The organism is Clostridium sp. MCC344, from assembly GCF_018785365.1.
GTDB lineage: Bacteria > Bacillota > Clostridia > Lachnospirales > Lachnospiraceae > Pilosibacter.
This window is the reverse complement of record NZ_WQPQ01000023.1, coordinates 1-57,671: the sequence shown is the minus strand read 5'-3', so window position 1 is coordinate 57,671 and position 57,671 is coordinate 1. Positions and strand designations below refer to the sequence as shown.

Sequence of the window (57,671 nt, the reverse complement as noted above, 5' to 3'; positions counted from 1 at the left end):
CTTACATTTTTTTATCTGTACTGTTTCTTCGGATGGATCTTCGAATCCACCTATGTTTCCTTAAAGCAAAGACATTTTGTCAACCGCGGCTTTTTGCGGATCCCGATGCTGCCGCTATACGGAAGCGGTGCTGTCATGATGTTGTGGGTATCACTCCCGTTCCGGAGCAGCCTGATCCTCACCTATATCTCCGGCGTTATCGGCGCGACCGCACTCGAATATGTCACAGGGTATGTGATGGAACAGCTTTTCAAGGTCCGCTACTGGGATTACAGCAACCAGCCATTCAATGTTCACGGGTATATCTGCCTCACCTCATCCATCGCCTGGGGCTTTCTGACGATCTTTATGACGCATGTGATCCACAAACCGATCGAGCGTGCCGTCCTTGCGATGCCGCTCATGTGGAACCTGTTTTTCGTGTTCTTCGTGACCGTGATCTTTATCTATGATTCCATCGTCTGCACGAAGGAAGCACTTGCCTTCGGAAAATCACTGGAAGCTATGAAAAAAGTCCGTACAGAGCTCGATAACCTTCAGGTACAGACTGCTCTCTTAAAGATGAATGCCGAAGACAGGATCCAGGAAGCGAAGGAAGAGTTTCTGGATCAGCTCGAAGCAAAACGTGTCCAGGCCGCTGCCCTCACCGGGATGAACCTGGAAGATCTCAAGGAGAAAGCAGGAAACAAGCTCGAAGCGCTCAAAGAAAAACCGTCTGCCGGGATGTCCGCGATCCGGGAAAAAGCAGGATCCGCCGCAGGTTCTCTCCGCGATCTCTCCAATGTCAGCCTTGATGAGCTGAAAGCAAAGGCCGGCGGAAAACTCGACAGTCTGAAAGATCTTACCGTGATCCATCTGGAAGCTCTCCGCGGAAAATCCCCGGAACAGCTTGCTGAGATGTTAAAGGAGCGCGAATCACGGCTTTCCGCTCTCTTAAAAGAGCGCAGACCATTCCGGAAAGACAGGATCCGCTCCAACCCGACCGCCGTTTCCCCGAAATATGCCCGTGAATTCGAGGAATTAAAGAAGTATTTTGAGGATGAAGGAAGAAACGCGAATCCGCAGTAAAAAAAGAGGTCCATCTCCCACCAACGGGAAATGAACCTCTTTTTTTACTGTTTTTCAGGTCTTACGCCTCCGGTTTTTCAACCTGAACGATCGCCTGTTTCTGCATCGGGATACGGCAGTTCTTATTGTTGCCAAACTCAACGATAACAGTATCGTCTGTCATATCAATGATCACTCCGTAGAATCCGCTGGATGTCAGCACGCTGTCACCGACTGCGATGCTTGCCATCAGTTCCTGCATTTTTTTCTTTTCCTTCTGCTGCGGTCTGATCGCAATGAAGTACATGAAAGCAAAGATTAAAACAATATATCCAATCCAAAATGCCGGGCTGTTAGTCATATCCGTTGCACCTCCTTTTCTTATACCTTGTCTTTATAGTTCCCTGTCACGCCCTCCAACTTTTTCTCTTTGTACTCGGCGTAGCAGTGGTTCTCGATAGCTTCCCTGATCTCCGTCATCATTGTGTTGTAGAAGTAAAGATTGTGGAGCACGCATAAGCGCATTCCAAGCATCTCTTTTGCCTTCAGGAGATGGCGGATATAGGCCCTGCTGTATGAGCGGCAGGCCGGACACTGGCATCCCTCTTCGATGGGGCGCATATCCTTTGAAAACTGCTCATTAAACAGGTTGATCTTTCCGTGGTTTGTATATACATGACCATGACGGCCATTTCTTGTCGGGTAAACGCAGTCGAAGAAATCGACGCCGCGGTCCACCGCTTCAAGGATGTTCGCCGGGGTTCCGACACCCATCAGGTAAGTCGGTTTCTCTTCCGGCAGATGCGGAACCACCGCATCGAGGATGCGGTACATCTCCTCGTGACTCTCACCGACCGCAAGTCCGCCGACCGCGTAGCCGTCGCAGTTCATCTTCGAGATCGTATCCGCATGCGCGATCCGGATATCCTCGAAGGTTCCGCCCTGATTGATGCCGAACAGAAGCTGTTCCTTATTGACGGTATCCGGCAGGGAGTTTAATCTCGCCATCTCCGCCTGGCATCTCGCCAGCCATCTTGTAGTTCTCGCAACAGAATTCTCCATGTATTCTCTGGTACACGGATGCGGAGCGCACTCATCGAATGCCATCGCGATGGTGGACCCAAGGTTTGACTGGATCTGCATGCTCTCCTCCGGTCCCATGAAGATCTTATGACCATCGATATGGGAGTTGAAGTAGACGCCCTCTTCCTTGATCTTTCTGAGTCCGGCGAGGGAAAATACCTGAAATCCGCCGGAATCGGTGAGGATCGGACGATCCCAGTTCATAAACCTGTGGAGACCGCCGAGCTCCTTGATCAGCTTGTCGCCGGTCCGGACATGAAGATGGTAGGTGTTGGAAAGCTCCACCTGTGTCCCGATCCCGCGAAGGTCATCGGTGGACACAGCGCCCTTGATCGCGGCGACAGTTCCTACATTCATGAATACCGGCGTGTGGATCGTGCCATGGACTGTCTCTACGTCAGCCCGTTTGGCACGTCCGTCTTTTGCCAGAATCTTATATTTCATATTTTTCTTGCCTTATCGTTATTTTCGGAGCAACACTCTTCCGGCTATTTTCCGGATTTCTTTGCTTCCTTTGCTGCCTTCTCAGCATCCTTCTTTGCCTGTTTTTCAGCTGCGTCCTTCTTCTGCTTCTTTGTAGTCATAACATACCACATAGCGCCTGTCAGGCATACGGAAGAGTAGGTACCACAGATGATACCTGCCATTAACGGGAGTGCGAACTCACGGATGGAGGATACGCCCATGATGAACAGAACAAATACCATGACAAAGGTCGTCAGGGATGTATTGATGCTTCGTGTGAAGGTCTGGGTGATACTTGTATTTACAATATCAACAGTGGATGCCTTCGGTCCCATGAGCTTGATGTTCTCACGGATACGGTCGAAGATAACGATCGTCGCGTTGATAGAGTATCCGACGATAGTAAGCAGGCAGGCGATCGCTGTGGAACCAACGGACCACTTTGCGAGGGCATAGCATGCAACTACAACCAATACGTCATGGACAAGGGCTAAAACAGCACTTGCAGCGAAACGGATATCCTTGAATCGTACCCAGATATAGAGAAGCATAAATACAGTAGCGATCGCTGTAGCCATAACCGCGTCGCGCTTCATCTCAGCACTTACCGCACCGGAGATGCTCTCTGCGGTGATCTTTGACTCATCAACACCGAAGTTCTCAACAAGTGCCTCGTCTAATGCCTGACGCTCTTCCACGCTTAAGGTTCTTGTCTTGATGATCACCTCGTTTGTTCCGGCAACCTTCTGTGTCTGCGTATCCGCACTGTTTGTGATGGATTCGACTACCGGAACGACCTCGCTTGAGATTCTCTCCAGGGACATGTCCTCATTGAAGGTCACGCTTGTGGAGGTACCGCCCTGGAAGTCAAGGGAGTAATTGAACGCGTTTCCGATGGAGGACTTGTTCATTACCATTCCTGCAACACCTGCGAGGATCATGACAGCTGAGATGATAAAGCAGATATTTCTCTTTCCGAGGAAGTTGATCGCCTTCTTCTCTTTTCTGATGCCGTAGAACTTCTGATCCTGGAAGCCAAGGTTATACAGGGTGTTCAGTGTGAACTTTGTAACGAAAAGTGCTGTGAACATGGAAAGAACGATACCAAGGGCAAGTGTTGTAGCGAATCCTTTAACTGTACCGGAGCCTCTCCAGTAAAGAACAGCTGCTGCGATCAGTGTTGTCACGTTACCATCGACGATGGCGGATAACGCTTTCGCAAAACCTGTCTTGATCGCGGAATGAACTGTCTTTCCGAGACCGATCTCCTCCTTGATACGGGTGAAGATGATGACGTTCGCATCAACCGCCATACCGATGGAAAGGATGATACCGGCAATACCCGGAAGTGTTAATGTAACCTCAAAGGCCGCGAGCAGGATCAGCATCAGTGTCACATAGAGGCAGAGTGCAAGGGATGCCGCAAGACCCGGGACGAGGTAAACTGCGATCATGAATACGCATACGATTCCGAAACCGATCGCGCCGGCCTTTAAGCTTGTCGTGATCGCTTCCTGACCGAGCTTCGCGCCTACCACGTTGGATCGGAGTTCCTCCAGTTCCAGGGAAAGGGAACCGATACGGATCGTGGACGCAAGATTCTCAGCCTCTTCATAGGAAGTCATTCCGGAGATGGAGGCCTGTCCGCCTGTGATCGCCTGCTGTACGGTCGGGTTAGAGTACATCACATTATCGTAAACGATCGCGATCTTCTTGCCGACGTTCGCTGCAGTCACATCTGCGAATTTCTTAGTACCTTCATCCGTAAATGTAAGCGCTACTTCATAGTTATTGTTTCCTGTCTGCTGGTCTTTATAGATCACAGCTTTCGCAGAAGCTACATCGGTTCCTTCCAGTACAACATTCCAGTTCTCATCATAGAACTGTAAGGATCCCGGCTTACCGAGCTCTTCCAGGATCTTGTTCGCATCTGTGACACCCGGAATATCAACATTGATACGGTTTCCGCCTTCCTGATAAACCTCTGCCTCAGAGCTGTAGTTCTGTACTCTCTGCTGCAGCTTGTACTGGGTATCGGACATATCCTCAGCACTCGGATTCTCTTCCTTCGCCTGGTAGGTAATGCTGACGCCGCCTGCCAGATCCAGACCGAGCTTGATTCCGCCATTCTGGGAGGTTACTCCGTTCTCATCGGTGACCAGCTTACTCTTCTGAAGAGTATCATAGCCGAAAAATCCGAAGATACCGAGCACAACGAGCAGTCCCAGGAGGCCGAGCAGTCCCTTTCCTTTGTTGCTCTTCATGATAAAATCTCCTTCTTGATATGATTTCGAGGTCCAAAAGGCTTTTTGTCCCTCTTGATTCCGGAGTCCGCTGTAAGCACCGCCTCCGTCATCCTTACAATAACAATCCGGGGTTTTCTGCCCCTGACCGCTATGATCGATTTAGTTGTTTTCCTCGTCCTCCGCCAAAGCAGCACGGATCATAATCGCGCACTCGATGCGTTTTTTCTGCATTTCGCAGCCGATATCGTAGGCATCCGTAATGCTGCCGTGGAAGTTGAAGGAATTTGCCGCGCATCCGCCGCTGCAGTAGAATCTCGCAAAGCAGTTTTTGCATTTTTCTTTCGCGTATACGTTGCAGAGCTTGAATTCATCGCGCACCTTCGTGTTGACCACGCCGGTATCCACGTTTCCAAGCAGGAACTCTTCATTTCCAACGAACTGGTGGCACGGATATAAGTCTCCCCACGGAGTTACCGCAAGATACTCGGTTCCTGAACCGCAGCCGGACAGACGTTTCGCAACACACGGTCCCTGACTTAAATCAAGCATGAAGTGGAAGAATTTGAATCCTCTTCCCTCTTTCTGACGCTTTACAAACTCTTTTGCGAGTCTGTCATACTCATCCATGATCTGCGGAAGATCTTCCTCACGGATGGAGTACGGCTCTTCCGGAGCTGCAACTACCGGCTCCATAGAAAGCTTCTCAAAGCCGAGATCCGCATAGTGGAGGACATCGTTTCCGAAATCCAGGTTGTTTCTTGTGAAGGTTCCGCGGACGAAATAATCCTTCTCGCCGCGTGATTTCGCGAATTTCTGGAATTTCGGAACAATAAGTTCGTAGCTTCCCTTACCATTTCTGAACGGACGCATCCGGTCATTGACCTCCGGACGTCCGTCAAGGCTTAAGACCACGTTGCTCATTTCTTTATTGCAGAACTCCATGATCTCATCGTTTAAGAGTACGCCGTTTGTTGTCAGCGTGAAACGGAATTTCTTATTGTGCTCCTTCTCCTGGGAACGTCCGTATTCCACAAGCTGTTTTACCACGTTCCAGTTCATAAGCGGCTCGCCGCCGAAGAAATCAACCTCAAGGTTGATGCGGTTTCCGGAGTTTGCGATCAGGAAATCCAGTGCCTTCTTTCCGACCTCAAAGCTCATGAGGGCGCGGCGTCCATGGTACTCGCCTTCCTCTGCGAAGCAGTACTTGCAGGCAAGGTTGCAGTCATGGGCAATATGAAGGCAGAGGGCCTTCACGACCGTCTGGCGTTTCTTGAAATCGATCACATAATCTTTGTAAATATCCGCAGCGAACAGCTCCTCCGCGTCGATGAGCTCCTGAATATCGGAGAGGGCATCCTCAATATCTTCTGCAGAGTACTTACAGACCAGTGCTTCTCTCACTGCTTTTTTCTGGTCATCCGTGAGAGGCATCGGTTTTTCCATATCCGGGACGATCTTCGCGAGAATCTCCACGGCATCGTAGAGCAGCGCATCCACAGAATGAACCGATCCGCTATTTACGTCCAAAACAATATGGTATCCATTATTTATATACTGATGTATCAAAGCTAACTTTCTCCTACTGTCTTAATTTTCAGGTGACTGTTCCGTCTCTTACCGGTTACAGTCACGATCTGGTGGTCTCCTGACTTCTTTCTTACCTGCCCTTTACGGTCTGTCAGTGGCGGCTTTCCCGGCATCGCTGTCCGGGAAACCCGTCACCGGCAGATTCTTTGATCAGACAAGAAATAGCCCCTACAATCATACGACCGTAGGGGTCTCTTTAAAAACTTCCGTTTATTCGAAGCCCCGCATTAGCGGTTGCTGTTTTCACAGCTCTGGTTTCCTACTGTGCAGGATGTCTTGCATGCAGACTGGCAGGATGTCTGGCATTCGCCGCAGCCGCCCTTCTTCATGCTGTTCTTTAAAGTGTTGGAACTTAAAGTTTTTACATGCTTCATGGTATCATTTCCTCCTGTTCTCTTATCGTGGGCATAATACCCCGAATTTAAATGAAATTATACCATACGATTTTCTATTATGCAACGGATTTTATTGCCGTGATGCAGGAAAATCCGGTACGGATATCCATTTTTTATCCGCATAACATGCCGCAGGCAGCTTCCTGATCGTGTCAGGCAACCACAAAGGAAAAATATCCGGGTGCTTTTTTCAGCCAAATCGGCTCATCAGTTACAAGATCAGCCGCGCGATGCATATGCATGGCCTTTCCTCACATATCCTGTATAAAGTAAACGCCCACACCATGATGTCCTCTCAGAATCTTTCTGTTCCCGATTTTATGAGTTCCGGAAAGACTCCCGGAGTACATCCTTCAAGAAAGGAGCTTTCTCATGCAGACAAACCCGGTATGGCGCATGGTACGCGCCCTGATCGTAACTTATATCCTCTCCGGCATTCTTCTGGTGGTGCTTTCCTTCGCCCTCTTTAAGTTCCGTCTCCCGGAAAACCAGGTAAACGTCGCCGTCTGTGCCGTCTACGTCATTTCCTGCTTCTTCGGCGGCATCCTCGCAGGAAAAACAATGAGGACCAGGCGCTTTTTCTGGGGCCTGGTCCTCGGAACTCTCTATTTTCTGTTTTTATATCTCATGTCCCTCGCCCAGAAGGACGGTGTCACGGAAGACACGAAAAGACTTCTCTCTGTCCTCGCCATGTGCACATTGAGCGGAATGGCGGGCGGGATGGTGAGCTAACGGTCTCCCACCTTCGTGAGGAGATAAACAACGAGCGCCAAAATCCCCATCACAACGAAGATTCCAAGCATTCCCTTCCACATGATTCCTAAAGCAAGCATTGTATTTACATTCATAGTCCAGACCTCCTACATAAAGAATCCAAGGACGATTCCGCCGGCAACCGCCGATGCGACCTGTCCGGAAACATTGGCTCCGATGGCATGCATCAGGAGATGGTTCGTCTTGTCCTCCGCGATTCCCATCTTCTCAATGACACGGGCAGACATCGGGAATGCGGAGATTCCTGCTGCTCCCACCATCGGGTTCACTTTGTTCTTGCTGAACAGATTTAAGAATTTCGCAAACATGACGCCGCCGATGGAGTCAAAAATAAAAGCGAAAAGTCCAAGTCCCATGATCATCAGTGTCTGTAAGCTTACGAACTGATCCGCTTTCATGGAGAAAGAGATCGTGATTCCGAGAACAAGTGTGATCAGGTTCGCGAGTGTCGTCTGCGCTGTTTCGGAAAGGCTGTTTAAGCAGCCGCATTCACGGATCAGATTTCCGAACATCAGGAATCCTACAAGAGCAACAGACGCCGGAGCGACAAGTCCTGCGACAAATGTTACAATGATCGGAAAAGCGATTCTTGTGAACCGGCTTACTTTTCCCGGCTCATACGGCATGCGGATCATGCGTTCTTTCTTTGTCGTAACCGCTTTGATCGCCATCGGCTGGATGATCGGCACAAGTGCCATATAGGAATATGCCGCCACTGCGATCGCTCCGATGTAGTTTGACTTTAACACCTGAGATACCAGAATCGAAGTCGGACCATCTGCCGCGCCGATGATTCCGATGGAGGCAGCGTCCTTGATGTCAAAGCCGAGAAGCGATGCCATAAAGATCGTAAAAAAGATGCCGAACTGGGACGCCGCGCCGAAGAGGAACATCTTCGGGTTCGAAAGCAGCGGTCCAAAGTCGATCATGGCTCCGATACCGATAAAGAGCAGCAGCGGGAAAGCCTCCGATGCCTCAATGCCGGATTCAAAGAGCCACTGGATGATTCCATGAGTCTCACCGGCGCCCTCCATAAACTGGTTTAATACACCGCTGGCCGGGAGATTCACAAGGATCGCACCGAAGCCCATCGGCAGAAGAAGGGCCGGCTCATAATTTTTCTCAATTGCCAGGTAGATCAGTAAAAGCCCTACCACATACATGACGACCTGCTGCCAGGTGATCGATAGTAATCCACTCCATAAAAAGTCCATAAAAACTCCTCCTTGAAAATAGTATGCGCAGGTTTTTCTCTTTCCCTGCCAATGGATTCCATGAAATTTTACAGACCGTCTTTTTTTGCCGCCATATCGGATCGCTCTCGGATCCTCAGAGCAACAAAAAAAGACTTTCTGCAGAAATTTCTCTCTGCAAAAAGTCTCGTTACCATTTTACCGGTATGCACCACCAGACGTTTCCGCCGCGATTGTTGACAGTGCATTTCAACTACTCCCCTTTTGGATAGTTTCATATTAATTGGTTTGAAAAAAATTGTCAAGACCGAAAGCTGTACATTTTTCGCTAATTTTGTCGCGGTTCAGTAACTTCACCGTTCGGGTTTGCTCTCCTGCTCACTTTCTTCACTCTTCTGCGGCGCATCCAGAATATACAGATGCACCTTGTCAATCCGGTTTCTCTCCACCGTATCCACCACAAACCGGAGATTTCCGCTTGTGACTTCCTCCCCCGCCTGCGGGAGATGGTCTAAAAGTCCGATAATATAGCCGCCGACAGAGTCGTAATCTTCTGACTTGAGATCCAGACCAAGCTGGTCGTCGAGATCATCGAGTTTCATAGCGCCCTCGATCACATATTCCTTCGGATTGATCTTCCTGATGCTGTCTTCCTCATCCGCATCGTACTCGTCGCGGATCTCTCCGACGATCTCCTCAAGCATATCCTCCAATGTGATAAGCCCGGCCGTCGCGCCATACTCATCAAGAACGATGGCAACGCTATTCATGGTCTTACGGAGTTCCACCATAAGCTCCGTCGTCTTTTTAAACTCGTAGGTGTAATACGGCTCACGCAGGTAATCCCGCAGCTTAAATTCCTTGTCTTTCGGGATCAGGAACAGGTCCTTGATATTCACGATGCCAATGACATTGTCCGTCGTCTCCTCATAGACCGGATATCTCGTATACTTCTCCTGTCGGAAAATATCCATGATCTCCTGATAGCTGGCATTCACATCGAGGAATGTCATATCGATACGCGGAACCATAATGTCCTTCGCGACAGAATCCCCAAAATCGAACACGTTGTAGATCATCTTCTTCTCGTCTGACTCGATCACACCCTCTTCGTGGCTGACCTCCACGATCGTGCGGAGCTCATCCTCTGTGATCGCGTCCTGTTTCTTGTTCGGATCCACATGGATCATCTTTAAAACGCCCTTGGAGAGGCCATCAACGACCACGATCAGCGGTGTCAGGACCTGCATGATCAGGTAGATCGGTTTCGCGAACTTGAGTGACAGGGTCTCGGAATAGATCGTCGCGGAAGTCTTCGGTGTGATCTCACCAAAGATCAGGACTAACAGCGTCAAAACGCCGGTTCCGATACCGACATATTTATTTCCAAGCACGTCTGTGACCAGCACAGTCATCAGAGAAGACGCTGAAATATTGACAATATTGTTTCCTATTAAAATTGCACTGAGCATTTTAGGCTGATTGCTTAAGATCTTCTCCAGCACAACGGCATGGCTGAGTCCCGCCTCCGCGAGATTCCGCACACGGATCTTATTTACCGTCATCATTGCCGTCTCCGCCGATGAGAAAAACGCGGATAACGCCAGAAGTCCAATTACGATCAGTCCCTGCAGGGCTTGCCCTGAATCCAAAAAAATCAACTCCTAAATCTTTATAAATTTGACGCCGCTCGGTTTCTTCCGGGGCTTCGTCCATGTTTTGTCTCCCCGCACGCTCCGCTCTGTGTCCGGACCGGTCGAAGATTTACGAATGATTGTACAATACTCTATATGCAGTGTCAATGGTTTCGGGGCGTTTCCGCGGCGTTTTTTTAATGGCAGTTACAGTACACGGGCACTCCATGCCCGCGCACTGTAACTGGATTTTGCCGATGCTTCGCATTCCGAATCGGCAAAATCCGCGGTCATAACGGTATCATACGGAATTTTCAGTTCAGAAAATTCCTACCCATGAAAAGTAACTAATGGCACCGTTCCGTTCGTTCAGGCCTGTGATCTGCTGCGGTCTGCGCGAAAGATCTTAATCATCCTCATTCTTCTCAATCAGACGCATCCCCGCCGTCTCTGTCACCGGCAGAGAAAAGACGATCGCCCCCGCCTTGCTTCCGATCCCGGCTTCCTTCATGATGCTCTGCATGATGCCGTTTTTATCCTTTGTCTTCGTGACCATAAAGATCATCTCTTTCTCCTGAGCAAGGGAAACGCCTAAAAACTTTTCCGCCTTCTCCATTCCCGTTCCCTTCGCATGGATCACGGTTCCGCCGGTAGCGTTGGCCTTTCGCGCCGCGTCCATGATCACATCCGTATAGCCCTGATTTGCGATCACTACAAGAAGCTCGTAGTCTGTTCCTTTCAAGCTGCTTTCCTCCTCTTTCTCAAATCCACGGTCCTCGGTCAAAAAGCGAAGCTGCCGCTTTCCGCCGATGCTGCTCAGGGGAGTCACAAAGGCGATCCCCGTTCCCGGAATATCGATCTTGATCTCCTGTTCCAGGCCCTTTTTTACCTTTTTCCATTCCGCCGCCGTCACTACTGCAAACTGGACGGCCTTTTCCGATGCCTCTAACCCGAAGGCGTCCAGCACCTCCGACGCCGCAGTTCCCCGGCCTAACGTCAGGAATGTGACGGAAATCCCATATTCTTTATAGAAGGCGAGGAATCTCCGGCTCTGGTTCCGGTCGCTGATTGTCGCCATCAAGTATAATTCGCTCATAAAACCTCCTACAATTCAATAATCGCGTCATCATCCAGCAGCTCAAACGCCGCGTATGCCTCGGACTGTCCATGAGCTGCGGACATTCCTTCCTGCACTCCGCGCTTCGCTCTTATTCTCGAAGCCAGCCCCATGACCTGGATCGTGATAAGCGGTGTCATGGCAACCATCGCGACCACACCGAAGGCATCTGTGACAATGTTTCCTCCAAGAACGGAGCAGGCTCCCTGTGCCATCGGAAGCAGAAACGCTGCCGTCATCGGTCCCGATGCCACACCGCCGGAGTCGAATGCGATCGCTGTGTAGATCTTCGGCACAAAAAACGAGATTCCCAGTGCGATCGTGTATCCCGGGACGAGGAACCACAGGATCGAGATCCCTGTGAGTACCCGCACCATCGCAAGTCCGAGAGAAACCGCAACACCCAGGGAAAGTCCCATTCCCATGGCCTTCGAGGAGATCGCTCCGTCCGTGATCTCCTCAACCTGTTTATTGAGAACGTACACGGCAGGCTCTGCCTTTACGATGAAGTATCCCATGATCATTGCGATGGGAACAAGGAACAGCGGGTGGGCGGACTTCGCAAGCACCTGTCCGAGATAATTTCCCGCCGGCATAAAGCCCACGTTCACTCCCGTCAGGAACAGTACCAGCCCCGCATATGTATAGACGAGACCGATCGCGATCTTCTTTAATTTTCTTGTTGTTAATTTTAACATGAAAATCTGGAAAATCATGAAAAATAAGATAATAGGCAGTAAGGAGACCGCGATCTCCTTCATGTAGGCTGGAAGTTCCCTCGCAAAGAGCAGGAACAGTTCTTTTGAATCACCGATCTCCGGGATCACCGGCGGTGTGTAGGCACTGCTGTCCGCCTTGAAGATCATACTTAAGATCATGACTGCGAGGATCGGTCCGATGGAGCAGAGCGCCACAAGGCCGAAGCTGTCGTCCGCCGCGTGACGGTCGCTTCGCGTTGCAGAGATTCCGACACCGAGAGCCATGATAAACGGCACGGTCATCGGTCCCGTCGTAACGCCGCCGGAGTCAAAGGCCACGCTTAAAAAATCCTTCGGCACGAACATCGCCAGTACAAACACCACGCCATAAAAGACAAGCAGCAACGGCGGAAGTGCCACGGAGAACAGCATTCGCAGCAGTGCCACAACAAGAAATGCGCCGACTCCGCATGCTACGGACAAGATCAGCGTCATGTTTGGCACAGCCGGAACCTGATTCGCCAGAACCTGAAGATCCGGCTCCGAGATCGTAATGATGAAACCTAAGAGAAAGGACAGCCCGATCACCACCGGAAGCTTCCGGCTCTTCGTCAGGCACGTTCCCACTCGCTCGCCCATCGGCGACATGGCAAGATCCGCGCCAAGTGTAAAAAGCATCATCCCCGCAAGCAAAAGGACTGCTCCCAAAAGGAAACAGAGCAGGATGCTGGAGGAGATGGGCGCGATCACAAAGCAGAGCACCAGCACGATCGCGATGATCGGCAGTACCGCCTGCAGCGCCTCATTCCACTTCTCCCGCAGTTTTTTTGTCATTCCCAATATTCCACTCTCCTGTCTTTTTGAGGCGGACATTCCCATTCTCTCAAAATCCGCCCTGTTACTTGGTTTCTTTCCACATTCGTGTTCTCTCCGCCAGGTATTTCACGAACAGGGGATGCCGTTACAGGATATGCGGGCTTTCAGCGCCACGATCCTGTAACCGGCGAATTATGTTTAGTATATCATGGAACTGCGAGAAAAGTATGTTTTATAGTGTTAAGTTTTTGTTAAATTTACCAAACATTACGAGCAGCGGATGGCATTCCGCTGCTCGTAACAGTTTCTTCCTTTATTGGAATATTGTTTTAAAAACCGGCTGCATAGACGAGATCCATGTATTCTCTGCCGCATTGTAATACTTTGTATCTGCATTTACCGCAAACGGAATTCCTGCATCACTCAATGCTTTCGTCATAAATTCGGCAAATACTGTCTGTTCTTCTACACTGTATATATTTCCTTTATTATAGTTTCCCGGCATCCAGGCTCCGACCCATGTCGGAATCCCCGTCTGCTGCTGCCATGCAAGCGCCGTCTGGATCTTATCCGTAATCAGCTTTTTCTCAGCATCCGTTCCCGTAGTCCACAGCTTCTTTTCGTTTATCTTATCAGGCCCGGATGCATAAAAATGCCATTCTGCCATAAGGTATCCATTGTGTGCACTTGGAATTTTCAGCTCTGACAAATAATTAGGGTCTGACCGCAGTCTTGGAGAGATCATAATGATCCTGTCCGGGTTTGTTTTTCTGATTTCTGCAACCGTCTGTTCATACATTTCATTCAACGTATCCGGCAATTTATTGATCGCATCCGAAGATTCAATCATCAGATCAAACGCCAACAGATGTGAAGCATCTTTAAAATGTTCTGCGATCCGGCTCCACCATTCCGTCACATGATCCATATTTTCCTTTGTTGGATCTGTTTTAAACTCATGCGCCTGATATGCAATAACAGGAATAATTCCATTTTTCAGACAATCTGTGACCTGCATATCCAACAACGCCAGAAGCTCGGTGCTGATATCATCCTGTACCCGAATTCTGACATGGCTGACCCCGGCTTTCTTAAATTCCTGTACCTGCTTAATGCTGTATGCTCTGGTCTGCTTCTGAAATTCTGACCATGTGACATCCAGACCTTTTCCCAAAAAACTCTGGTACTGCCACGGAAGTACTGCCTGATCTTTGCTCTGCCCGAGTCCTTCGATCCAGGCACCATCTGCGCCCGTGACATATCCATCCGGTGTCATACAGTTTGCGCTCATGTAACCATCCGATTCAAAGTAATACCATTTACCGTCATGGTCCCGAAACCACTGATGCTGAAGAAATGTATGATCATCGCTCTCATATTTCCATCCTGCCGTATCCTGCTTCCACTGTCCAGCATATGAGGGGAAACTGCTGACCACCAGGAACGCAGAAACTGCCAGGCCCAAATAAATCCTTTTCAATCTTGTTTCCTCCACTTATTGTCCGGAAGAAAGAAGATCATCAATCTGTTTCCAAATGCTATTGATCTCTTTCAGCATTTCCAGACGTTTTTCCTTTTCTTTTTCTGCTTCTTTTAATTTTAAGATTGCTGTATCAAAATCTTTGTTCTCGGCAGCCGCCTTCGCTTCTGCGCGAAGATTCTTTACCTGGGAATCCCCGTTTTCCTCACGGATCGTTTTGATTTTCCCACGAAGTGTTTTTGCCTCTTTCCACACACTCTTATCAACCGGAAGCTCTCCTGTCTCCTTTTTGTTCAGATGAATATTTTTGAAATGTTCCATGAAATCTTTATTGGATTCCCTGAGAGCATCCATCTGCTCCTCCATCACTTTCATCTCAGTACGGATCGGCTCCGCTTCCGCCCTATATTCTTTTTTTGTCTCAGCCGCAAACGCAGAGAAGGACATGATTGCAGTAAGCGATAACGCCGCGCATAAAATTTTTAAACCTTTTTTCATCTTGTTACCTCCATCATTAAATTATTTGATGTGTTTATCATACCGTTATCCCTGTGTGCATTACCAGTTCACCTGTGTGGCAAGAATGCGGCAATCATTTACGGTTTTAAACTTTCATGTTAATATGAAAACATAAATACAAACGAGGTAATTTATCATGTCAAAACTGATCTATGTAGTAGATGATGAGTCAAATATCCGTACAATGATGCAGCTATTTCTTGAAAATGAAGGCTTTACAGTAGAGACATTTAAAAATGGTCAGGAAGCCTGTCAGGCCTTTTCCGCAAAAGAACCCGATATGCTTATCCTCGACATCATGATGCCCGGAATCGATGGTCTCAGTCTATGTACCTATTTCCGTCGTCAAAGCCACGTTCCCATTATTTTTGTATCTGCCAAAGATACGCCGCTCGACCGTGTTATGGGAATCACTCTCGGAAGCGATGACTATATTACAAAGCCCTTTCTTCCATTAGAGTTCGTTGCGCGGGTAAAAGCATTATTCCGCCGGTCTGATCCACACTTTTACGATGCCAGCATGACCGATCCTGTCACTCGGTTTATATGTGGAAATCTGGTCCTTTTTCCTGTCAGCCACAGAGTCACAATTCAGGAACGTGATCTCAATGTAACTCCGACAGAATTTGATTTCCTGCTGTATATGATACAACGGGCAGATAATGCTGTTTCTAAAAAAGAATTAGCCGAACAGATCTGGCATTTTCAAGGTCCTAATCCTGAAGCAGATATGCCGGAGGATTTTATTAAACGGCTTCGAAAAAAACTACTATCTTTCGGTTCTACTGCCTTGATCGAGACGGTATGGGGCTTTGGTTATCGGATGAGCGAACGAAAGCCAGAAGGGATCGAATCAATATGATTGGAAAGAGTATCCAAACACGTTTATTTTCTGCAGTTTTTCTCGTGATTTTTATGATGACTTTCGGAGTCGGAATCACCTTTTTCCTTTCTTCTCGTTGGTATGTACAGTACACTGCCAAGAAAGAAACAGAGCATCTGATCAGAATGGTTCAATCGGAGTCGGATCGTTTGAGCACTGACCCGGCTTACACTTCCTCAGATTCTAAGGAAAATACGCGCGAATCTTCAAAAGCTTTGCTTCGTTCTGTCCGGCGGCAGCTCAGAGATCAGCCTTATAATGGTATATTTTTGATTTTTAATTCCAAGCAAAAACTTGTCTTCCCTCAATCCAGTAATGACCAGAATATTTATCCGATATCTGCCTTAGAGGAACAGTGCCGACAGATGATCCAGTCAGGTGAACTGATTTCGGGAAAACCGTCCCGGATTTTACTTTCTGAAGACTTCTGGTACATCAGTATGTATGTGTTTCCGTCCAGTACACCTGTACGGGCAAAGTATTTTGTTTCTGTTGTCCAAATTCCGGATTCATCTGTTTTCTGGAATTATACATGGAAATTGTATATTGCGATTTTAATCGCTTCTGTGTTTTTATCATCTTTTTTAGTATGGGGAATCGCTAGAACCATCTCTGTCCCGATCCAGCATCTTTGTCTTCAGATCCAGAGGATCAATGGAGAAACAGACGCACAGATCCAGGATTCCTATTCTTTAAATGAACTGGAATCTTTAAAACGCTCCTATAACCAGATGGAAGAAACGATCCGGAGATCCGAGGAAGAAAAAAGACAGTTTTTTCAAAACGCTTCCCATGATCTAAAAACGCCGCTTGCGTCTATAACCGGGTATTCCCAGGGGATCGTTTCCAATGTCATAAAGGATCATCAGAAAGCTGCCAGCATCATTCTTTCTGAAAGTCTGCGCATGACTGACCTTGTAGAAAGCATTCTTTCTCTCTCAAAAATGGACTGTCACACATTTGACCTGCATCCGACAGATCTGGAAGTAGTGGAGTTTCTTGATGAATGTGTGGATATCATGAGTACGATCCGAAGGGACTGCGTCATACATCTTGAATCTGCACACCCACTAACAATCCACACGGATCCGGAATTGTTGAAGCGGGTGATACAAAATATTCTTTCAAACTGTCTGCGATATGCCGATCACGAGATTCTGATCCGTATGAGTACAGATGGTAACTCGCTGATCCTTCTGATACAGGATGATGGTCCGGGATTCCCGGAGAAAGATCTCCCTCATATTTTTGAACGTTTTTATAAGGGTGATGGTGGAAAAAATGGAATTGGTCTTTCTATTGTATGGACCGGCATCCACTATCTTGGCGGATCCATTACCGCCGGAAACCGCGCTGTGCCGGAACACGGGGCTTATTATCAGCTTTTATTGCCCCTGTCTTTTTAAAACTGCCAATCTCCCGTGTAAACACAGACTTTATCTCGTTACCCGCGTATGTACGCAAAAAGGCCGGTGTATCGAATTCTTCTTAATACACCGGTCTTTATATTGCTATTCGGACTTTTTACCCGTTAATGGATAATTTTTTTTCATTTCTGTTGCTTTTACAGGTTTCTCTCAACCAGATTCTTTAAGGTTCCCTCGAACGGTTTGAACGGGATCTCCTTATCGTAGTTTAAGAAATCCTTCACATATCCAAGTGCTGCTGCAACACCGTAGATCATGCCGCGCTCATCCACATCGAATTCCGGTGTGTGATGGTTTGCGCCGGTGCCGGCCTCCTCGCTCTGGATACCTGTGAAGGTGATGATACCCGGCCAGAGCTTTAAGCATGCCTGCATGCTCTCAGATGCCATCCACGGCTGTGCAACCGTAACAGCATCCTCACCGATATATTTTCTTACTGCGTTCTTCGCAATCTCGCTGCAGACTGCGTTGTTCTGGCACTCGAACAGCGGATCCGGCATATGAAGGATTTCATATGTACACTGACAGAGCTCGCACTCTTTCTCGACTACGTCCATCAACTGTTTTACAAACGGTGCGCCTGCGCCGTCAACATTGAAGGTACGGATCGTACCGCCGAAGGTCAGCTCGTCCGGAATAATGTTGCGGACGGTTCCGCAGTTTACGAAACCAATGGAGCAGGTCAGGATATCCGTCGGAGCCACATATTTCATGCGGATCATATTGATATGGTTATAGATATTGTTGAAGCAGTCTAAAACACTGTGGGCAAGATCCGGACGGGATCCGTGACCGGCCTGGCCGTGAAGCTTGATGATAAATCCGTATGCACCGGAGAATACAGCGCCCGGCTCCGCGGAGATTGTTCCTGTCGGAACATCCCATTTTACATGTGTTGCCATACAGGTATCGATCTTTAATTTCATTGTCTCAACAGCATACGGAAGTAGATTTCTGATATTTCCGCCGGCTTCCTCGCCGCGCTCAAAGAGGAGAACGATATTGCCGTTTAAGTCTTCCTTATTCTCGTTTAAGATCTTTGCCTCAGCGAGAAGCATCGCTGTGTGGGCGTCATGTCCGCAGGCGTGGGAGATTCCATCGTTCTTGGAGATGCATACCTTTTCCTTTGTGAGGTTTGTTTTGCTCTCCTTGATCGGAAGTGCGTCCATATCGGCACGAAGAAGAACGGTTTTTCCAGGTTTTCCGCCGTGGATCTGTCCGATAATACCACCTTCCGGAACGACTACATACTCGATTCCCAGCGCATCGAGCTCAGAGGCAATATATTTTACTGTCTCATACTCCACGCCGCTGTTTTCCGGATACTCGTGCATATGTCTTCTGATTCTTACCATGTAGTCGAAATTTTTCTTAGCTTCGTTTAAAATATCCATGTTTTCTCCATTCTGGCGGAACCGCTTCGTCATTTACCGACAGCGCAGTTTGTCCGTCTCTTCAGTTTTGGATTTTCAATAGCTGCTCATATCTTCACAGTCATGATCTGAAAATGTCTGTTTCCAGACATCTCTATATTAACATGCGCAGGGAACTAAATCCAGTCCCCTGCGCAGCTTATTTTTTATTTAACGTTACAGTACACAGGCACTCCATGCCCGCGCACTGTAACAGGATTTTGCCGATGCTTCGCATTCCGAATCGGCAAAATCCGCGGTCATAACGGTATCATACGGAATTTTCAGTTCAGAAAATTCTTACCCATGAAAAGTAACTATTTAACTACCACGCGGCGGAAGTTCTTCTTACCACGCTTTACAACGATTCCTTCACCGGAAAGCTGCTCTTTCGTGTATACAGCCTTAATATCCTTCACGATCTCACCATCTACAGAAACGCCGCCCTGCTCTACGTTTCTTCTCGCCTCAGAGCGGGATGCGCAGAGACCGGATTTCTGTACGATGGAAAGGAGGTCGATCGAACCATCAGAAAAATCTGCGTCGGAAAGTTCTGCTGTCGGCATTTCTGCCGCAGCGCCGCCTGCGAATAATGCACGTGCGCTCTCCTGTGCTTTCTTTGCTTCCTCCTCGCCGTGAACAAGGCTTGTAAGCTCGTATGCAAGGATCTCCTTCGCCTGATTTAACTGGCTGCCTTCCCATTTGTCCATCTCATCGATCTGCTCAAGCGGAAGGAATGTGAGCATGCGCAGGCACTTTAATACGTCTGCGTCGCCAACATTTCTCCAGTACTGGTAGAACTCAAACGGAGTCGTCTTATTCGGATCAAGCCAGACAGCGCCGGACTGGGTCTTGCCCATCTTCTTGCCCTCAGAGTTTAAGAGCAGTGTGATCGTCATTGCGTGCGCGTCCTTGCCGAGTTTTCTTCTGATGAGCTCTGTACCGCCGAGCATGTTGCTCCACTGGTCATCGCCGCCGAACTGCATGTTGCAGCCGTATCTCTGGAACAGCTCGTAGAAGTCGTAGCTCTGCATCAGCATGTAGTTGAACTCTAAGAAGCTTAAGCCCTTCTCCATTCTCTGCTTATAGCACTCCGCGCGGAGCATGTTGTTGACGGAGAAGTGCGGGCCGATCTCTCTTAAGAAATCGATGTAGTTTAAGTTCATAAGCCACTCAGCGTTGTTTACCATCATGGCTTTTCCTTCGGAGAAGTCGATGAAACGGCTCATCTGCTTCTTGAAGCAGTCACAGTTGTGCTGGATCGTCTCAACCGTCATCATGGTTCTCATATCGGAACGTCCGGACGGATCGCCGACCATGCCTGTGCCGCCGCCGATCAGCGCGATCGGCTTGTTTCCTGCCATCTGTAAACGTTTCATTAAGCAGAGTGCCATGAAATGTCCGACATGAAGGCTGTCCGCGGTCGGGTCAAAGCCGATGTAGAATACGGCCCTTCCCTCGTTTACCATTTTACGGATCTCTTCTTCGTTTGTGACCTGCGCGATCAGTCCGCGGGCCTGTAACTCTTCGTAAACTCCCATTTTGTTTACTCCTTTTCTGTAATTTTCTGCGGATATTCGTTTCTTCCGCCTGTGTTGGTCTTTATATGAAGACCTGCTATCCGGACGAAGCGTTCTTTCTCCTGCTGCCTGACTCTTTCAGTCTCAGTCCAGTCCGGCAACTCCGGCACTGAACATTCTCCTTGCAGGTACAAAAAAGCCCCGTCCCTTGTTTCCCAAAAGGACGAGGCATACGCTCGTGTTACCACCTGATGTTCCCGAAACGCTCGCACGCTCCGGCTCATGGAGTCCTCATCATAAAAGACTCCGGCATTTCTAACGGGTGCCAGTTCCGTCACAGCCTACTCGCGTTCCGCCGGAATATCCGGTTTCCTCTTTCGGTGTGCAGCTCCGGGATGTATTCAGAAAAAGAAGTCCGCGCGCCTCTCATCCACCGGCAGCTTTCTGTGCGGAGCAGGTCATTTCCCTACTTGTTCCCTTCATCGCTTTTCCATTATATACCGCATGCTTTAACGCGGCTATATGGGTCATTATATGGAGATTCCAAAGCTTTGTCAAGAGCGGAAGCCCTGAAATTCGTTAACTTCATATCCTTTCCTGCAATTTCCCCCTGATTTTTCTGGACAAATAACAAGAATGTGATAGAATAGAAAAAATGCCTGAAACCGGGAACGTCCGGCGCAGGCGCAAGTACTAAAAAACCAATTGTTCTCAAGGAGGTCCCGTATGGAAAGCCATAAGATCATTCAGGTGGACGAAAAGGTTCCCTTTAACCTTCTGATCCCCCTGAGCATCCAGCACATGTTCGCCATGTTCGGCGCATCCGTTCTCGTTCCGTTCTTATTCGGAATCAATCCCGCGATCGTTCTTTTCATGAACGGTGTCGGAACTCTCATGTTTATCTTTATCACAAAGGGAAAAGCTCCCGCCTATCTCGGTTCCAGTTTCGCATTTCTCGCCCCGGCCGGCATCGTGATCGCAAAATTCGGTTATGAATATGCCCTCGGCGGATTCGTTGCCGTCGGTTTCGTCGGATGTATCCTCGCATTCATCATTTATAAGATCGGATATAAATGGATCGATGTCGTTCTCCCACCTGCTGCCATGGGGCCGGTCGTAGCCCTGATCGGATTGGAGCTCTCTTCCAGCGCGGCAAGCAATGCGGGACTCTTAGACGAGACCATTGATCCGAAGAATCTGATCGTGTTCCTCGTAACACTTGGCTTTGCCGTTTTCGGTTCTGTCCTGTTCCGGGGATTTTTATCTGTCATCCCGATCCTGATCGCCGTGATCGCGGGATATGTCGCTGCCGTTGCATGCGGAATCGTTGATTTCTCTGCGGTTGCCGCTGCCCCGATCTTTGCGATCCCGAACTTCACCGCTCCAAAATTTAATATGGAAGCGATCATGATCATCATACCGGTCATCCTGGTCATCACCTCCGAACATATCGGACATCAGGTCGTAACAAGTAAGATCGTCGGCCGCGACCTCTTAAAGGATCCGGGACTTCACCGCAGCATCTTCGGTGACAACTTCTCCACCATGGTCTCCGGTCTCATCGGTTCCGTACCGACGACCACCTACGGTGAGAACATCGGTGTCATGGCTGTCACAAAGGTTTACAGTGTGCAGGTCATCGCCGGAGCGGCTGTGATCTCCATCATCTGTTCCTTCATCGGCAAATTATCGACCCTGATCCAGACGATCCCGGGACCGGTCATCGGCGGAATCTCCTTCCTGCTCTACGGTATGATCGGAACCTCCGGTCTCCGTATTCTGGTCGACTCCAAGGTCGACTACGGCAAAAACAGAAACCAGGCCCTGACTGCCGTGATCTTTGTAACCGGCCTCTCTGGGATCAAGGTGAATTTCGGCAATGTGCAGCTCACAGGTATGGTCCTTGCATGTGTTGTCGGCATGATCTTAAGCCTGATCTTCTATCTCTTTGATAAGATGAATCTTACAAATGATCAGTAAAAGTAACAAAGTGTAACCATCTGGAATAAAACGTAAACTTGCAGGTTCTGCTCCGGTATGCGGTTCATCTCCGCTATCGTTTCAGAACCTGCTTTTTATTTTTTCTACAGCCTGTCCCGCACACATTTCCCCGTCCTTTTTATTCCCGGCTCATTCAAACCGATACTTTTTTCCTGCCCTCTTTTTCCTTTTGTTCTCTGACGATATTCCCTATATAAAGTATACTTACAGAATTATTAGTTTTCTCTGTTTTATTTACAAATTTTCTTTTTCGCGCTATGATATTTCTATCATATGATATTGGGATCAAAAGGTATTTTGTCTCTGATATCATCATATACAAATCGAAAGGATGGTTCCCACATGAAAGAAGCGATTCAGACCCTTTTAACGTCCGACAAGATGGCTCACGCCTTCGAATACCTGAAACAGGATGAAGCGCACACCATCGACCAGCAGATCGAGCTTGTTCAGATCTCCTCCTTCAGCCCATTTGAGGAGAAGCGCGCGATCCGTTTTAAAGAGCTTCTGACCGAGGCAGGTCTCGATCCGGTGATGGACGAGGTCCACAACGTGTACGCCCATATCCATGGAACCGGAAACGGTCCGACTCTCTATGTCTCCGCTCATCTGGACACCGTATTCCCGCCGGAAACTCCGCTCCCGGTGAAACGCGAAGGAACAAAGATCTACGCACCCGGAATCGGCGATGATACCCGCGGACTGGCTGAGATCCTTACACTGGCAAGAGCCATCAAAGAATCCGGCTTAAAACCGGTCGGAGATATCATTATCGGCGGCAACGTCGGTGAGGAAGGTCTCGGAGACCTCCGCGGCATGCGCCACTTCTTCTCGAAAAACGCCGACAAGGTTGACGGTTTTATCTCCGTTGACGGTGCAGGCTGCCTGATCTGCCACGGCGGCACCGGAAGCCACCGCTACGAGGTAACCTTCCGCGGACCGGGGGGACATTCCTTCGGCGCCTTCGGTCTTGTAAACCCGATCTTTGCCATGGGGCGCGCCATCTCCTATATCTCTGAGCTCCGCACCCCGAGAGAACCGAAGACTACCTTCTCCGTCGGTGTCGTAAACGGCGGAACCTCCATCAATGCCATCGCGTATGAGTGTTCCATGCTTGTCGATATCCGTTCCAACGGCTTAAAAGAGCTTGAAGAGCTTGATGCAAAGCTTCAGGAGTGCATCAAACGTGCAGTTGAGGATGAAAATAACCGTTGGGAAACCGAGCGTTCCTACGAAGAATCTAAGGACAGCTTCGATCACAACGGACGTATCACAGTGGACGTAAAACAGATCGGAAACCGTCCGGCAGGAAGCCAGCCGAAGGACTGTGAGATCGTGAGCGCCACAGCCTCTGCGTTCCAGGCATGCGGCGAAGATGTAGAATTTGAAAGCGCAGGAAGTACCGATGCAAATATCCCGATCAGCCTCGGAATCCCTGCGATCTGCGTCGGCGGAGGCGGAAAAGGCGGTGCCTGCCATTCCGTTGACGAGTGGTATGACAGCAAAGACGCCTATAAGGGATCTCAGAGAGTCCTTGCGGCGATCTTCGCGCTTGTGGGACTCGATGGAGTAAGTGAGCCGCTGCTTTCCAGGCGGGAAAGATAAGCTCCGCGCCAAAATACCTTTTGTCTCCAACATCATAATATAAAACAGCATGCCGGAAAGTCTCCTGTAAGTCCTGCTTACAAGCGTTCTTCCCGACATGCTGTTTTATTTTCCACTGCGTTTCACAGTTCTATCTTTAGTTTCCATCCACCAGCGACAGTCTCACCAGCGCCCGCTTCAAAGCGGCTTCAGCGCGGTCAATATCGGTCTGTGGATTCTTTTCCGCCAGACGTCTCTCTGCACGGATTCTGGCTTCATTGGCTCTCTTGCCATCGATGTTTTCCGGCCACTCGCAGGCTTCCGCGAGGATCGTTACCTTCTCCGGCAGGATCTGTAAAAATCCGGAAAGCAGCGCCGCTTTTTTCACGCCGTCTGCCCCGTGGATCTTAAGAACGCCCGGTGCAACCGCGACGACCATCGGGATATGCTTCGGATAGATTCCGGCTTCCCCGTCTGCCGTGTTGAGCTCCACCATCGAAACCTCTCCGTCGAAAAACGCCTCATCCGGCGTAACGATCTGAAGTCTCATCATTTCCGCCATGTCCACACCCCCTATTTCACGCGGGCGAGAACATCATCAATATTTCCTGCGTTGAGGAACAGATTCTCCGGAATATCGTCATGTTTGCCTTCGAGGATCTCCTTGAAGCCCTGGATCGTCTCGGAAAGCGGAACATAGCGGCCTTCCAGACCGGTAAACTGTCCAGCTACGAAGAACGGCTGGGATAAGAATCTCTGGATCTTTCTCGCACGGGATACGGTAAGCTTATCTTCCTCGGAAAGCTCATCCATACCGAGCATTGCGATAATATCCTGAAGCTCCTTATATCTCTGCAGCACTTCCTGTACGCCGCGGGCAACCTTATAATGCTCCTCACCAACAATACGCGGATCAAGGATACGGGACGTAGACTCAAGCGGATCTACAGCCGGGTAAATACCAAGCTCTACGATAGAACGGCTGAGTACGGTCGTCGCGTCCAGATGGGTAAAGGTATTTGCCGGAGCCGGGTCTGTTAAGTCATCGGCCGGAACGTAAACTGCCTGTACAGATGTGATGGAACCGTTCTTTGTGGAGGTGATCCGCTCCTGGAGGGCACCCATCTCCGTCTGTAAGGTCGGCTGGTAACCTACGGCTGACGGCATACGTCCGAGCAGCGCTGATACCTCGGAACCAGCCTGACTGAAACGGAAGATATTGTCGATGAATAACAACACATCCTTTCCGCCTTCGTCACGGAAATACTCTGCCATGGTAAGACCGGTAAGACCCACACGCATACGGGATCCCGGCGGTTCGTTCATCTGGCCGAACACCATGGTCGTCTTATTGATAACGCCCGAATCGGACATCTCATAGTAAAGGTCATTTCCCTCACGGGTACGCTCACCAACGCCTGTAAATACGGAATATCCGCCGTGCTCTGTCGCAATATTTCGGATCAGCTCCTGAATCAGGACTGTCTTACCTACACCGGCACCGCCGAACAGACCAATCTTTCCACCTTTCTGGTACGGGCAGAGGAGGTCAACGACCTTGATACCTGTCTCAAGGATCTCTGTCTCTGTGGACTGTTCCTCAAAGCTCGGGGCTTTGCGGTGGATCGGGAGCTTTTTCTCCGTCTTCGGAGCTTCTTTATTGTCGATCGGCTGTCCCAGAACATTGAAAATTCTTCCAAGTGTCTGCTCACCGACCGGCACCATGATCGGTCCGCCGGTCGCTACGGCATCCATGCCGCGGACAAGACCGTCGGTGGGACCGAGAGCGATGCATCTTACCGTATCATCACCGAGATGCTGGGCAACCTCAACCGTGAGGACCCCGCCATCCTTTGTGGTGATCTCAATGGCGTCATTGATCTCAGGCAGCCCGCCCTGGGGAAATTTGATATCCAGAACGGCACTGATGACCTGAGTAATTTTACCAATGTTTTTCTCTGCCATCTCACTTCTCCTTGTCTCTATCATAACTATTCAGCCACTCAGGCCAGCGGTAAAAATCCATTCCAGCACATCATGCCGACTGATTTCTGTCTCATGTATGCTGTCTTTTACCTCCAGCACCGCAAGTACGCAAGTCTGCCAAATAATTACTCATATTTCTTTTTAACCATCGATGGCATTCGCGCCCGCGATGATCTCTGTCAACTCCTGAGTGATGGAGCCCTGACGCGCACGGTTGTACTGCAGCGACAGTTTTCCGATCATCTCTTCCGCGTTGTTCGTCGCCGAATCCATTGCAGTCATTCGCGCGCCGTTCTCACTGGCAACGGCCTCCAAGAATGCCCCATAGATCAGGCTGCTCACATACTTCGGAATAATTGCATCCAGAACTTCGTCCTCGTCCGGCTCATAGTTCATAATGAGAAGATCCGGCTTTTCTTCTTTTACTTCGCCCTTTGGCCCTGCTGCCGCAAGATCCACCGGCAGAAGCTTTAAGAACGTCGGGATCTGGCTTACGGTATTTTTGAACGCCGTGTACGCCAGATAGATCTCTCCGATCTCATTCTTCTCAAACATGGCTAAAAGCTCTTTTGAGATTTGCTGCGCGTCGGAGTAGAGCGGCTCATCGATCACATCGGAGTAATCCGCTTTGATCTCATAGCCTTTCCTTGCGAGTCCGTCGCGTCCTTTCCGTCCGATCGCGAAGATGAGGGCGTCCTCTTTCGGGATCCCGCTCTCCGTCACGAGACGGATGATGTTGGAGTTATATCCGCCGGCAAGTCCGCGATTGGAAGAAACGACGATAACTGCCTTTTTCTTCGAATCCCCACTCTTTAAATAGCGGTGCCGGATCCCGGTGGATTTCTTCAGCATCTCCTGGATCGTCTGGTACATCAGATTGAAGTACAATCTCGAATTTTCCGCCTTCGTTCTGGATTTCTGGAGTTTTACAGTGGCAACAAGTTTCATGGCTTTGGTAATCTGCTCGGTACTCTCAATACTGGATTTCCTTCGTTTAATATCTCTCATGGTTGCCATGATACATCACCTGCCTTATCTTGCTGCCTTGCACTCTTCAATAGCTTTTTTCAGCAATTCTTCAGTCTCCGGTGTCATCTGCTTTGCCTCGCGGATGCTTGCCGGGATCTCCGGATACTTTGTATCGATAAACTTAAACAGCTCTTTCTCAAAATCAAGAACCTGATTTGTCGGAATATCGAGGAGATATTTCTTTGTCGCCGCGTAGATAATGATGACCTGATACTCGACCGGCATCGGCTGATACTGCGGCTGCTTTAAAACTTCACGGATGCGTTCGCCCTGGGCAAGCTGTTCCTTTGTGCTGGCGTCAAGCTCGGAACCGAACTGGGCGAAGGAAGCGAGCTCGCGGTACTGGGCAAGCTCCACACGGATCGGGGCAGCGATCTTCTTCATCGCCTTGATCTGTGCCGCGCCGCCAACTCGGGATACAGAAAGACCCGCGTTGATCGCCGGACGGAAACCGGAGTTGAACATCTCGGTCTCTAAGTAGATCTGTCCGTCTGTGATGGAGATGACGTTTGTCGGAATGTAGGCCGATACGTCACCCGCCTGCGTCTCAATGATCGGAAGTGCGGTAAGGGAACCGCCGCCAAGGTCATCGGAAAGTCTGGACGCGCGCTCTAACAGTCTGGAATGCAGATAGAAAACATCGCCCGGATATGCCTCACGTCCCGGCGGTCTCTTAAGAAGCAGGGACAGGGTACGGTACGCCGCCGCATGCTTGCTTAAGTCATCGTAAACGACAAGCACATCCTCGCCGTTCTCCATCCACTCTTCACCGATTGCGCAGCCGGAATACGGGGCAATATACTGTAACGGGGCAAGGTCAGAAGCTGTGGATACGACAAGTGTCGTGTAATCCATCGCGCCAAACTCCTCAAGAGTTTTCACGATTGTCGCAACTGTTGATGCTTTCTGTCCAATTGCAACATAAATGCAGTGAACTCCCTGTCCCTTCTGGTTAATAATCGTATCGATCGCGATCGCCGTCTTACCAGTCTGACGGTCGCCGATAATAAGCTCACGCTGTCCGCGTCCGATCGGAACCATGGCATCGATCGCCTTGATACCTGTCTGAAGCGGGGTATCTACGGATTTTCTCTCGATAACACCGTGGGCAACACGCTCGATCTTTCTGAATTTATCCGTAAGGATCGGACCTTTTCCATCGATAGGCTGTCCTAAGGCATTCACGACACGTCCTGTCAGGGCATCGCCCACAGGAACCTCAACGACACGTCCTGTCGTCTTTACGGTGTCTCCCTCACTGATGCTTGAGGAATCACCGAGCAGAACCGCTCCGACGTTGTCCTCCTCAAGGTTTAACACCATGCCGTAAACCTCTCCCGGAAATTCCAGAAGTTCTCCCTGCATGGCATTCTCAAGACCGTGGATTCGTGTAATGCCGTCCGCTACCTGGATGACAGTACCCACGTCAGAGACTTCCAGCTTCGTCGAATATCTTTCGATCTGCTCTTTGATGACCGAGCTGATCTCTTCTGGTTTTAAATTCATTTGAGGTCTGCACCTTCTTTCTTTTCCATTTCATCACGTAACTGTTCAGTATTATTTCTGCTGCCGGACTGCTGTTTTCGGTCCCGGATCCGCCGGGATCACGCCAGCTGCAGCTTCATTAAGTCTCTCCGGATCTCCCCGAGTCTTGTCCTGATGCTGCTGTCCACCACGCGGTCACCGATCCTGATCACGAGTCCTCCAAGGATCGCAGGATCGACGCTATAGGTAACTTCCAGACTCACAAAAGCTGTGGTCTCCAAAAGCTTCGCCTCCGTATGGGCCTTCTGCTCCGCGGAGAGCTCCACCGCGCTTGTAACAGTTACGATACCGATCTTTTTATATTCCTTTACACGATTCACAAAATAGTCGAGGATCTTCGGGAGCTCCTTCTGCCGTCCCTTTTCGATCACGGTCTCAAGAAATCCCATCAGGTCATCGGAAACTCTTCCTTTAAAGATATTTTCCACGACCTTTAACTTCTCTTCTTTTATGATCTGCGGATGGTTCAAAAATTGTACAAGGTCTGCATTCTCCATGAGGATCGTCTGCAGTGACTGTACTTCCTCATATACGGGCGACAGCATATCCCGCTCCATGGCAGCTTCAAACAGCGCGTCGCCGTAGACCTTTGACACTAACTTTGCCATGTGCTCTCACCCATTTCCTTTAAAGTCTCCTCGATCAGGGAATCCTGGATCTTTACATCCATGGAAGCGGCAACCGCCTTCTCTGCCATCAGGGACGCAATGGAAACGATCTCCGTCTTCATGTCCTCAAGCGCTTTCTTCTTCTCCAGCTCGATCTCCCGGTTTGCCCGGTCAACGATGCGGTTTGCTTCCTCTCTCGCTTCCGCTAAGATATCAGCTTCCTGCTTTTTCGCTTTTTTCCTCGCTGCATCGAGAATTTCCTGCGCCTCTTTGTCGATGGACTTTATTTTATCCTCATACTCTGCTTTCAGCGCGAGCGCATCTTCGCGGCTTGTCTTTGCCGTTTCCAGATCACCCGCGATCCGTTTTCTTCTTTTTTCCAGTACTTCACGCGCCGGATTAAAGAGGAAATACGACATTACAAAGAACAGGATAAAAATATTGATTCCCGTGATCACAATGTCGTTGATCCATTGAGGGTCAAAATTTATTAACCGTTCCAAGGTCTCATCTCGCCTCCTTTACAAACTTCCGCGCATACCCGGAAGTTTTTTCCTGTTCCCATATCCGGATCAACCGAACGGCTTAACGAACATAAGGATAATGGCAACAACAAGACCATAAAGACCGGTCGTCTCGGCAACGGCCTGTCCAAGAAGCATGGTCGATGTAATATCAGATTTCGCGCCCGGGTTGCGGCCGACTGCAGATGCGCCGAAACCAGCGGCGATACCCTGTCCAACACCAGGTCCGATACCGGCGATCATCGCGATACCGGCGCCGATTGCTGAGCAAGCATGGATCAAATCCTGTCCTGTAATATTCATAGATAAAACCTCCTGTAAAAAAATTTTATAGCTGTCATTCACAGCTACAGGCAAAATCCTTTCCGATCGACTGCGTCGATGGGGTCCTGCCTTCCCTGTTCCGCCCTGCGTTCCTACAGTTTATCATTTACATAGACCATAGTCAGCATGCAGAATACGTATGTCTGGATACACCCGGAAAACAGGTCGCAATACACATGAAGTGCGGCCGGAATACCGATTTTTAATAAGACCGGCATCATTCCGTACCAGAGACCCATGATAATAACTCCGGACAGCATGTTCGCGAACAGACGAAGGGAGATCGAGATCGGATTCGCAAATTCACCGATCAGATTGATCGGGAACAGCACCGGGAGAGGTTGAAACAATCCCGTAAAGTGTCCGACACCATGATTTTTGATTCCCTGGTACTGTACGATCGCAAACGTGACCAGACCAAGAAGGAACGTAACACCAAAGTCGGCAGTAACCGTTCTCAGGCCGAACAGACCGCTCAGATTGCAGAACAAAATAAACAGAAAAATCGTTCCGATATAGTTCGCAAACCGGTTCGCTGAACTGCCAAGAATCCCTGTGGTCATATTTTCCAGCATTTCCATGCCGAATTCGATGATATTCTGGAATGTTCCAGGTACATCCGTCGCATGTTTTAATGCACGGTTCGCGGCTATCACCAGAATCAGCAGAACGATCGTAACGATCGTCATTCCGACCGTCGTCGTCGTCAGCCAGAGTTCATGACCGAAGAGATGGTATTTCACGATCCCGTGGATCATGAAATCAGCACCACTGCCACCACTCATTCTTTTTCCTCCTTTCCTTAAGACTCCTGAAAGACTGCTGTCTGTTCCACAACAGCAGCGTATAAGACTCTATCCGTCAAGCCTGAAGATCAGGCCATACGGTCGGTTCGTTTCTGAAGTACCGGATACACATAAGCTCCGGTCTTCAAGCCCAGTGCGCCGAGAACGACTGCTAAAAGGTTGATCGTCGTAAATTTCCATAAAAGGCACACCAGTATTACCGCGCACAAGCTGCGGATCAGCGAATGGATCACCATCTTTTTGCTGCTGTACGCCCCATCAGCCGATTCCACACAGAGTTCCGTGGATCTCGCGATACTGATGAGCAGTACCTCCGCCGCCGCGGCTCCGATCAGCACTCCGGCGATCACCGGAACGGTTCGGAAAAAAATAAGGCAGATGAGAAGCAAGATCATATTATGGATCAGAATCCCGATGCTCATTCCCACTACCTGTCTCTTTGTCTTATCACTCACGATTGTTCCACCCTTTCAATCACCCTGCCGAGGCTGTCTTCTGTCGGACAGTTTCCTGCTGCTTCATATTCCGCTTTCGTTTACGGGTACCATCTTCTTTGCCGTCCCTTCGGCTGTCACCGCCATCTTTTGGGACGGTCAGCACCGTCTCCGGTTCCGAAACGGCTCTCCCACTGCTTTACCTGCTCTTTCTTTTCCCTGTCTTCGTCTTCTTTCTCTCTGTCTACGATATGCTTCGCCATCTTATATGCACTCAGACCGCCCGAGAGGACACCCAGGATCAGGAAGATCAGAACGGTATGAAGTCCGGTCTTTTTATCGATCCAGCTTCCGAAAAGCACACAGATAAGGACCGGTGTCACAACATTGAGTCCGAGCTGGGTGATCAGCACCAGGTTTTCGAGTCCGTTTTTTTTCTGACGCATTTTCTCCCACCTCACTTACCGCGTAACGCATACCGCCATTATACTAAATATTTGCGGATTTGTCCATTTCTACGCATCGACTTTACAGATATTTCGTAAATTCTTTTGTCAATAACATGGTATATTTGGACACATATGGATAATTGTCCAAAAATCACCAGGTGTATTTCTGGATAAAAGTCAACAGGATTCATGTTTCTCCTATATTTGTATATAGGAAAAAGGGACACAGATACTTCCATGTCCCTTCATTTTTTCCTATTACTTTATTTTCTTATGTATCAGTTTCACGGACCCGTCAGATGTTTTCCCTTACAGTCCGTCTCTGTTTTAGTAGTTCATTCCGGTGATTGCGAGCTCTCCATCCGCAGTGACACCAAGAATGATGTTCGGAGCACCGTCACCGAGGACGATCCCGGCCATAACCGGCTCCAGGGAATCGACATCCACCTTTTCGATCGCAGCCTCCATCTCATCGGAGAAGATCTCTGCCGGATCCAGTTTCATAAAGTCTTCCTTCGTATCGACCATGCCTCCGTTCGTCTTCACACAGGAGACAAAGGTTGGGAAATCGATGTGGTCCGCAAGCCCCTCCATATCTTTATTCTTTACAATCGCGATGATCTCTTTTGCGTAGGACTTATAGTCTGTCTTCTCGAGCTGGGCAGCCGCCTGGCTCTGAAGCTTCGCCATCTCCTCATCAGAGATCTCTGCAACCTGCACGCCCTCAGAACTCTCGTCCGTCTCAAAAGCTCCCGGTCCTTCCGCCATCTTTGGGTCTACATTGGAGAGATCCGGTTTTGTTGTATCAACGGCGGATGTCTCCGCTGCGGAAGCCTCCACAGCCGCTGTTGTCTCCTGAGTGTTTTTTGAGCCGCATGCTGTCGCCATCACTGCTGTCACGCAGAGTGCCGCTGCTAACAATACATGTTTTTTCATAATACAATATTCCTCCTCTGATCTTATCCGGTCCATCCGGATCCGTGTCCGGCAGATTTTTACCGGGTACCCGGGCTTCCTTCTATTCATAAATGTACCTGTCTCACTGTATCAGAACTATACCACGCCCTCTTTTTCCTGACAATAAACAATTTCTAAAGAAATGGTTATTTTTTCGTTAGAAAATCTCCATTTATTTTATTTTCCTTTTAGAGTTTCTCCATACTTCCGTCACATTCTTCCTGTATACTTTGTATCATAAAAGATACCAATCAGCAAAAGACATCACGAAGCGTTTTACAAAAACGAAAGACGAGGCGTGTAGCGCCTGATCAGGTATACATAAAAAATGGGGCCGGCAGGCAAATGAAATGCGCGCACATTTATGCCGGACTCGACTAAACATAATTCTCGGATCCCTGTGATCCAGGATTGACATATATTCGATACTCATACATCCCCCTTTTTTAGTATTTGTGTGAAAAAACTCCGGTATGCCAGAACCGGAGTTTTTTCATGTCTGCAATTAAATGTCTCTTGACCCGTTCGCTCATCCCGCACGTTCACTTGCAGCATTCTGTATCTTCACACATGCGTATATCATTCAGTATTTCGTGCCTGTTGTGCAGCAGAAAGTTCATTGAGATTTTCTCCTGAGTAACAAGTGAAAAAACGGGACAGCCTTTGAATCCGGCCGCCCCGTTTTTATCATTTCTTCTTAAAATTTAGTGTGTTAAAAGATCCAGTACCAGCTCTGCGCACTTGTTCAGATCATCGATCTTCAATGTTTCTCCAGTCGTATGTACCTTTGTCATACCTGTGGAGAGTACGATCGGCTTGATCCCGTGAAGTGCCATCACATTCGCGTCGCTTCCGCCGCCGCCTTTTGCGGTCACTGCCTGATATCCAAGACGTTTGCAAGACTCAAAGACTCTCTGCACGATCGGATCATCATTTTCCACGTTAAAGCTTACATAATTTGTCTTCAGCTCGATCTCAAGCTTTGCTCCCATCTCGTCGCAGGCATCCTGCAGGCACTTCTGCATATGCGCAGCCTGGGCATTTAATTTATCGAGGTTGCGGCTTCTGACTTCTGCCACAAATTCTGCCTTCTCCGGAACGATATTGGTCGCATATTCCGCCTTCAGGGTTCCGATATTGCAGGTAGTCTCCTCATCGATTCTGAGCAGGTTCATCTTTGCGATTCCCTTCGCTGCGACCTGGATCGCACTGATTCCCTCTTCCGGTGCAAGACCCGCATGGGAAGATTTTCCAATGATCGTCGCGAAGATCTTGATCTGCCCCGGTCCACAGGTTAAGATCTTTCCGATATCACCGCTGGCGTCAAATACCATCGCTTCTTTTCCTTTAATCATGGACAGATCCATATTCTTGACACCGTTCATACCACCTTCTTCGCCGATCGTAAATAAGATCTCTGTATTGCGGCACGGAATATTCTGTTCTTTGATCACCTTGATTGCTTCCATGATCGCTGCGATTCCGGATTTGTCATCGCCCGCAAGGATCGTGGAGCCGTCTGTATGGATGATCCCGTCATCGACAAGCGGTCTGATGCCATTGCCCGGAGTCACCGTATCCATATGTGCACACATGATCGTCGGATCACCCGGGATCGTTCCCGGAAGATATGCGCATACATTAAATCCATTGGAGCCAAAACCTTCCCCGGCTTTGTCGGTCTTTACTTCCAGTCCAAGTACTTTAAGATCCTCAACCAGCTTTTCCCCCATCGCTTTTTCATTCTTTGTCTCACTGTCGATCATAACATAATCAAAGAATGTGTCGAGCAGTCTCTTCTCATTTATCATGGCATTACCCCTCCTGTTTTACATGCAAAATACCGGCATTTCGTTCTTTTGCATCGCAATTTTGTGTTTTTATTCTAACATGGATCTGCTGTCTCCGCAAGAATCCACACTGCCCTGATACAGCGCTTTTCCATGCCGGCACGCTTCATATTTTCTCCGCGATTCCCCGAAGATCCATGATTTTTCCTCATCCGCTCCTTCAGCGCGCCGGAACTCACCTCTTTATTATTGTCTGAATTATCTGAATTATTTATTCTTTATTAACAATATAAACTGTAACAACTTTTTCACTAAATAAAAAAAGGTGTAGACAGATGTTTGCAAAAGATATATAATTAATTCATAAAAAGTTTATATTCTTTATTCTTAACAAAGAATTAACTTTTTCTCAATCGGCGGAATTGCTGGAAATCTCCCTGTTTTTTCAGTTATTTCGCACTTTTACTATTGCAGGAGGTTTCTGTATGAGCGAAAACACCACTAGTACCACTAAGCAAACCTGGCTCGACAAGGCGTTAACAGTCGTTGAAAACGTATGCAACAAACTTCCCGACCCGGTAATCCTGTTCTGCTGGCTCTTCCTTTTCACGGCGATCATCGGTACGATCGCAACGGTAGCTGGCGTGAGCCTGATCAACCCGGCAACAAATGAAGCCGTTGTTTCCCAGAACTTCTTCTCGGTAGACGGACTCCACTGGTTCCTTGACAATATGGTAAAGAACTTTACCGGTTTCGCACCGCTCGGTCTGGTAATCTCCATGACCCTCGGCATCGGTCTCTGCGAGGAGTCCGGTCTCGTAATGTCCCTCTTAAAGAGCTGCTTAAGCGATGTTCCTCCGGCACTCGTTCCGTACCTTATCGCATTTGTCGGCACGATCGGAAATATCGCTTCTGATACTGCGAACATCATCGTTCCTCCGATCGCCGCTCTTCTCTATATCGGTGCCGGAAAGCATCCGGTTGTAGGTATGATCTGCGGATATGCAGGTGCAAATGCAGGCTTCACTGCAAACCTGATGGTTGCAGGTACAGACTCCCTGCTTCAGGGTCTCACAAATGACGCAATCAAAGGTTTCCTTCCGGAGACTACCTTCCAGGTAGATGTTACCTGTAACTGGTTCTTCATGATCGCCTCCACAATCCTCTGCTCTATCGTGATCGGTGCTGTTTGTACAAAGGTTGTAGAGCCGCGTTTCGGAAAATACGAAGGTTCCTCCGATGAAAAGATCGAAAAACTGAGTGCTTCTGAGAGTAAAGGTCTCCGCTGTGCAGGAATTACAGCGATCATCTACATTATCATCCTCGTTGTTGGATTCTTTACTGGTCCGTTAGCAGGTGAGAATGGTGCCTTCGTTGGTTCTCCGCTCTTAAAAGGCCTGATCCCGATCCTGTTCGTATTCTTCTCGATCTGTGCGATCGCATTTGGTTTTGGTTCCGGTTCCTTTAAGAAATCCGGCGACATCAGTAAAGCTATGAACAAACAGATGGCAGCAATGGGCTCCTATATTTCCTTCTGTTTCTTCTGCGGACAGTTCCAGGGCTTATTCAACTGGACAAAACTCGGTACACTCCTCGCAATCGGCGGCGCTGACATTCTTCAGTCCGCAGGATTCACAGGTATCCCGTTATTTGTATGCTTCATCCTCGTTGTAACATGTGTAAACATCTTCATGTCATCCGGTTCCGCAAAATGGGCGATCTTCGCTCCAATCTTCGTTCCGATGTTCATGCTCCTCGGTTATCATCCGGGCTTTACACAGTTACTTTACAGACTCGGTGATTCCCCGACAAACGCGGTTACTCCGATGTCCCCGTATATCTGGATGGTTCTCGCAACTGCTCAGACCAAGTACATGAAGGACTTAAAGATCGGTACCCTGATTTCCAACCTTCTTCCGATCGCAGTGATCCTCGAAGTGATCTGGGTTGTCTTCTTTATCATCTGGTACCTCATCGGTCTTCCGATCGGTCCGGGTGTCGGTTCCGTTCTTCCGGCAGGAATCATGTAAATTATCCGATCCTGCAGAATTACATAACTGAATACGTTTATTTCGCCAGGGCATGTGAAGTGCCCTGGCGTTTTTTGTCTCATCTATGTCGGTCTCCGGCCACCCCGGAACACCGAATGTCCCTATGCATAAAAAGAAGGTGCCTCGGCACATTCGGCATCTCGCGCGGTCGCTTGCGACAACCTTCATCTTCGCGCGAGTTAGGCACGCAGTGCCTTTTTATTTAACAGGAAGTTCCATCGGAGTTTCCTGTTAAATAAAAAACAGGTGATCCGCTTACCAGACCGCCTGTCTCATACCCTTTATTCCGTTTTCCGGTCCTCTCCTACTTTACAAGTCCTTTTATAATAGAAGAAACCTTATCATAGTCATACTGGACTTCTTTCACGCCGGACTGTTTTTTATACCAGCTTTTCAGTTCCTGATAAGTCGTGGAATAAGAACCATATCCGAGATACAGTTCCGGAGTCTGGTAGTTATCTGCAAAAACGACTATCGGCATAACCTTTAAATTATGGACTCCGTTTTCTTCCATGATCTTTCCGATCTCCTCCGCACCTTTCTTTAAATTAAGAAGCGGATTTTCAAATTCTTCTTTTCTTTTTGCGTCCTCTCGCCGCCACATTGCTCCGTCCGGAGTTCCGTATATCTTAATTCCCCAGCCATAAGTTCTTACAAGGTAAACGCCTCTCTTATCCATAAGGACCGCGTCAAACGTCATTTTTCCTTCCGGCAGATTTAAAGTCGCGTTCTTTAAAACCTCACCGGGCTTTCCACAGATCTTTTTCAGCCGCGCGGAGACCTTTTCTACAGCCTTTTCGTGATTCCGCTGTTTGTTCATGTGTTTCGCGATCAGCCAAAACACCAGCACACCGGCCAGTATGTAGGCAAAGAACATAAAGTAGTCCTGCGCCGAATGAAGTTTCCATGTCTGAAAGTTTCCACCAAACATATTTTATCCTCCCAGGTATCCAATTAACCGCACATTGGCAGTTGCTGCCACCGACAGTCTCTTTTGAATCCGTCAGGCAGGATTCCTTTATTATCTGTCATCACTTTTCATGCACGATACTTTATCTTAACACGAAACCACTATAAACGCAATAATCTTCTCATAATCGCTATTTCCTGATTTGTACATTTTTACCAAATATTTATCATTCCATTTGGCGAAATCTCCAGCCTTTTTTTCAGTTTTCTAATTTAAAAATAAAAATTATAAACACTTTATAAAAAATATATAGCTTTTTCGAACCATTTATAGTATAATATCCATGCAAGCGGGATCTCGGGGGTTTAGGTCCCGTAAATTAAGTTTACAGGAGGTTTTTCAAATGAGTGAAAACACTACCGCTAAGAAAACCGGCGTGGACAAACTGATCGATGGTATCGAAAAAGTTTGTAACAAATTGCCGCCGCCAGCGATTCTGTTCTGCTGGCTCTTCCTTATCACAGCCATCATCGGCTGCATCTTCAGTGTAATGGGCGTTGCCCTTACAAACCCGGCTTCCGGAGAGGTCGTAACATCTGCGAACCTGTTCTCCAAAGACGGCGTTGACTGGATCTTAGGCAACATGGTAAAGAACTTTACCGGTTTCGCTCCGTTAGGTCTGGTTATCACAATGACACTCGGTATCGGTCTCTGTGAGGAGTCCGGAATGCTGATCTCCATGCTGAACAGTTCCTTAAAGAACGTTCCGGCATCTATGATCCCGTATGTAATCGCATTCGTCGGTACAGTCGGAAACATCGCTTCCGATACAGCTATGGTCGTTATCCCGCCGATGGCTGCCATCGTTTACATGGGCGTTGGCAAACACCCGGTAGTTGGTATGATGGTTGGTTACGCAGGTGCTCAGGCCGGTTTCACAGCGAACCTGATGGTTGCCGGTACTGATACTCTGTTACAGGGTCTTACAAACGATGCGATCAAGGCATTCATCCCGGATACAACATTCCAGGTTGACCCGACCTGTAACTGGTTCTTCATGATCTTCTCCACCCTCCTCTGCGCAGCAGTTATCGGATTCTGTTCCGTACATATGATCGAGCCGCGTTTCGGAAAATACGAGGGTGCCGGAGAAGCAAAACTTGAAGAAGTTACTCCGCAGCAGAAGAAAGGTCTTAATGCTGCAGCTCTTACCGCGATCATCTACATCATCATCATTGCAATCGGATTCTTCACCGGTCTTCTTTCCGGCGAGAACGGTGCGTTTATTGGATCCCCGCTCTTAAAGGGCCTGATCCCGATCCTGTTCGTTCTGTTCTGTCTCTGCGGTCTTGCATACGGCTTCACTGCAGGTACATTCAAGAACGCTGTTGATGTCAACAAGGCAATGTCTAAGCAGATGGCTGCTATGGGTTCCTACGTTCTGTTCTGCTTCTTCTGCGGACAGTTCCAGGGCTTATTCAACTGGACAAAGCTTGGTACACTCCTTGCGATCGCAGGTGCTGATGGTCTCGAGGCTGCAGGTTTCACAGGCATTCCGCTCTGTGTAGCTTTCATCGTCCTCTGCTCCTTCGTCAACATCTTCGTATCCTCCGGTTCCGCGAAGTGGGCTATTTTCGCTCCGATCTTCGTTCCGATGTTCATGCTCCTCGGTTACCATCCGGGCTTCACACAGTTACTTTACAGAATTGGTGATTCCCCGTTCAACTGCTGGACACCGATGTCCGCATATATCTGGATGATCTTAAGTGTTGCTCAGACAAAGTACGTTCCGGATCTCAAAATTGGTACTCTGATCTCCAACATGATTCCGATGTCCATCGTTCTTCAGATCGCATGGATCATCGTAGTTGTTATCTGGATGATGATCGGACTTCCGTTCGGACCGGGCGTAGGCGTTGCTCTTCCGGCTGGAATCCTCTAATTCAGAGTATAGCAGCTTACAAAGCTTACTGCGTAAAATATAAAGGCAGGATGACCCGTCGCTTTTGCGGCGGGTCTTTTTTTGCTTAAAACTCACCTCCATGGCATCTTGATACCTCAGAGATGAGTTCTTTTCTTCTCAAAATCGGAAATTCAATTCTTCGCCCGAACTGCCGCTGCAAGCAGTTCACCGCAGCACGCCGAAGTTGATTTTATTATTTCTGGTTCTCTTTCAAATGTCTCTCCAGAATATCCGCTGCACAGGCTGCGAGCTCTGCACACGGGCGCTTTTTATAGTAGCTCTCCGTTCTCGCCTCCGGCGCCGGATTCGTATCCGTATTAATCCCGGCCAGCAGCTCCCGGCAGATGTAGCTTCCGTTCTCGTTCTTGAACGTCGTTACAAGCTCCTGAATTTTCTTATAGTGATCCTGCTTCGCCGCTGCCGCCTTCGGGTCTGTATAGCCTTCCAGAGCCCCACAGACCAGTGCCATTCCGCTGACACAGCCACATACCTCCCGAAGTCTTCCGAGGCCGCCGCCAAACGAGGACGCCAGGCCTGCCGCCATCTCTCTGCTGATCCCCCGTGCTTCCAGCTCCTCAGCAAATGCCAGCGTCACCGCCTGGGAGCAATTGTAACCTTCCCGGAACAGTTCCCGCGCGCGGTCCCCGCGGCTTTTTTCACAGACTGTTTCATTTTTTGTTGGTTTTTCCACAATATCCATCGGCTTATTCTCTGCCATTCCTTCTACCCCTTTCGTATCTTTCCCGTTACCATAGCATATACTGTGTAACAAAATTTTCCAATGCTTCGCATTCCGAATCGGCAAAATCCTCGATTGCAGCGGTATCATACGGAATTTTCAGTTCGTAAAATCCCTACTCGCGAAAAATAACTCGCTTTTCTCTTTGTCACTGTTCCGAAGAACCTTTGCTTGTATTTTTCCATGTCTTATGGTAGAATAATATCGTTATGGTTGTATCAAAGATTCAGCCACATTCATATGACAGCGAATCATTTCCTGGGCCATCGCCAAGCGGTAAGGCACAGGACTTTGACTCCTGCATTCCACGGGTTCGAATCCCGTTGGCCCAGGAAATGATTCGCAAATCCAGTGCTTGTAATTTTTATTATAAGCACTTTTTTTATCTGTTTGCAACAGGAAATCTAACCTCTGAACGCGGTTAAAGCTCCCGGAAGTTTTTAATAGCTATCACAAACCATTCCAGAACCAACGATGGGGCAGAGTTCTTATGAACTCCGCCCCATCCATTGACATAGGACCTATTAACACAGCAGCTTCCCCAACAAAACAAAAAGCCCCGGGAACTGCTTCCCAGGGAAATACGGGTGGATACAGGGATTCGAACCCTGGGCCTCCAGAGCCACAATCTGGCGCGCTAACCAGCTGCGCTATACCCACCATAATATAAAATTCGAAATCGCACTTGATTTCAAATGAGCCTGAAGGGATTCGAACCCCCGACCCACGGCTTAGAAGGCCGTTGCTCTATCCAGCTGAGCTACAGACTCATTATGCTTTTTCGCAAAAGCAAAGCGGGTGATGGGAATCGAACCCACGTATCCAGCTTGGAAGGCTGGTGTTCTACCATTGAACTACACCCGCAGGAAAACTTTGTTTTATTTTCGCTGACTCGAATATTATATCTCATATCCGTTCATCTGTCAACAACTTTTTTATCTTTTTTTCGATAAAAATCGGGGTGACAGGATTCGAACCTGCGACCCCCTGGTCCCAAACCAGGTGCTCTAGCCAAGCTGAGCCACACCCCGGAATTTCTGCGAAGCATTTGAAAAGCAAAAGTTCACTAAATGCGTTTAAAATTATACCGTGAACGCGATAGATTGTCAACCATTTTTTTGAAATCTTCCAATAAAATTGCAGTCCACGTTACCCTCCAAGCCATTAAAACCCGCGACCGTCACTGCAGTCAGCGGGAAGCTTCTGACTAAGGACCTCGATCCAGGCATCTACTTTTTCTTAACTCGCAGGTATAACTGTTTCAGCAAAGGGTGACTGTATTCTCGACACTACCAGCGGTGATCTTCCGCCCAGGAGTGCCTTGATCCGGGGATCTGGTTCCTCTTAGCTCGCGGGTGACTGCGTTGGGACGCAGAGACCGCACTGTCTGAGCGAAGCGAGTTTGCGGTATCTGTGTCCCGCCCTTAGCAGTCTCCCGGGAGCTTAACGGAACCATCCCCGCATCCCTGGGCGCTCCTGGGCGAAAGCTCACCGCGTACTCTCGCTAACACTGCGATCCAGTCAAAATCTTTCTTCGCCCTCTCGCCAACACCATATCTCAGTCACACCCCGTCTAATACAACCCCGACGGAATATCCCGATCCTGATCCACATAACAGACCGTATAATGCGCCTCCCCATTCCGGTCGATCTCCATCAGCATATACGATGGTTTTCTCCCGTCCTGTCTCGGATAAGAAAGACTTCCCGGATTCAGCACCACAAGCCCATCCTCACAGTACTCCAGATGCGGCTTGTGGGTATGGCCAAACATGACAATATCCACCTTTCTGGCTCTCGCCTCTTCCTTGATCGTCTCCAGCTCAAACGATACGCCGTACATGTGACCGTGAGTCAGAAATGCCCGGTATTTCCCGATGGAGATCTCCTTCTCCTTGTCTGTCTGGGAAAAGAAATCATTATTTCCGCGCACAACATGGATCACGCAGTTATCATTATTCACCCATTCCTTAAAATAGATCTCGCTGCCCTCGGTATCCCCCAGATGGATCAGCATATCGAACGGGGACTGTTTTTCAATAATTGCCCTGAGATTTCCATCTCTTCTGTGGGTATCGCTCACGATCAGAATTTTCATACCTTACTCTCCGATTTCTTCTGCAAGACATTTTTTCATCGCCCGAAGCGCTTTACCGCGGTGGCTGATGGCATTCTTCTCATCCATAGTGATCTCCGCCGATGTCTTCCCGTATTCCGGAAGCATCAGGATCGGATCATAGCCGAATCCGCCGGCACCAGCCGGTTCATGCGCAATCACGCCTTCCATCGTTCCCTCCGCTGTCAAGGTTCTTCCATCCGGAAGGACCGCTGCGATCACACAGACGAAGCGCGCCGTGCGCTTCTCCTCCGGGACACCGTCCAGACGATGGATCAGATTCCAGTTCTTGATCTCATAGGAAGTCTTCTCCCCCATATACCGCGCGGAGTAGACGCCCGGCTCCCCGTTTAAGGCATCGATCACAAGCCCGGAATCATCCGCGAGAACGATCCCACCGGTCTTCTCCCAAACAGCTTTTGCCTTAATTAACGCATTTGCCGCGAATGTATCTCCATCTTCCACAATATCAACATCCACGCCTGCCTCCTTCATCGACAGGATCTCCGCTCCGAGGTCCTTTAAGATCTCACGGATCTCCCGCATCTTTCCGGCATTTGATGTTGCAAAAACAATCTTATGTTCCATGTTCTTCTCACTTTCCAATGATCCTGCTGTAGGCTTTCAGGCACACGTTGCATCCCTTTGACTCTTCGGTCCGCTCCCATGTGCCGCCATCAAAACTAATATACCCCTCACCGTCACTTATGTCAACATTTCCTGTCCGCCCGCTGCCTGCATACTCCACCGCCACCGGCTGCGTTGTCCCCGGCGTGTGGATCTTAACTGCCACAGCGAACGGCTCTCCTGCATTCACCGTCTGCGGTTTTGCCAGGCGGACCGTATAAAATCCTGCATCCGTGACCATGCCGAATGCCAGGACTTTTCCACTGTCCACCTGAAATTTCACACCGTTTTCCACATGTTCACGGAAACTGTCCCCGTCAAACACATACACTTCGTATTCCGTGTCCGGCGCCGTGGCATAAAATCCCACTGCCTCCAGCGTCTCCTCCGACTCTGCTGTATACACGTTCGCCATCCATGCGTCCGGCTCTCCATAGCCCATCTGACCGGTCCATCCGCAGAGATCACTCTGGTAATTCCTGTCATAATTATCCGACGGCTCGATCCCGCGATAGGAGATACTGCTCTCCGCGATCCGGCTGTCCTCGTAGGAGACATGAAAAAATCCACCATCCCCAAAGGTTTCTCCCCAGCTGTTGATGCAGAGAAACGCCCCGTCCGACTCCGGAGCTGATGCGAACTTTTCCTTCGGATAATCGTCATCCCAGCCGATGATCACGGTGTCATGGTTCGGCTCCTCGCTGCCTTTATAACAGACATTTCCGTCGCCCCCACGGTTTTCCGCCGGAAGATAGAGCGATGTCTGGACGCCTCCGTATAAAAATACCGCCCGTTTTACCGCGCCATAATCCTTCGCTTGCAGGATCCTAATCTCCTGGACATGACAGACCGGTGCAAGACCGTCCGGTGAGGTGCTGTCCCCATATGGATCGTCCGCCTCCGCGACAGGTCCCTGCCAGGCGAGAAGGTAGGCCATCGCCATACTGTAATCCCCGCCGGAATCCTGACTGATTCCGAAGCTGTTGTGGATCGACATATGGTCCGCCGAGAGCGGCACTGCCATGGATTCCGGCATGGACGTCTCCACCGCCTTTAATGCCGCGAATGCCCAGCACGTACCGAGATCTCCCTGGTCGGAAACACGGATCGCCCGGTGTTCCCTCAGATCGTAGGATGACGGGAGTTCTATAAACTCCTGCTCCCCGGATCCATCTGCGGAAATTTCACTGTCCGCATCCATGTATTTCCGGTCAGCTCCCGTTTCATCTGTACTGTTCGCTCCGGCATCCGTCAGTGTTTCTTCCCCATCAGCTGCAGCGTCAGAATTCTCCGTGACGCTCAGATCAGGCTTCTCTGCGCTGTTTTCCTGATGGTCATCGTCCACTACGAGGTCGATCCCTGTCTTTGCCAGATCCAGGATTTCTGTCCTCGCAGCAAAAACCATGCCTGCTGCCAGCACTGCGACCGCTCCGGGCCACAGACCGCTCCCACGTCTTTTCCTTCTTCGGCTTCTCATCTTCTCCGTCTTACCCACATTCCGCCTGCAATCGGCATTTTCCCTGTCCTGCATGGCAGGTTACGATCAAAAATCCATTCCTGGTCGGCTGCGCCGATGGGATTTTCACCTTCAAGCCTGTGCTTTATTACGGTCAGCGCAACAAGTGCGCAGACCTGCTGAGCAGTTATCACTGCGCTTCTTTTCTCTCCTCACGTTTCCTTGCCGGTGGCTTCGGTCCCAGGAACTGGTAGAAATATGTCTTCATCATACCATTATAGATCTTCCGGTTCTTATCCGCCTTGCGTCCGAAATAGCGCTCGGTATCTTCATACGCCGTGATGATATAAGCTGACCAGGAATCAAGCGCCGCGAAACGCTCTCCGATCGTCTTATATAACTCCGGCAGGTTCTTCTTCTCCTCGATTCGCTCCCCATACGGCGGGTTTGTGATCAGGAATCCGTATTTTTTCGGATGGCTGAGCCCACTCACCGGACGCTGCTGGAAATGGATCAGTTCGTCCACGCCTGCTGCCTTCGCGTTCGCTCTCGCTGCACGGATGATGTCCCCGTCAATGTCGTAGCCCTGGATATCCGTCTGGACAGAAAGATCCACAAGATCGTTCGCCTCGTCCATCGCATCATACCAGCATTTTCTCGGGATCAGATGTTTCCAGTCCTCGGAGAGGAATTCCCGGTTCATGCCCGGCGCCATATTCGCTGCGATCATCGCCGCCTCGATCGGGAAGGTTCCGCTTCCGCAGAACGGATCCACGAGGATCCGGTCGCTCTTCCACGGAGTCAGCATGATGAGTGCCGCCGCCAGCGTCTCCGTGATCGGCGCCTTACTTGTCAGGGTCCTGTAACCGCGCTTATGCAGGGATTCTCCGGTCGTGTCAAGCGCTACCGTCACCGTGTCCTTGTGAAGGAATACGCGCAGCGGGAAGCTTGCACCGATCTCCGGGAACCATTCGATCCCATATGCCTTTTTCATCCTCTCGACCATGGCTTTTTTCATGATGGACTGGATATCGGACGGGCTGAAGAGCTTGCTCTTAATGGAGGAAGCTTTCGCGACCCAGAATTTCGCATCCTTCGGGAGATATTCCTCCCACGGGATCGCGCGGGTCCCCTGGAACAGTTCCTCGAAAGTCTCTGCACGGAAACTGCCGACCTTTAAAAGTACGCGCTCCGTTGTTCTGAGGAAAATATTGGCACGGCAGATCGCCTCCGCGTCGCCGATAAATGTCACACGCCCGTCTTCCACCTGGCTGACCTCATATCCAAGGTCCAGGATTTCTTTTTTCATCACTGCCTCCAGGCCGAAATGGCATGGGACGATCAATTCAAATGTATTCAATCTGATTTTCTCCGTTCTGATGTATCGCGCAGCTGCTCACGTAACTGTTCAGTACCCTCACACCTACAGGAACAACCTCCCCCAGAGCTTCCCTTCGGATGCATGGCAACTTACGAGCAAAAATCCATTTTAAATTCGCAGCCACTTTATTTTCATAGTTTCATTCCATCCGTATCGTTCGCCGGATGGCTGTATTCCATTTAATTTTAAGGGTTCGCAGTCACCCTGTCAATCCCCGTAAAACTACAATCCAGGCTTCCTGCCCACGGTACAGGAGTTTTCTGACCATGCAAAGCACCCGTGACCGTGACCATATCATGCCAAGCATTCCATCCGGAATTTTTTTCGATAATCGACAGTCCTACCCTGCCAAATCATCACTTTCTTTTCTTCCGGAACTTTTACTCCCGGCATCCCACATAATATTTTCCCCTGTAATAATGCAGTCCTCCCAGTGCATTCACCGCATCATACCCGCGTCCCGCGAGTTCTCTCGCCGCGAGCAGACTCTGCCCTCCGTAGGCGCAGTAGATGACCACAGGACGGTCTTTTGTGATCTCTGCCTCCACTTCATCCAGCTGTTCATAAGGCAGGTTCACAGCCCCCAGGAGATGCCCTGCCTCATATTCCTTCTGTTCCCGCACATCCAGCAACGTGAATGTCCGCTCCCCGTCCAGAAGTTGTTCCAGCTGCTGCATCGAGATCGTCCGAAACATATTCCTTCTCCTGAAACATATCCTTAATTTAAAATATGCCGGGCGGCCCGGACATGGTTCCTTTCTGCACAGTCAATTCCAGCACATTTCAATGCTTTATGCAGCTGCCGTGGACCGTTCTGTGTCCGCATAACGTCTGAAATCATATACCTTTCGTCTGCAATAACCGCAAAAATGGCGGCAGGATCACCCCACCGCCATTCTTATCAGATCTGACTGTTCGACCACGCAATCTTTCCACACAGCTTCCTGCACAGTCAGACCGCCGCATCTTTTTTATCTTTTGCAGTTTCTCCCATTGTCCGTAGAGTCCTTAGAACTGTTCTTCGAACGGTTCTGACTGTTATTCTCCGAACGGTTCTGGCTGTTTCTGCTCTGGTTCTTTGTCTTGTCGTAAGTCTCAGACCCACTGTTTTTCATGTTGTCGTCCATATCATAGCTGTTTCTTGCCATTTTTTTCGTACCTCCTGGAGTTGTTGTTCCACGGCCGCCTGTAAGACGCACCGGCGGAAATATTTTGCTGCGGCATCCTCTGCCGCACCTGCATTCTCTAGTATGGTCCGAACCTGAACTTTTATGCACCGCTGTCCATGATCTTTTCAGGCAACATCTTTTATGCCGTTTCCCCAAAAAGCACTTTTAATTTTTTCATACAATGAAAGAAAGCCGGGATCAGGAACGCATCCGCAAAGATCCATGCAAGCGGACTCGCAAAACATGCCGGAAGGAATCCGAACACCGGAACAAGGCAGAAGCCAACGAGAGACCGTGCAGCCATCTCGCAGACACCGGCCAGGATCGCAAACGTCGAAAATCCCATTCCCTGGATCGTAAAGCGGACCACATTCACAAACGTCAGTGGAATGTAGAACATACTGTTTCCGATCAGGAACATCGCCACACGACCGATGATCTCCGTCTGATCCGCGTCCATAAAGAGAAGCGCGATATGCTTTCCGCCAAAGAACAGGATCACAAACGCGATCAGGGAGTAGACGATACCGATCAGGCTTGCCGCCTTCAGTCCCTCTTTCACACGGTCAAGCTTCTTCGCACCCACGTTCTGTCCCGCGTAAGTCGCCATGGTTCCACCCAGAGCATCAAACGGACAGCAGAAGAACATACTGACCTTGCTTCCCGTAGAAACGGCCGCAACCGCCATAGAACCCAGAGAATTTACCGCAGTCTGGAGCACAACGCTGCCGATGGCCGTGATGGAATACTGAAGTCCCATAGGAATCCCCATGCTGCAGAGTGTGCCGAGCATGCGTCCGTCCGGCTTCCACTCTTCGTCTTTCATATGAAGGATCGGATAGTGCCGGATCATGTAGATCAGACAGAGCACTGCCGAAATTCCCTGCGAGATTACCGTAGCCAGAGCCGGTCCGCCCACACCCATGCCGAGTCCCAGGATCGTAAAGAAATCAAGACCGATGTTCAGAAGGGACGATAACAGTAGAAAGTAGACCGGGGTCTTGCTGTCGCCGAGGCTGCGGATAATTCCCGCCAGCATGTTATAAAGGTAAGTGACCGGAATTCCAAGGAAAATCACAAAAATGTAATCATATGCGCCCTGAATAATATCCTCCGGCGTATTCATCCACTGTAAAATATTCATGCAGAGTGCACCTACGACCGTCGTCATGACCACCGCGAACACCGCTGAAAGCCATCCGGCATTCGCCACGAACTTTCTCATTCCCTTGTAATCTCCCGCGCCGAACTTCTGCGCCACCGGGATCGCAAATCCGCTGCAGGCACCGGTACAGAAACCGATGATCATAAAGTTGATCGATCCCGTCGATCCAACCGCCGCCAGAGACGATACTCCCAAACATTTTCCGACAATGATCGTGTCTACCATGTTATAAAACTGCTGAAAAAGAAATCCCAGCAGCATCGGAACCGCAAAGCTTAAGATCAGCTTCATTGGCGATCCGACTGTCAGATCCTTTACCTCACTTTTCTGCATATGTAATTCTCCTGTGTCTGTTTATTTGATTTCATATCTTTTATGACTCACGGGTTTCTAATGAACTTGATGTATTATAAATCAGGGTTTCCGAAAAATATAGACATCAAAACACCGAAATTGTGGAAATTTTTTTCGCTTTCTTTCGTCAAAAATGCCTTTTCTTCGTTTGGCGCTTTACATTCTGCATCATTCATGATACTGTAATGGCATCAGAGCGCCAACCGCCCTGAAAATCAAACAAACATGCAGAGTAGACGTGTGCGCGTCAAGTGCCCGCCAGACAGGGAGTTGCTGGCAGGACGAAGGGAATTTCCCGCGGTGCACATATCGCATCCCGCTGCATCAGAAGATAGTTTGCAGATACCTTTTGTGTCTGTGACCGTTCGATTATCTCCTGTTGTGGTCCGAAAATCTGCAAAGGAGGTATTTTTTTATGCAAAACAGCTCGAACGACCTCTTTTCCAGGATCTATGAATCATCCCGCGAATTTAAAAAGGTCACAACCATCACCACCTGCGCCATGTTCGGCGCACTATCCGTTGTACTTGGATACTACTCTTTTAAGATCACACCAAACTTAAAGATCGGCTTCGGTTCGATCCCAAATATGCTGGTGGATTATCTGTTCGGCCCGGTCGTCGGCGGATTATTCGGCGGCGCTATGGATGTGATCAAGTTTATGTTAAAGCCGGATGGCGGATTTATGCCGGGCTTTACGTTCAACGCGATGCTTGCGGCATTTATCTACGGCCTGTTCTTCTATAAAAAGAACCTTTCCCTGCCGCGGATCCTTACAGCAAAGCTCGTGGTGATCATTCTCTGCAACATCATCCTCGGAACCTACTGGCTGACGCTTTTAAACGGAAAAGGATTTTTAGCGATCCTGCCGGCCCGCGCCATCAAGAACCTGATCCAGTGGCCTGTGGACTCCCTGATCTTTTTCCTTGTGGCAAAGACGTTGGAACAGGCCGGCGTGTTTAAGATCATCCTTCATGCCGGAAACCGCCAGAGAAGATAGTACGCAAAAGTGCCCTCAGCAGCAATCCTCAAAAATCTGCTGCAAAGGGCACTTTTTTAATCCTTTTTATCCTTTATCCAATTTCAGGTTAGTCACCAAGTACATTCACGATCCTCACTGGTGTACGGTAGTTCCATCTGGAAACCTTAATTCCGGTCTTCTCTGTGGAGGCATGTACGATCTGTCCATTTCCGATATAGAGGGCAACGTGGTTGATCCTCTTTCCGGAACCATAGCTGATAATATCACCCGGGCGCATCTCGGAGCTGCTTACCACACGACCCATACGGGACTGTCCGCCGGAAGAATGCGGGAGCTCTACGCCTGCTGCGTGACGCATTACATAGGAAGTAAATCCGGAACAGTCAACACCGGTATTCGGATTTGTTCCACCGTATTTGTAACGGTTTCCTACAAACTGAAGTGCATATGTAACAATCTCGGAGCGGAGGTCATCCTCAACATCGACCTCTGCCTCTAATACTTCCTCGTCATCCGCATTTTCCTCATCTGCGTCTGCCTCTTCTGCCTCCGCACTGTCAGCTGCAGTATCGTCTGTGTTTTTCTCTTCGGAAGCTGTATCGGTATTCTCTTCAGAACTCTCTGTCGTTGTCTCTGTCTGCTTGTCCTTTTCTAACGGATTTCCGTTTTCATCGAGGTGGATGATCGTTACTACTTTTTTATTTTCATTCACTGCAGTCTGCTCATCCGCGAAGGAAACGATCGGAAGCGCTGCGGTTAAAGCCATACATAAACAGGTGATCTTTAAAGTTCTGAAAAGTTTATTTGTCATTGAAATCCTCTTATTTTAAAGCTTTCATAGTTTGTAAGGTTTGTTACAAATATGTTACGTTTTGTTACAAACAAATTATATTTCCTATGGCCTCTTTTGTCAATAAAAACAAAGGAATTCATAAACTCTTAATAATTTAGGCGAAAATCACCAGTTTTGTGGCAAAAATGCGGCGCTCCCAACAGAGAACGCCGCACCTGTTTACATAACTTATTTCAATTGTAACATCCTGTAATCTGTTGATTCTTTCAGTAAAATCAAGGCTTTTCAGACATTTCCGGCTTTAAATTCATGAATCGGTCCACCGTTTTCCGTGCCTGCATCTGCAGCTCACAGCTCCGACTGCCTGTTCATTATATTTACTTTGCTATCTTCCCCGGAAATTCTTAACGATCCAGTAAATGATCAGGCACATCAGGATCGGTCCTGAAAACCGGATCAGGAGATAGAACACGCCGCCCATAATGCTGAACACCACGGAGATCACAAGAAACAGGATCACAACAAGGGCCAATTTCCAGTACCACTTATTCAGATCGAAATAATGGATATTCGGCGCGGAGCCGTTCTGATAACTTCCCTGGCTGTAAGTGCTTCTTCTGTCATCGTCCCGCGGGGACGCATCCTCAAAGCTTCCATGACCATCTCCGGTCTCTCCCGCAGCCTCCGCGGAATTGATGATCGTGCGCGCCACGATATTCGGCTCGCCGATCTCCTCTATGATCTCGTCCATGTTACGTCCTTTCCCGAGTTCCTGGGAAAGATAATCCGCGTAATAATTTAGGTTCTCGCGGATCACGGACGCCGGGACTTCACCCGAAAGCGCGTCCTCTAAGCGTCTTAAAAATTCGTCCTTGTTCATGCAATTCTACTCCAGTTTTTCTTTAATGATGCCGCCTCTGTATGCTGCCACAAGTTCCTTCAGGTCCGCGATCTTTGCCGCAAGTTCTTTTCCGGTATCGGTATCCGCGACCATCACACGTTTTTTCATTTTCTCTACGATCGTGACCTTCGGTGTATTTTCATGATCCCTGTCAAACGGTTTGTGCTCCGCAAGCGCCAGATGATGGGAATTGAAGATCAGGGTATAACCTGCGATCCCCGTCTTTGGCTGGTAGGACTTGGAAAGTCCGCCGTCGATGACGAAGAGTTTTCCGTTTCCCTTGATCGGGCTCTCACCATCCTTTAATTTTACCGGTACATGTCCATTGATAATGTGGGAACCTTCCACCGGAAGTCCGAACTCCTTGAGAATCTTATTACAGAATTCCTCTTTTTCACTCAGTTTATAATACGGGTTCATATTTTCCTTCGCAGCTGCCTTGTCAGCGACAAAGTAGTTCTCAAAGGTTGCCATATTGTCCTTTCCGTATACCGGGGACTTCGGACCGCACCATAAATACCACATAAAGTCACGGTACCAGTCTTTCGTCGGGTCATCCTCTGGCAGGAAATATGCCATCTTCACCGCGTCCTCGATATAGTCGAGCAGACGTTTTCCGGAATAGATGATCCCTTTCAGCTTCAGCTCCTCGAAGGTACCGTCCTCTTTCATCGGGATGCAGCCATGGTACAGCAGGTTTCCGTTGCACCTCTTGTACATTGCGCCGTGGGAATATACGAAACGGATATGACGGTGAAGTGTCTCACTGTGGTGGAACGAGAGCGCCAGATTGTAGATCAGCTCCTGCTCTTCCTTTGTGAATTTTAACGGATCCTTCGGATCAATCGTCGGGAAGTTCATATCCAGCATCTTGTAATCTTTTCCGTGGATATTTACTGTTCCTTTTTCAAAGTTGATATGTTCCAGATGGATCCGGTCATTGATCTGATAGTCCGGATGGCGTTTCGTGATCTGACCTTCCACCTTGAACTGGATCACTGTGATCGCTTTGTGCATCTTCGCAGCAAGACCCGGATCTACTGCGTCGTAGATATTTTCATCCAGGATCTTCGGCATGAACCGCTCACACGGATCATCCTTATAAACTTTCGCCGCAAACATGGATAAGGGGCGAAGGTTGATCCCATATCCATCCTCCAGGACATCGAATCCATTGTAACGGATCGCAATCCGGAGCACGTTGCAGATGCACGCCAGGTTGCCGGTCGCCGCACCCATCCAGGAGATATCATGGTTGCCCCACTGGATATCCACGTCGTGGAAGTGCATGAGCTCATTCATGATAATGTCCGCGCGCGGTCCACGGTCAAAGATATCACCGATAATGTGAAGGCTGTCCACTGTCAGGTTCTGGATCAGGTTGCAGAGTGCCATGATGAACTGGTCACCCATCTCGATGTCGATGATGGAGTGGATGATCTCGTCATAGTAAACTTTCTTATTATCATCATTGTAGTCCACATGAAGGAGCTCATCGATGATATAAGCGAATGCCGGCGGCATTTTTTTACGAACTTTCGATCTCGTAAATTTCGAGGAAACCTCTTTACAGATGCGCACCAGACGGTAGATCGTAATTCTCTGCCAGTCTTCTGTAAATTTTCCCGCTTTCTGGATCTTCCGGATATTCCGCTCCGGATAGTAGATCAGGTTTGCAAGAGCGATCTCCTCTTCGTCCGAGATCACATACCCGAAGGTCTCCGAGATCTTCTCGCGGATAATACCGGACGCACTGCGGAGCAGGTGAATAAACGCTTCGTATTCCCCGTGCAGGTCGCTGAAGAAATACTCGGTTCCTTTCGGAAGTCCGCGGATCGCCATCAGGTTGATGATCTCACTGGAGGCCGCTTTCACGGTCGGATACTCTTTTGCAAGCAGCTTCAGATAGTCCAAATCTCTCATTGTCTCTGTTTTCCTCCCTGCGATTTCCCGGATATTTAAATCCTGTTACAGTACACAGCACCTCCGTCTGTGCTCCGCAGCGGAATTTTGCCGATGATTCGCATTCCAAATCGGCCAACTCTGCACTAATTACTGTATGGTAGAGAATTTTCATTTTAGAAACTTTCGGCCATGAAAAACAACAGCTTTTTTCTGGTTTTTGCGGAGCTTTTCATGCTCTTCTTCCACCTTACAGGTTAAAAATTTAACCGCCCGGGAATTGCTTTTCCATTTATTTTATAGTAACATATTCATATTCAAAACTCAACCAAAGAATCTGGTGTCCGGCCGATGCAGACAGTGATGATCGCCGATCTGGACGGCACGGCACTTATGAGCAGGAAGAAAAGGAGATTTTCATGGACAGCGAGCTTCTCTACGTTTTTGGTACCGGAAATGCCACGGTTACCAACCTTTATAATACATGCTTTGCGCTCCGCGACGGGGACGAATATTTTATGGTGGATGCCGGCGGCGGAAACGGGATCTTAAAGATCCTGGACAACATGCAGGTTCCCTTAGAGCGGATCCACCACATTTTCGTGACCCACGCCCACACAGACCATGTACTCGGCATCGTCTGGATGATCCGCATGATCGCAACAAAGATGAAAAAGGACCAGTATATCGGGGACGCCCACATTTACTGCCACGCAGAGTTGATCGAGACGATCAAAACACTCTGCCGCCTGACGATCCAGGATAAGTTTTACAACATGATCGGTGACCGGATCCATCTGGAGGAAGTGAAGGACGGGGAGACGTGCCATATTTTAAGCTATGATGTGACGTTCTTCGATATCCACTCCACGAAATTAAAACAGTTCGGCTTTACGCTGACATTAAATAATGGAAGAAAACTCACCTGCGTCGGAGATGAGCCGTACAATCCGGACTGTGAACAGTATGTGCGCGGCAGTGACTGGCTGCTCCACGAGGCGTTCTGCCTCTATGCGGAGCGCGATATCTGGAAGCCGTATGAAAAGCATCACAGCACCGTGAAGGACGCCTGTGAACTTGCGGAGTCTCTCGGGATCCCGAACCTCGTTCTCTGGCACACGGAGGACAGCAATGTTGCCGGAAGGGAACGTCTTTATAAGAGTGAGGGAAAACGCTATTACAGTGGAAATATTTATGTACCGGATGATGAGAGCCTAATCGCATTATAGTGAGGCTGATCGCAGTATGGCATTCTGCTCTCCGTCATCTTTTGTCTGCCTGAACATTTTGCCGGTTCGGCAATTCGTTAAATTGTTCTGTCCCCTTGCGCAGACTGGATTTTAGGTTATATTTGTCCTGATTTAGGAGGAAAAGGTTATGTCGATTAAACCGTGGATCTGCAACGGATCCAAAACGATCATAAAGGACCGCTGGATCGATCTTCACGCCGACGACTGTGCGCTGCCGGACGGCACGAAGATCTCTCCATTTTATGTAAATGATGTGCCGGACTTTGTTGTCGTGGTCGCTGTCACCGTTGACGGGGACTTTATCTTCGTGCGCCAGTACCGCCATGGAACGCGACAGATCCTTTTGGAGCTTCCTGCCGGATGCATGGAGCCGACAGATGCGGATCCCGCAGCCGGGGCTGCGAGGGAACTCTTCGAGGAGACCGGCTATGCCGGAAGCGAGCCGGTATTTCTCTGCAAGGTCGCGCCAAACGCGGCGTGTATCAGCAATTTCGCCCACTGTTATCTGATCACAGACTGTAAGAGGGTCAGCGGACAGCATCTCGATGCCACCGAGGATCTGGAGATCGTCGTGATGTCCGCCGAGGAAACGAAAAAGCTGATGACAAACGGCGGGCTTGTACAGGCGGTTCATGTGGCTGCAATGTATTATGCGGAGAAGCTATTAAATAAGTAGATGTCTTCACAGCTATTTATTTGCCAGCTGCCTTTCATTCTCCTGTTCTCGGCACAACAGCTGCACATCGCTGTCAATCAGGATCTATCGATCATCAATGATTTTTTCTCCAGTCATACTTTCATCTTCCATTGCATTTACAGCGAAACGTAAGATCCTTTATGACTGGAATTTTTTTGAAAAGGATACATATTATGAATAAACGCGAAATTTCAGAAATAAAGAAACAATTCAAGAAGGACAACAACGCCATCACCCGCATCTGCGGATGCTACGTTGATGCCGAAAAGCAGATCAAAACGACCTTAAAGGAGGCGTTCTTCGCCCTGTCCGAGGAGGAGATCTTTAAATACTACGAGATCTTCAAGAAAGCCCTCTCCGGGGGAATCGGAAAGAATCTCCACAATCTGGAATACTCGATCCACGACGAAGGTCCGGACAGTGCCCATGAGCTTCTCATGAAACTCCGTGATGAAAAGCTCGCTGACGATGAGACTGTGGATAGCTTCTATAATAAGGTGATCGAAAATTATGAGTACGGAGAAAACTACTATATTATCCTGATCCACAGCGCCTACGATGTTCCGGGGAAAGCGTCCGACAATGAGGAAATGTTCGACGCATCCGAGGAGGTCTACAACCATATCCTCTGCTGCATCTGCCCGGTAAAGCTCTCCGAGCCCGGTCTTTCTTATAATGAAACGACCAATGCAATTGAGGAGCGCCCGCGGGACTGGTGGGTACAGACCCCGATGACCGGATTCCTGTTCCCTGCATTTAATGACCGCAGCAGCGATATTCACAGCGTCCTGTATTTCTCAAAAAACCCGGAGGAGCTCCACTCTGAATTTATTGATGCCTGCCTCGGTGCGCCGACACCGATCTCCTTTAAGTCCCAGAAAGAAGCGTTTCAGGAGATCCTGACCGATACACTGGGAGAGGAATGCAACTATGAGACTGTCCGCCAGATCCACGAAAACCTTACGGAGCTTGCGGAGGAGCATAAGGAAGACGAAGTTCCGCTGACTCTCACAAAGCCGGAAGTAAAAGATCTTCTCGAAAAGAGTGGTGTGGAGCCGGAACGTCTGGAGCACTTTGATAAAGTCTACGAGGAAGCTGCCGGAGAAAATACCGCGATCCTTGTCCCGGCCATCACAGGAACCGGAAAGTTTGCCGTGAAGACACCGGACGTAGACATCAAGGTCAATCCGGATCGGTTAGATCTTGTAGAAACGAAGTTCATCGGCGGCCGCCGCTGCCTTGTGATAGCGGTCGAGGACAACGTGGAAGTCAACGGCATGCCGGTGAAAATGTGGGAAGAGCAGAAGGAGACGCAGTAATATGGCAGCATCCGCCCGTTTCACTGAAGATTTCGCATACGAAGTCCTGTCCGTAGTCGCGGAGATTCCCGAGGGAACCGTCGCCACCTACGGTCAGATCGCCCGTCTCATCGGCAGGGACAAAAACTCCCGCCTCGTGGCCCGGGTCCTCTCCCACGCCTCAAACTACGGAGATTTTCCCTGCCACCGCGTCGTAAACCACGCCGGCCGCCTCGTCCCCGGCTGGCCGGAACAGGCATTTCTGCTGCGACAGGAAGGCGTGGAGCTGAAGGACGCGATGCATGTGGACCTCAGGAAATATCAATGGGAATGCTGATTTGACAAATTCCTCCATTTTTGCTATAATTTCTTCGTAATAATTTTGTAATATTTGAAACAATTCCCGTAATACAAGCGGGACATTCAACTGATATGAGGAAATTTTGCATGAGAAAATTACAGAATCTGATTCCTGACTTTTCAAAGAAGCTTCTTTTAAAAGCGGCTGCCGCCGCATCTGTCCTGTTCCTTTCCACCGCATTCCCGGCTTTTCCATCTCTCGCCGCATCCGCCTATGACAATCTTGCCGTGGCAAATGTGACAAGTGAACCGTTAAATATGCGGACGAAACCGTCCACGGACGGAGAGATCGTCGGAAAGTGCTACCGTGGAGCGGGCGGAACCGTATTAGAGAAGAAAGATGGCTGGACGAAGGTCCGTTCCGGAAAAATTGAAGGATGGATGAGCGACAAGTATCTGCTCTTTGGAGCAGATATCGAGCCGTTAGCAAAAGAGCTCGGTCTCTTATCCGCAAAGATCACCGCAACGACCTTAAATGTCCGCGAGACCCCAACCACATATTCCGCAATCTTAAAACAGGCGGCTGAAGGCGATTCCTTTCCTGTCTTAAGTGAATCTGACGGCTGGGCAAAGGTTCAGCTCTCCGCCGACACAAACGGCTATATTTCCAGTAAATATGCTTCCATTGGCCCGGTTCCTGCTGCCGCTGTCGACGCAAAGGAAGAGTCCGCGGCACTGAGCGCATCCGGAAACGGAACCTCCGCAGAACCGTCCTACGTGATCTCCGCCACTGAAGATGAGATCTATCTGATGGCAGCCTGCGTCGCGATGGAGACTGGCGATGACCGCTATGAGGACCAGCTCGCCGTGGCAAGCTGCATCGTAAACCGTGTAAAATCCAAAAAGTGGGGCAAAACGATCTCCGACGTGATCTACGCCGACGGCCAGTTCCCCGGCGCGACCTCCGGCCTGTTGGACAAATACCTGGCAAAAGGTCCGTCTAAGTCCTGCATAAAAGCCACCAAAGATGCTCTGGCCGGCTCCAACAATATCGGAGACTACCTCTTCTTCAAAGCCGCCAAACGCGCCTCAACCGGCAGTTATTCTTCCTATAAAATTGTTGGCGGAAACTGTTTTTATAAAAAATAATATTTGATCTGCGAAATCTGCCGCCGGTCGTTTCTTCCAGATGTATAACCGCAAAGGGGCTGTCGCACTAACGTGCGGCAGCTCATTTCATATTCCCAACACAAAACGCCGAGCTTCGAAAAGCCCGGCGTTCGT

53 protein-coding genes, 5 tRNA genes and 1 riboswitch (1 of these 59 running past the window's edge) are annotated in these 57,671 nt (G+C 49.1%); of the genes, 15 read left to right on the top strand and 43 right to left on the bottom strand.

Going from position 1 to position 57,671, the window contains the following annotated elements:
• Positions 1 to 1,068, top strand: the 3' portion of a protein-coding gene (locus GPK90_RS07300) for a putative ABC transporter permease (protein WP_215702617.1). It extends 27 nt beyond the left edge of the window; the window shows 1,068 of its 1,095 coding nt (coding positions 28–1,095); its start codon lies off the left edge, out of view; its stop codon occupies positions 1,066 to 1,068.
• Between the two features lie 61 nt (positions 1,069 to 1,129).
• Here the strand turns inward: GPK90_RS07300 and yajC are convergent, their stop codons facing one another.
• The 5 genes from yajC to scfA form a co-directional block, all read right to left on the bottom strand.
• Complete coding sequence (gene yajC / locus GPK90_RS07295; RefSeq protein WP_015553085.1) at positions 1,130 to 1,408, bottom strand: preprotein translocase subunit YajC; 279 nt, start codon at positions 1,406 to 1,408, stop codon at positions 1,130 to 1,132.
• Between the two features lie 20 nt (positions 1,409 to 1,428).
• Positions 1,429 to 2,574, bottom strand: coding sequence for a tRNA guanosine(34) transglycosylase Tgt (gene tgt / locus GPK90_RS07290; RefSeq protein WP_015553084.1), 1,146 nt, complete (start codon positions 2,572 to 2,574; stop codon positions 1,429 to 1,431).
• Positions 2,575 to 2,618: 44 nt separating this feature from the next.
• Positions 2,619 to 4,859, bottom strand: a complete 2,241-nt coding sequence (gene secD, locus GPK90_RS07285) for a protein translocase subunit SecD (protein ID WP_215702616.1) — start codon at positions 4,857 to 4,859, stop codon at positions 2,619 to 2,621.
• Positions 4,860 to 5,000: 141 nt separating this feature from the next.
• Positions 5,001 to 6,407 carry a thioether cross-link-forming SCIFF peptide maturase gene (gene scfB / locus GPK90_RS07280; RefSeq protein WP_144365843.1) on the bottom strand — a complete coding sequence of 469 codons (1,407 nt, stop codon included), beginning with the start codon at positions 6,405 to 6,407 and terminating at the stop codon, positions 5,001 to 5,003.
• A gap of 248 nt (positions 6,408 to 6,655) precedes the next feature.
• Positions 6,656 to 6,802 carry a six-cysteine ranthipeptide SCIFF gene (gene scfA, locus GPK90_RS07275; protein WP_015553081.1) on the bottom strand — a complete coding sequence of 49 codons (147 nt, stop codon included), beginning with the start codon at positions 6,800 to 6,802 and terminating at the stop codon, positions 6,656 to 6,658.
• A 393-nt stretch (positions 6,803 to 7,195) separates the two neighbouring features.
• Here scfA and GPK90_RS07270 point away from each other — a divergent pair, with 393 nt between their 5' ends.
• The gene (locus GPK90_RS07270; RefSeq protein WP_215702615.1) at positions 7,196 to 7,555 is read left to right on the top strand and encodes a TIGR04086 family membrane protein; all 360 of its coding nucleotides are present in this window, start codon (positions 7,196 to 7,198) and stop codon (positions 7,553 to 7,555) included.
• On the opposite strand, the gene GPK90_RS07265 is transcribed toward GPK90_RS07270, so the two are convergent.
• The 8 genes from GPK90_RS07265 to GPK90_RS07235 form a co-directional block, all read right to left on the bottom strand.
• Positions 7,552 to 7,671 carry a hypothetical protein gene (locus tag GPK90_RS07265; RefSeq protein WP_021904606.1) on the bottom strand — a complete coding sequence of 40 codons (120 nt, stop codon included), beginning with the start codon at positions 7,669 to 7,671 and terminating at the stop codon, positions 7,552 to 7,554. The two genes, GPK90_RS07270 and GPK90_RS07265, sit on opposite strands and share 4 nt — an antisense overlap.
• A 12-nt stretch (positions 7,672 to 7,683) precedes the next feature.
• Positions 7,684 to 8,811, bottom strand: coding sequence for a sodium ion-translocating decarboxylase subunit beta (locus tag GPK90_RS07260; RefSeq protein WP_215702614.1), 1,128 nt, complete (start codon positions 8,809 to 8,811; stop codon positions 7,684 to 7,686).
• Between the two features lie 332 nt (positions 8,812 to 9,143).
• Entirely contained in the window at positions 9,144 to 10,358 is a 1,215-nt protein-coding gene (locus tag GPK90_RS07255; protein WP_486463539.1) for an HlyC/CorC family transporter, read from the bottom strand.
• On the bottom strand, positions 10,342 to 10,506 hold the full coding sequence (locus GPK90_RS19010; protein ID WP_252197386.1) for a hypothetical protein: 165 nt from the start codon (positions 10,504 to 10,506) through the stop codon (positions 10,342 to 10,344). Before GPK90_RS19010 ends, GPK90_RS07255 begins: the two co-directional genes overlap by 17 nt.
• A 324-nt stretch (positions 10,507 to 10,830) precedes the next feature.
• Positions 10,831 to 11,520 (bottom strand): P-II family nitrogen regulator, encoded by a 690-nt coding sequence (locus GPK90_RS07250; RefSeq protein WP_015553074.1) that lies wholly within the window; start codon positions 11,518 to 11,520, stop codon positions 10,831 to 10,833.
• 8 nt (positions 11,521 to 11,528) lie between these two features.
• On the bottom strand, positions 11,529 to 13,073 hold the full coding sequence (locus GPK90_RS07245) for a DUF1538 domain-containing protein (protein WP_215702613.1): 1,545 nt from the start codon (positions 13,071 to 13,073) through the stop codon (positions 11,529 to 11,531).
• A gap of 295 nt (positions 13,074 to 13,368) precedes the next feature.
• Positions 13,369 to 14,535 (bottom strand): cellulase family glycosylhydrolase, encoded by a 1,167-nt coding sequence (locus GPK90_RS07240; RefSeq protein WP_182426786.1) that lies wholly within the window; start codon positions 14,533 to 14,535, stop codon positions 13,369 to 13,371.
• A 15-nt stretch (positions 14,536 to 14,550) separates the two neighbouring features.
• Positions 14,551 to 15,033 carry a hypothetical protein gene (locus tag GPK90_RS07235; RefSeq protein ID WP_118531080.1) on the bottom strand — a complete coding sequence of 161 codons (483 nt, stop codon included), beginning with the start codon at positions 15,031 to 15,033 and terminating at the stop codon, positions 14,551 to 14,553.
• 157 nt (positions 15,034 to 15,190) lie between these two features.
• On the opposite strand from GPK90_RS07235, the gene GPK90_RS07230 reads away from it, so the two are divergent.
• Complete coding sequence (locus GPK90_RS07230; protein ID WP_118531082.1) at positions 15,191 to 15,916, top strand: response regulator transcription factor; 726 nt, start codon at positions 15,191 to 15,193, stop codon at positions 15,914 to 15,916.
• A 560-nt stretch (positions 15,917 to 16,476) separates the two neighbouring features.
• Positions 16,477 to 17,343: a sensor histidine kinase gene (locus GPK90_RS07225; RefSeq protein WP_182426787.1), complete on the top strand. Its 867-nt coding sequence runs from the start codon at positions 16,477 to 16,479 to the stop codon at positions 17,341 to 17,343.
• A 158-nt stretch (positions 17,344 to 17,501) separates the two neighbouring features.
• Here the strand turns inward: GPK90_RS07225 and GPK90_RS07220 are convergent, their stop codons facing one another.
• Together GPK90_RS07220 and tyrS are read right to left on the bottom strand one after the other, a co-directional pair.
• Positions 17,502 to 18,758 carry a M20 metallopeptidase family protein gene (locus GPK90_RS07220; RefSeq protein ID WP_252197385.1) on the bottom strand — a complete coding sequence of 419 codons (1,257 nt, stop codon included), beginning with the start codon at positions 18,756 to 18,758 and terminating at the stop codon, positions 17,502 to 17,504.
• Between the two features lie 335 nt (positions 18,759 to 19,093).
• The gene (tyrS, locus tag GPK90_RS07215; RefSeq protein ID WP_215702611.1) at positions 19,094 to 20,317 is read right to left on the bottom strand and encodes a tyrosine--tRNA ligase; all 1,224 of its coding nucleotides are present in this window, start codon (positions 20,315 to 20,317) and stop codon (positions 19,094 to 19,096) included.
• 705 nt (positions 20,318 to 21,022) lie between these two features.
• On the opposite strand from tyrS, the gene uraA reads away from it, so the two are divergent.
• On the top strand, positions 21,023 to 22,276 hold the full coding sequence (gene uraA / locus GPK90_RS07210; protein ID WP_215702610.1) for a uracil permease: 1,254 nt from the start codon (positions 21,023 to 21,025) through the stop codon (positions 22,274 to 22,276).
• 363 nt (positions 22,277 to 22,639) lie between these two features.
• Positions 22,640 to 23,902 carry a M20/M25/M40 family metallo-hydrolase gene (locus GPK90_RS07205; protein WP_215702609.1) on the top strand — a complete coding sequence of 421 codons (1,263 nt, stop codon included), beginning with the start codon at positions 22,640 to 22,642 and terminating at the stop codon, positions 23,900 to 23,902.
• Positions 23,903 to 24,038: 136 nt separating this feature from the next.
• Here GPK90_RS07205 and atpC read toward each other — a convergent pair whose 3' ends face one another.
• The 12 genes from atpC to GPK90_RS07145 all read right to left on the bottom strand — a co-directional run bounded on the left by atpC (position 24,039) and on the right by GPK90_RS07145 (position 34,354).
• Entirely contained in the window at positions 24,039 to 24,443 is a 405-nt protein-coding gene (atpC, locus tag GPK90_RS07200; protein WP_015553059.1) for an ATP synthase F1 subunit epsilon, read from the bottom strand.
• A gap of 11 nt (positions 24,444 to 24,454) precedes the next feature.
• Positions 24,455 to 25,846 (bottom strand): F0F1 ATP synthase subunit beta, encoded by a 1,392-nt coding sequence (atpD, locus tag GPK90_RS07195; RefSeq protein WP_021904594.1) that lies wholly within the window; start codon positions 25,844 to 25,846, stop codon positions 24,455 to 24,457.
• A gap of 162 nt (positions 25,847 to 26,008) precedes the next feature.
• Positions 26,009 to 26,884: an ATP synthase F1 subunit gamma gene (gene atpG / locus GPK90_RS07190; RefSeq protein WP_021904593.1), complete on the bottom strand. Its 876-nt coding sequence runs from the start codon at positions 26,882 to 26,884 to the stop codon at positions 26,009 to 26,011.
• Positions 26,885 to 26,899: 15 nt separating this feature from the next.
• On the bottom strand, positions 26,900 to 28,402 hold the full coding sequence (atpA, locus tag GPK90_RS07185; protein ID WP_117469052.1) for a F0F1 ATP synthase subunit alpha: 1,503 nt from the start codon (positions 28,400 to 28,402) through the stop codon (positions 26,900 to 26,902).
• A 98-nt stretch (positions 28,403 to 28,500) separates the two neighbouring features.
• Entirely contained in the window at positions 28,501 to 29,049 is a 549-nt protein-coding gene (atpH, locus tag GPK90_RS07180; RefSeq protein WP_015553055.1) for an ATP synthase F1 subunit delta, read from the bottom strand.
• Positions 29,037 to 29,552, bottom strand: coding sequence for a F0F1 ATP synthase subunit B (gene atpF / locus GPK90_RS07175; protein ID WP_021904590.1), 516 nt, complete (start codon positions 29,550 to 29,552; stop codon positions 29,037 to 29,039). Before atpF ends, atpH begins: the two co-directional genes overlap by 13 nt.
• Before the next feature lie 69 nt (positions 29,553 to 29,621).
• Entirely contained in the window at positions 29,622 to 29,876 is a 255-nt protein-coding gene (gene atpE / locus GPK90_RS07170; protein ID WP_015553054.1) for an ATP synthase F0 subunit C, read from the bottom strand.
• Positions 29,877 to 29,989: 113 nt separating this feature from the next.
• Positions 29,990 to 30,682, bottom strand: coding sequence for a F0F1 ATP synthase subunit A (gene atpB, locus GPK90_RS07165; protein ID WP_015553053.1), 693 nt, complete (start codon positions 30,680 to 30,682; stop codon positions 29,990 to 29,992).
• Positions 30,683 to 30,771: 89 nt separating this feature from the next.
• A complete protein-coding gene (locus tag GPK90_RS07160) occupies positions 30,772 to 31,158 on the bottom strand; it encodes a hypothetical protein (protein WP_021904589.1) in 387 nt (128 codons plus the stop codon).
• Positions 31,159 to 31,274: 116 nt separating this feature from the next.
• Positions 31,275 to 31,583, bottom strand: a complete 309-nt coding sequence (locus GPK90_RS07155; protein WP_021904588.1) for an AtpZ/AtpI family protein — start codon at positions 31,581 to 31,583, stop codon at positions 31,275 to 31,277.
• 330 nt (positions 31,584 to 31,913) lie between these two features.
• Entirely contained in the window at positions 31,914 to 32,522 is a 609-nt protein-coding gene (locus GPK90_RS07150) for a hypothetical protein (RefSeq protein WP_118531092.1), read from the bottom strand.
• A 725-nt stretch (positions 32,523 to 33,247) separates the two neighbouring features.
• Positions 33,248 to 34,354, bottom strand: a complete 1,107-nt coding sequence (locus GPK90_RS07145; RefSeq protein ID WP_118531094.1) for a M20/M25/M40 family metallo-hydrolase — start codon at positions 34,352 to 34,354, stop codon at positions 33,248 to 33,250.
• A gap of 464 nt (positions 34,355 to 34,818) precedes the next feature.
• Between GPK90_RS07145 and GPK90_RS07140 the strand changes: the two genes are divergently transcribed.
• A complete protein-coding gene (locus GPK90_RS07140) occupies positions 34,819 to 36,363 on the top strand; it encodes an AbgT family transporter (protein WP_215702608.1) in 1,545 nt (514 codons plus the stop codon).
• A 325-nt stretch (positions 36,364 to 36,688) separates the two neighbouring features.
• Here GPK90_RS07140 and GPK90_RS07135 read toward each other — a convergent pair whose 3' ends face one another.
• Positions 36,689 to 37,315, bottom strand: a complete 627-nt coding sequence (locus GPK90_RS07135; RefSeq protein ID WP_215702607.1) for a nuclease-related domain-containing protein — start codon at positions 37,313 to 37,315, stop codon at positions 36,689 to 36,691.
• 382 nt (positions 37,316 to 37,697) lie between these two features.
• On the opposite strand from GPK90_RS07135, the gene GPK90_RS07130 reads away from it, so the two are divergent.
• Positions 37,698 to 39,236 carry an AbgT family transporter gene (locus GPK90_RS07130; protein ID WP_215702606.1) on the top strand — a complete coding sequence of 513 codons (1,539 nt, stop codon included), beginning with the start codon at positions 37,698 to 37,700 and terminating at the stop codon, positions 39,234 to 39,236.
• A gap of 214 nt (positions 39,237 to 39,450) precedes the next feature.
• Here GPK90_RS07130 and GPK90_RS07125 read toward each other — a convergent pair whose 3' ends face one another.
• Positions 39,451 to 39,975 carry a C-GCAxxG-C-C family protein gene (locus GPK90_RS07125; RefSeq protein ID WP_252197384.1) on the bottom strand — a complete coding sequence of 175 codons (525 nt, stop codon included), beginning with the start codon at positions 39,973 to 39,975 and terminating at the stop codon, positions 39,451 to 39,453.
• Positions 39,976 to 40,255: 280 nt separating this feature from the next.
• Here GPK90_RS07125 and GPK90_RS07120 point away from each other — a divergent pair.
• Positions 40,256 to 40,328 (top strand) — tRNA-Gln (locus GPK90_RS07120).
• A 254-nt stretch (positions 40,329 to 40,582) separates the two neighbouring features.
• Here the strand turns inward: GPK90_RS07120 and GPK90_RS07115 are convergent.
• The 11 genes from GPK90_RS07115 to GPK90_RS07065 form a co-directional block, all read right to left on the bottom strand.
• Positions 40,583 to 40,656 (bottom strand) — tRNA-His (locus tag GPK90_RS07115).
• Between the two features lie 36 nt (positions 40,657 to 40,692).
• Positions 40,693 to 40,766: transfer RNA gene (locus GPK90_RS07110), tRNA-Arg, on the bottom strand.
• 23 nt (positions 40,767 to 40,789) lie between these two features.
• Positions 40,790 to 40,860: transfer RNA gene (locus GPK90_RS07105), tRNA-Gly, on the bottom strand.
• A gap of 92 nt (positions 40,861 to 40,952) precedes the next feature.
• Positions 40,953 to 41,027 (bottom strand) — tRNA-Pro (locus GPK90_RS07100).
• 542 nt (positions 41,028 to 41,569) lie between these two features.
• Positions 41,570 to 42,094, bottom strand: coding sequence for a metallophosphoesterase family protein (locus tag GPK90_RS07095; protein ID WP_118297260.1), 525 nt, complete (start codon positions 42,092 to 42,094; stop codon positions 41,570 to 41,572).
• 3 nt (positions 42,095 to 42,097) lie between these two features.
• A complete protein-coding gene (locus GPK90_RS07090; RefSeq protein WP_118297378.1) occupies positions 42,098 to 42,700 on the bottom strand; it encodes an XTP/dITP diphosphatase in 603 nt (200 codons plus the stop codon).
• Positions 42,701 to 42,707: 7 nt separating this feature from the next.
• Complete coding sequence (locus GPK90_RS07085) at positions 42,708 to 44,216, bottom strand: lectin like domain-containing protein (protein ID WP_215702605.1); 1,509 nt, start codon at positions 44,214 to 44,216, stop codon at positions 42,708 to 42,710.
• Positions 44,217 to 44,385: 169 nt separating this feature from the next.
• Complete coding sequence (locus GPK90_RS07080) at positions 44,386 to 45,555, bottom strand: THUMP domain-containing class I SAM-dependent RNA methyltransferase (protein ID WP_215702604.1); 1,170 nt, start codon at positions 45,553 to 45,555, stop codon at positions 44,386 to 44,388.
• 401 nt (positions 45,556 to 45,956) lie between these two features.
• On the bottom strand, positions 45,957 to 46,271 hold the full coding sequence (locus GPK90_RS07075) for a rhodanese-like domain-containing protein (protein WP_118531104.1): 315 nt from the start codon (positions 46,269 to 46,271) through the stop codon (positions 45,957 to 45,959).
• 276 nt (positions 46,272 to 46,547) lie between these two features.
• On the bottom strand, positions 46,548 to 46,724 hold the full coding sequence (locus GPK90_RS07070; protein ID WP_182426430.1) for a hypothetical protein: 177 nt from the start codon (positions 46,722 to 46,724) through the stop codon (positions 46,548 to 46,550).
• Positions 46,725 to 46,884: 160 nt separating this feature from the next.
• Positions 46,885 to 48,243: an MATE family efflux transporter gene (locus GPK90_RS07065; protein ID WP_118599311.1), complete on the bottom strand. Its 1,359-nt coding sequence runs from the start codon at positions 48,241 to 48,243 to the stop codon at positions 46,885 to 46,887.
• A gap of 247 nt (positions 48,244 to 48,490) precedes the next feature.
• Positions 48,491 to 48,588: riboswitch (THF riboswitch) on the top strand.
• 91 nt (positions 48,589 to 48,679) lie between these two features.
• On the opposite strand from GPK90_RS07065, the gene GPK90_RS07060 reads away from it, so the two are divergent.
• A complete protein-coding gene (locus tag GPK90_RS07060; protein ID WP_215702603.1) occupies positions 48,680 to 49,264 on the top strand; it encodes a folate family ECF transporter S component in 585 nt (194 codons plus the stop codon).
• Between the two features lie 88 nt (positions 49,265 to 49,352).
• Here GPK90_RS07060 and GPK90_RS07055 read toward each other — a convergent pair whose 3' ends face one another.
• From GPK90_RS07055 to GPK90_RS07045, 3 genes are all read right to left on the bottom strand, one after another.
• Entirely contained in the window at positions 49,353 to 50,057 is a 705-nt protein-coding gene (locus GPK90_RS07055) for a C40 family peptidase (protein WP_118531110.1), read from the bottom strand.
• A 367-nt stretch (positions 50,058 to 50,424) separates the two neighbouring features.
• Positions 50,425 to 50,919: a DUF1700 domain-containing protein gene (locus GPK90_RS07050; protein WP_215702602.1), complete on the bottom strand. Its 495-nt coding sequence runs from the start codon at positions 50,917 to 50,919 to the stop codon at positions 50,425 to 50,427.
• A 6-nt stretch (positions 50,920 to 50,925) separates the two neighbouring features.
• Positions 50,926 to 52,863: a fructose-1,6-bisphosphatase gene (locus tag GPK90_RS07045; protein ID WP_118531114.1), complete on the bottom strand. Its 1,938-nt coding sequence runs from the start codon at positions 52,861 to 52,863 to the stop codon at positions 50,926 to 50,928.
• Between the two features lie 398 nt (positions 52,864 to 53,261).
• Between GPK90_RS07045 and GPK90_RS07040 the strand changes: the two genes are divergently transcribed.
• The 5 genes from GPK90_RS07040 (at position 53,262) to GPK90_RS07020 (ending at position 57,536) form a co-directional block, all read left to right on the top strand.
• Positions 53,262 to 54,071 carry an MBL fold metallo-hydrolase gene (locus GPK90_RS07040; RefSeq protein ID WP_215702601.1) on the top strand — a complete coding sequence of 270 codons (810 nt, stop codon included), beginning with the start codon at positions 53,262 to 53,264 and terminating at the stop codon, positions 54,069 to 54,071.
• 148 nt (positions 54,072 to 54,219) lie between these two features.
• Positions 54,220 to 54,768, top strand: a complete 549-nt coding sequence (locus GPK90_RS07035) for an NUDIX hydrolase (RefSeq protein ID WP_118321907.1) — start codon at positions 54,220 to 54,222, stop codon at positions 54,766 to 54,768.
• Between the two features lie 194 nt (positions 54,769 to 54,962).
• On the top strand, positions 54,963 to 56,108 hold the full coding sequence (locus tag GPK90_RS07030) for a DUF4317 domain-containing protein (protein WP_118297272.1): 1,146 nt from the start codon (positions 54,963 to 54,965) through the stop codon (positions 56,106 to 56,108).
• A gap of 1 nt (position 56,109) precedes the next feature.
• Positions 56,110 to 56,424: an MGMT family protein gene (locus GPK90_RS07025; RefSeq protein WP_118297273.1), complete on the top strand. Its 315-nt coding sequence runs from the start codon at positions 56,110 to 56,112 to the stop codon at positions 56,422 to 56,424.
• Positions 56,425 to 56,534: 110 nt separating this feature from the next.
• Entirely contained in the window at positions 56,535 to 57,536 is a 1,002-nt protein-coding gene (locus GPK90_RS07020; protein ID WP_215702600.1) for an SH3 domain-containing protein, read from the top strand.
• Positions 57,537 to 57,671 lie beyond the last annotated feature (135 nt).

Bases quoted from the DNA above. Each gene is read 5' to 3' on its own strand.
- GPK90_RS07090 (WP_118297378.1), bottom strand. From the start codon at position 42,700: ATGGAACATAAGATTGTTTTTGCAACATCAAATGCCGGAAAGATGCGG.
- scfA (WP_015553081.1), bottom strand. From the start codon at position 6,802: ATGAAGCATGTAAAAACTTTAAGTTCCAACACTTTAAAGAACAGCATG.
- GPK90_RS19010 (WP_252197386.1), bottom strand. From the start codon at position 10,506: ATGGACGAAGCCCCGGAAGAAACCGAGCGGCGTCAAATTTATAAAGAT.
- atpB (WP_015553053.1), bottom strand. From the start codon at position 30,682: ATGAGTGGTGGCAGTGGTGCTGATTTCATGATCCACGGGATCGTGAAA.
- GPK90_RS07040 (WP_215702601.1), top strand. From the start codon at position 53,262: ATGGACAGCGAGCTTCTCTACGTTTTTGGTACCGGAAATGCCACGGTT.
- GPK90_RS07070 (WP_182426430.1), bottom strand. From the start codon at position 46,724: ATGGCAAGAAACAGCTATGATATGGACGACAACATGAAAAACAGTGGG.
- GPK90_RS07130 (WP_215702606.1), top strand. From the start codon at position 37,698: ATGAGTGAAAACACTACCGCTAAGAAAACCGGCGTGGACAAACTGATC.
- GPK90_RS07270 (WP_215702615.1), top strand. From the start codon at position 7,196: ATGCAGACAAACCCGGTATGGCGCATGGTACGCGCCCTGATCGTAACT.
- GPK90_RS07255 (WP_486463539.1), bottom strand. From the start codon at position 10,358: ATGATGACGGTAAATAAGATCCGTGTGCGGAATCTCGCGGAGGCGGGA.
- atpE (WP_015553054.1), bottom strand. From the start codon at position 29,876: ATGAATATTACAGGACAGGATTTGATCCATGCTTGCTCAGCAATCGGC.
- atpD (WP_021904594.1), bottom strand. From the start codon at position 25,846: ATGGCAGAGAAAAACATTGGTAAAATTACTCAGGTCATCAGTGCCGTT.
- GPK90_RS07025 (WP_118297273.1), top strand. From the start codon at position 56,110: ATGGCAGCATCCGCCCGTTTCACTGAAGATTTCGCATACGAAGTCCTG.
- atpC (WP_015553059.1), bottom strand. From the start codon at position 24,443: ATGGCGGAAATGATGAGACTTCAGATCGTTACGCCGGATGAGGCGTTT.
- atpG (WP_021904593.1), bottom strand. From the start codon at position 26,884: ATGGCAACCATGAGAGATATTAAACGAAGGAAATCCAGTATTGAGAGT.
- GPK90_RS07065 (WP_118599311.1), bottom strand. From the start codon at position 48,243: ATGCAGAAAAGTGAGGTAAAGGATCTGACAGTCGGATCGCCAATGAAG.
- GPK90_RS07060 (WP_215702603.1), top strand. From the start codon at position 48,680: ATGCAAAACAGCTCGAACGACCTCTTTTCCAGGATCTATGAATCATCC.
- GPK90_RS07205 (WP_215702609.1), top strand. From the start codon at position 22,640: ATGAAAGAAGCGATTCAGACCCTTTTAACGTCCGACAAGATGGCTCAC.
- GPK90_RS07150 (WP_118531092.1), bottom strand. From the start codon at position 32,522: ATGAAAAAACATGTATTGTTAGCAGCGGCACTCTGCGTGACAGCAGTG.
- GPK90_RS07155 (WP_021904588.1), bottom strand. From the start codon at position 31,583: ATGCGTCAGAAAAAAAACGGACTCGAAAACCTGGTGCTGATCACCCAG.
- GPK90_RS07020 (WP_215702600.1), top strand. From the start codon at position 56,535: ATGAGAAAATTACAGAATCTGATTCCTGACTTTTCAAAGAAGCTTCTT.
- GPK90_RS07095 (WP_118297260.1), bottom strand. From the start codon at position 42,094: ATGAAAATTCTGATCGTGAGCGATACCCACAGAAGAGATGGAAATCTC.
- yajC (WP_015553085.1), bottom strand. From the start codon at position 1,408: ATGACTAACAGCCCGGCATTTTGGATTGGATATATTGTTTTAATCTTT.
- GPK90_RS07245 (WP_215702613.1), bottom strand. From the start codon at position 13,073: ATGACAAAAAAACTGCGGGAGAAGTGGAATGAGGCGCTGCAGGCGGTA.
- GPK90_RS07125 (WP_252197384.1), bottom strand. From the start codon at position 39,975: ATGGCAGAGAATAAGCCGATGGATATTGTGGAAAAACCAACAAAAAAT.
- GPK90_RS07035 (WP_118321907.1), top strand. From the start codon at position 54,220: ATGTCGATTAAACCGTGGATCTGCAACGGATCCAAAACGATCATAAAG.
- tgt (WP_015553084.1), bottom strand. From the start codon at position 2,574: ATGAAATATAAGATTCTGGCAAAAGACGGACGTGCCAAACGGGCTGAC.
- GPK90_RS07030 (WP_118297272.1), top strand. From the start codon at position 54,963: ATGAATAAACGCGAAATTTCAGAAATAAAGAAACAATTCAAGAAGGAC.
- atpH (WP_015553055.1), bottom strand. From the start codon at position 29,049: ATGGCAAAGTTAGTGTCAAAGGTCTACGGCGACGCGCTGTTTGAAGCT.
- GPK90_RS07235 (WP_118531080.1), bottom strand. From the start codon at position 15,033: ATGAAAAAAGGTTTAAAAATTTTATGCGCGGCGTTATCGCTTACTGCA.
- GPK90_RS07135 (WP_215702607.1), bottom strand. From the start codon at position 37,315: ATGTTTGGTGGAAACTTTCAGACATGGAAACTTCATTCGGCGCAGGAC.
- atpA (WP_117469052.1), bottom strand. From the start codon at position 28,402: ATGAATTTAAAACCAGAAGAGATCAGCTCGGTCATCAAAGAGCAGATC.
- GPK90_RS07085 (WP_215702605.1), bottom strand. From the start codon at position 44,216: ATGAGAAGCCGAAGAAGGAAAAGACGTGGGAGCGGTCTGTGGCCCGGA.
- GPK90_RS07140 (WP_215702608.1), top strand. From the start codon at position 34,819: ATGAGCGAAAACACCACTAGTACCACTAAGCAAACCTGGCTCGACAAG.
- tyrS (WP_215702611.1), bottom strand. From the start codon at position 20,317: ATGGGAGTTTACGAAGAGTTACAGGCCCGCGGACTGATCGCGCAGGTC.
- GPK90_RS07265 (WP_021904606.1), bottom strand. From the start codon at position 7,671: ATGAATGTAAATACAATGCTTGCTTTAGGAATCATGTGGAAGGGAATG.
- GPK90_RS07050 (WP_215702602.1), bottom strand. From the start codon at position 50,919: ATGAACAAGGACGAATTTTTAAGACGCTTAGAGGACGCGCTTTCGGGT.
- GPK90_RS07055 (WP_118531110.1), bottom strand. From the start codon at position 50,057: ATGACAAATAAACTTTTCAGAACTTTAAAGATCACCTGTTTATGTATG.
- GPK90_RS07230 (WP_118531082.1), top strand. From the start codon at position 15,191: ATGTCAAAACTGATCTATGTAGTAGATGATGAGTCAAATATCCGTACA.
- GPK90_RS07075 (WP_118531104.1), bottom strand. From the start codon at position 46,271: ATGTTTCGGACGATCTCGATGCAGCAGCTGGAACAACTTCTGGACGGG.
- GPK90_RS07250 (WP_015553074.1), bottom strand. From the start codon at position 11,520: ATGAGCGAATTATACTTGATGGCGACAATCAGCGACCGGAACCAGAGC.
- GPK90_RS07145 (WP_118531094.1), bottom strand. From the start codon at position 34,354: ATGATAAATGAGAAGAGACTGCTCGACACATTCTTTGATTATGTTATG.
- GPK90_RS07220 (WP_252197385.1), bottom strand. From the start codon at position 18,758: ATGGATATTTTAAACGAAGCTAAGAAAAATTTCGACTACATGGTAAGA.
- secD (WP_215702616.1), bottom strand. From the start codon at position 4,859: ATGAAGAGCAACAAAGGAAAGGGACTGCTCGGCCTCCTGGGACTGCTC.
- GPK90_RS07260 (WP_215702614.1), bottom strand. From the start codon at position 8,811: ATGGACTTTTTATGGAGTGGATTACTATCGATCACCTGGCAGCAGGTC.
- GPK90_RS07045 (WP_118531114.1), bottom strand. From the start codon at position 52,863: ATGAGAGATTTGGACTATCTGAAGCTGCTTGCAAAAGAGTATCCGACC.
- uraA (WP_215702610.1), top strand. From the start codon at position 21,023: ATGGAAAGCCATAAGATCATTCAGGTGGACGAAAAGGTTCCCTTTAAC.